A 46,718-nucleotide genomic window follows, 5' to 3' on the forward strand; every position below is an offset into this window, starting at 1 on the left:
CCCTCGCGGGCGGTTCGCGCCCTCCGGGCGCTCACCGGCACGCCACCGCAGAATCATTCGTTCCTTCACCTGTACTGAGCGATCCGTACTTCGCCTGTACTGACCGCAACTGGGTCAGATTGTATCAATTATTAAGGATTTCAACAGAGCCGGAACTCTCGAGATGTAGCGTCTTCATCAAATCCGAAAGCGCTCTGTACGTCTTCGTCTCCACGGGATCGGGTCGACTCGGAAACGAGTACGGACACAAGATTTGGCTGGCTGAAGGCGATGAGACCGGCCACGGGGGAGGGCTCGTCGACGCTCGGCTGTCAGTGGAGGGGGACGCCGAGTGCGAGGTGTCTGTGGACTGATCCCGAAATTGCGCGTCGGGACCTCTCGGATTCACACAACCAAAAATGGTTACTTATTTTCGGAACATAACTGGTTGTCGTTTCTGGACAGGTTGATGGGTCTCGACGTATTGGCCCTGTACAGTGGCGTTTTCAACCGAGTATTGGGGAGGACACTCGATCGAATTCTCCGTGGACGAGTTCACCGGGGCGATAGGGGATTCGGTTACGGTATTTCCAGTGGTCGTCGCTATCGCTGCCCTCTCGGAGCTCTCGTTGACCCGTCTCCTTCTCGGGTTCGCGGTGTTCCAGGTCGTCTGGGGGCTCCACTACGGCCTGCCGATTTCGGTCGAACCGATGAAGGCGCTCGCTGTACTCGTGATCGCGGGCACGCTCACGGCGAGCGAACTCGCCGTCGCGGGCCTCCTCGCCGGCGGCGTTCTCCTCCTCGTCGGCGCGACCGGGACACTGGGTCGGATCGAGCGGTACGTGGGTCAGCCGGTGATCCGGGGCGTTCAATTCGGCGTCGGGCTTATGCTTCTCGAAACGGGCATTCGACTGAGCCTCGACGGGTTGACGCTCGCGCTCCTCTCGATGGGCGTCGCGGCGGTCGTGACCGTCGCGGGCTACCGGAAGGCGAGCGCGCTCGTCGTCCTCTGTGTCGGCGTCGTCTTCACGGTCACACGGGTCGGCGTCCCGGCACCGCAACTTCCCGCGCTCACGGTCGGTCTTCCGAGTCCGTCGTCGATCTCCGTGACGGCGCTCGAAGGAACGGTCGCCCAACTCGCGATGACCGTCGGGAACGCCGCCGTCGCCACGTCGTTGCTCCTCTCGGACTACTACGACGCGGACGTGTCCGTCGACGAACTCTCGACGAGCATGGGCGTGATGAATCTGGTCGCGATACCGCTCGGGGCGATGCCGATGTGCCACGGGAGTGGGGGTGTCGCCGGAAAGTACGCCTTCGGTGCCCGCACCGCCGGCTCGAACCTGATCCTCGGCGCGATGTACGCGGTCGCCGCCGTGCTGGCGGTCGGTATCGTGGCTGCGTTCCCCCTGCCGATGCTCGGCGTCGTCCTCGGGCTGATCGCTCTCGAGCTCGGGCGTGCGGGTCTCGACACCGATAACCTGCCCCTCACGATCGCGATCGGAGCGCTCGGTGTGGCGACGAACATCGGTATCGCGTTCGTGGTGGGTGCCCTGGCATACCTCCTGTTCGAGCACCTGACGTAGGCGCTTCTCGGAGCGAGCCCTCGATCGGCGAACGGCGAAGCGTCGGCCCTCGTCGCCGGGGCTTTGGCGGTACTCACAGTCGTTCTTCCAGCGCCTCCCGGTCGAGCTTCCCGACGGCGTTCCGCGGGAGCGCGTCGACGAAGGTCACCTCGCGCGGATGTTTGAACGCCGCGAGCTCCGCGAGAACGTGGTCTCTCACCTTCTCGGCGGTGAGATCGGTTTGAGGGAGGCGGTCGACGAACGCCACGGGTTTCGCCCCTTTCCACTCGTCGGGTTTCCCGACGACGGCGGCCTCGCGGACGTCGTCGAGTTCCTCGATGACGCCCTCGACCTCCTGGGGGTAGACGTTCTCGCCGCCGGTGATGATCGTGTAGTCGACCCTGTCGAGCACGTAGACGTAGCCGTCCTCGTCCACGCGGGCGTAGTCGCCGGTGTGGAACCACTCGTCGGTCCACTCGGCCTCGTGGTCGAGGTAGCCCGCCAGCATCGCCTCGCCACGAACCAGCAACTCGCCGGGTTCGCCCCTCGCGACTTCCGCACCGGTCGAGCGGTCGACGACCGTCGCCTCGATGAGCCGCCCGGAGGTCCGGCCGACGCTCGGAAACCGGCGCGCCCCACGTCGGTCCTCCCAGAGACCGGCAGCGAAGGTCTCGGTCATGCCCCAGCCGTTGAGGACCGGAGCGCCGAGGAACGCCTCCGACCGCCGTATCAGGTCGGCGGACACCCCTGACCCGCCGATGACGCCCGTGCGCACGGAGGCCGTGTCGACCGATCGGTCTGCTGTCACGGCCAGCCAGTCTTTGAACATGGCCGGGACGCCGGAGAAGACGTTCACGTCGTGGCTTTCCACGTCGTCGAGCGCCTCCTCGGGGTCCCACTCCTCGCGGAGGAGCAACTCCCCGCCCACCTTCAGCGTCGGCCCCAGGATCGTTCCGATACCCGTACAGTGGTACAGCGGCATGACCGCGAGAAAGACGCTCCCGGGCTCCATCTCGTAGGAGACCACGGAAGCGTCGCTGACGGCGATCAGGTTGGCGTGCGTGTGAACTACGCCCTTCGGACGACCGGTCGATCCGCTCGTGTGGAGGACGAACGCCTCGCGCTCGCCCATCGTCTCGGGGACGGCAAAGGTGGGACTGGCCGCGCGAACCGCGGCGTTCCACTCCCGAACGGCGTCCACGTTCGCACCGGTGCGAACGCCGAAGACGGTCACGTCCGACGTGTCAGTCTCGGTGAGCGCCTCGCGGACCACCGGGAGCGTCTCCCCGCAAGCGACGGCGGCGCTCGGAGCGACCTGGTCGATCAGCGACGCGACTTCCCGCCGCTTGAACCGAGTGTTCACGGGGACGACGACCGCCCGCCGTGCGAGCGACCCGAGCGTGGACGTGACGAAGTGATAGGTGTTCGGGAGCATCACCACGACGGCATCGCCGTCGTCGACCCCGGCATCGCCGAGGAGGTTGGCCGCCGAGCGGACGTCGTCGAGCAGTTCCTCGTAGGTCCATGCCGTACCGCTCTCGCGGACGGCGACCCGACCGGGAAACGCGCGTTCGTTCGATGTCAGGTAGTCGAGGTAGTTCATTGGTGACGGTGCCCACGGATCTCGCCGATACCCGGACCCGTGTAACATCGGAACAAAATAGTTGCGGTGGTAACCGCGAAAGCCCGCCCGCGGACGAGCGCGTCGTCGCCGCCGGTAATTATATCCGGAACACGTCGATACCGGTTCGCATGGAACTGACCGACGAGGAGCGGTTCATCGAACGACACGTGCGCGAGTTCGGCCGCGAGGAGATCGAACCGGTCGCGGTCGAGTACGAACGCGAGGGCCGTTACCCCTGGGACGTGATCGAGACCGCCGCCGAGGCGGACCTGCTAGCTCCCAGACTCGACGAGTCGGTCGGTGGCGCGGGACTCGACGTCGTGGCCTCCCTGCTGGTGAACGAGGAACTCCACCGGGCTGACCCGGGTATCGCCGAGTCGGTTACGTCGACGACGTTCGGCTGTGAACCGCTCGTCGAGTACGGCCGTGACGGACACGTCGAGGAGTGGGTTCGACCCGCCACCCGAGGCGAGGCGGTCACGGGGGTCGCGATGACCGAACCCGAGGCGGGTTCCGACTTCGCCACCATCCGGACGACTGCCGAACGTGACGGAAACGAGTACGTGCTGAACGGCGACAAGGTGTTCATCAGCAACGGGAGCGTCGCCGACGTCCTCGTCGTGTACGCCCGCACGAACGAGACGGAGGAGCCCCACCGTGGTATCTCGGCCTTCGTCGTCCCGACGGACCGGGAGGGGGTCGACCGGACGTCGATGGACGGGTATCTCGGGCCGGCCCCGACCGACGTCGCTCAAGTGTTCCTGAACGACGTGCGCGTGCCCGTTGAAGACCGCCTCGGGGACGAAGGCGACGGCTTCTATCAGGCGATGGCCTTCCTCGACGAGGCCCGCCTGGAGGTGGCGGCGGCGTCGATCGGCGCTGCCCGCGGTGCGATGGACCTGCTCAGCGAGTACATCACCGAACGGGAGGCGTTCGGCGACGCCGTCGCCGAGAAGCAGGCCGTTCGCCACCGGGTTGCGGACCTGGAGACGCGACTCGACGCCGCCCGGGCGCTCGTCTACGAGGTCGGGCGTGACCTCGAGCGCGACGGGGAGGTCGACTCCGACCGATCGGCGAAGGCGAAGCTGCTGGCGACCACGCTTCTGGAGGACGTTACGAGCGAGGCCGTCCAACTCCACGGCGGGTACGGCGTCTTCGACGAGTACCGCGTCGAGACGTTCTTCCGCTTCTCGAAGATCCCACAGATATACGAGGGAACCAACGAGATACTGCGCGAGGTAATCGCGGAACGGACGCTATGACAATGAACGTAGGAATCAACGTCAGCGACATCGATCACGACCTGACGCTCGACCTCGCCCGTCGCGCCGAACGGGCCGAACTCGAGAGCGTCTTGCTCGGCGAGACCTGGGGCTGGGAGGCGTTCACGTTGCTCGGGGAACTCGCACAGGTAACCGAAACCGTCACGCTCGGAACGGGCATCGTCCCGGTCTACTCGCGATCGCCCGCGTTGCTGGGGCAGGCCGCTGCGACGGCCGCTCGGGCCACGGACGGTCGGTTCCTCCTCGGGATCGGCGTCAGCGGTCCCGCCGTCATCGAGAACTGGCACGGCGTCGAGTTCGACCGTCCCGTCGGTCGGACGGCGGAGACCGTTCGGATCGTCAAGCGGGTCCTCTCCGGCGAGGTCGTCGACCACGACGGAACGGACTTCGACCTCTCGGGCTTCCGGCTCAGGGTGGACCCCCCGGGCGACGTCCCCGTCTACGTCGGCGCGCTCGGGAAGACGAACGTCCGGATGGCCGGCGCCGAGGCCGACGGTTGGATGCCCGTGTTCATGCCCGAGGGACGGTTCGAGGAGCTCTACGAGGAGTTCCGCGACAGCGCGGAGGGCCGGGGACGCGACCCGGACGAACTGACCGTCGTCCCCAATACCGTCGCGGCCGTGGCGGAGGACGGCGAAGCCGCTCGCGACAAGGTCCGACACCACATCGCGTTCTACGTCGGCACGATGGGGTCGTTCTACCACCGGATGCTCTCGGAGGCCGGGTACGAAGACGAGGCCGACGCGATCCGGGACGCCTGGCGAAACGAGGGGCCGGAGGCCGCGACCGAGCGGGTCCCCGACGCGGTCGTCGACGCGTCAGCCGTCGCCGGCACGCCCGAAGGGACGGCCGAACGCCTGGCGGACTACGAGGACCTCGGCGTCGACGGGCTCTCGCTGTACTTCCCGCGGCGTGCGGACGCGGACCTCATGCGCGAGACGGTCGACCACCTGGGAGCGCTCACGGAGTGAGTCGGATCGGCCGAATCCGTGGGCTCTCCCCTCAACAGGAACAGTAGTACTCGCGGTCGAGGAACGCCGTCTCGAAGAGCTTCGCTGCCGGTCCCGGATCGGACGGGCGGTAGACCCCTGTCGTCAGGTCGCCCTCTCGTTCGAAGGAGCCGGAGACGAGCCGTCGCCAGTCGTCGCCCGACAGCTGGTCCCAGAAGGGGTCGTCGCCGGCGAGAAGCGCGAGGTAGTCGCGCAGGTACACCCAGCGGGTCGACCCGTTCGGGTCCGCGCCGTCGGCGTCGTACTCCGCGTCGGTGACGGACGCGTACGCGGCCATGGGGAGGTTCGCGCCCGCGTCGACCGGTAGCGAGATCCACTTCCACGGCCGGGTGTTGACGTCGAGAAGCAGGAACTCCTCGCGTTCGTCGTCGTAGACGAACTCCGCCTCGCTGATCCCGTGGTAGCCCGCGTCTTCGAGGACGGCGAGCGCACGCTCCTCGATCGCCGGCTCGTCGGCGATCTCGACGAGACAGGAGGTGCCGAACTGGAGCGGATACCGAACCACAGCGTTGCCGACGACCGCGAGCGCGTCGTCGACGCCCGACGGCGGGACGTACGACGCCAGCGAGTGGTCCCTCCCGGTCGCGACGTCGACGCGCTTCTGGGCCATCACCTCGACGCCCTCGTCGGCCGCGGCCGTGACGGCCTCCTCGAACTCCTCGCGGTCCGCGACGGTGAGTACGTTCGTGCCGAACGCCTCCTCGAACTCGCGTTTGCGTGCGGGCTTCACCACGAGCGGGAAGCCGAGCGCGTCGACCGCCTCCTCGAGGGAGCCCTCGTCGATCGCCCCCGAATCCCCGTCCGAACCGCCTCCGAGCCGGTACGTCTCCGGGTAGGGGACCCCGAGCTGTTCGCAGGTCGCGTACAGCTGCGACTTGTTCAACACGTCGTCGACCGTGTCGATCCCGGCGTACGGGAGCCGGACCCCGTCCGGCTCGGCCTCGGCGTACGCGAGCGCCCACTCGTCCATACAGCCGAACGCAACCGCCTCGGTGCCGGCGGCGTCGACGATCGCCTCCACGTCCTCGCGGAAGCCGTCGAGGTCCTCGAGCGGGTAGGTGACCGCGCCGGCGAAGTCGACGGCCTCGGACGGTGGCGCGAGCCCGTCGTGGGTGACCGGCTCGGTTCCGTCGCCGGCCGTTCGGTCGAGCGCGATCACGGGTACGCCGTGGGCGTCGAGCGCGCGGGCGACCCCGAGGCCGGTGATGTGCGCGTTGCTGACGAGCGCGGGCGGGCGGTCGAACGACGCGTCCGCGAGCGCGTCGATCAAGGTCTCGGTCGCGCGGAAGCGGTCTGCCATACGCTCCCTCGCGCGTCCCGATACAAAAGGGACACCAGTACCGGTCCGACGTGCCCTCATCGGTGACGACCGGCAGTCCTCTCCGCCCGCGACGCGGGCCTTTTGTACGACGCAGCCCCTCAGTCGTGGTATGCGCGAGAGCGAACGCGAGCTCCCGGACCGGGTCCGGCGGGCCTTCCGCGACCACGGGTCGTTCGAACCGGCCGGCGAGGGGGTCTGGACCTCGACGACGACCGCCTTCGACGCCGACGTCGAAGCGTCAGCCGAGGACGACGGTCGGGTCCGGTTTTCGGTCACCGTCCGCGTCCCGACGCTGTCGGCGGTGACCGTCGGCGAGGTGGCCGACGTGGTCGAGACGGGCTGGTACGAGACCTTCGAGCGGCGCGTCGTCGACGTCGGTGGCCTCACCCGCGGGGACCACGAGTTCGATCCGCGAGTCGAGCGCGACGGCGGGACGGTCGTCGTGTCGTTCACGCTGACCGACCTGAACGAGCGTCGCGGCGTCGACGACGCGGGCGCGCTGATCGACTTCGTCGAGGGGACCTACGTCCAGGGGGTGATCCCCGGCTACGAGTACACGGAACCCGTCGCGGGGCTCATCTCCTCGGCCAGACGGCAGGGCGGCGGCTCCGAGGGGTTCTGAGTCGTGGACCGGACGCGAACGGCGCGACTGCCCGCCCCGGTCGTCGGCCGGCCGGCACGCGTCGATAGGGGCAAAAGCGGGGGGGCCGTAGCGCGGGTATGATAGCGCTCTTCGGGTTCGCGAGCCTGCTCGCGCTCGTCGCTTTCCACACGCTGGTCGCCGGGGTGACGACCCGGTTTTTCAGGCTCAGGCTGAACACGTCGTGGGGGTGGGTGGTGTACACGGTCGTCCTGACGCCGATGTTGCTCTTCGTCTCGACGCTGTTTTTCACCGGCATCGGGGTCGGCGCGGGCGTCGACCTCGTCAGTCCGACGATCGTCGTCTCGGCGCTCGTCGTCCTCCCGCTCGTACTCGGCGTCGCGATCGACTACCTCTACGTACCGCCGCCCGAGGAGTACGAGCTCCCCGATACGCGGTGAGCACGCGAGAGGGTGGGGCGTCACGTACCGGGGACGGCACACGGGAGGCGTCACGTCGCGAACGCGGTCGATCACAGCCGCGCCCGCACCACAGCCCCGCCACTCCGCGCCCGCACCACAGCCCCGCTACTCCGCGTCCGCGAGGAGGGACGCGACGACGTCTTCGACGCGGGCGATCACGTCCTCGGGGGCTCGCGTGGCGTCGACACGAACGAACCGTTCGGGCTCGGCGTCGATCAGGCGCTCGTAGTTCTCTCGAACCGCGGCGAGGTAGCCGTCCCGCTCGAACTTGTCCGTCCGACCCGATCGGTCGGCGGCGGTCGACGCGTCCAGGTCGAGGTAGATCGTCGCGTCAGGCGGGCGCGAGAAGGCGGCGTGGATCCCCCGGATGTACTCCATCGGTCGGGTGATCTCGAGCTCGCTCTCGGCGAGCGTCGCAGCCTGATACGCGAACCGGGAGTCGGAGTACCGGTCCGAGACGACGAGGTTCCCCGCAGCGAGGGCGGGCCGGACCGTCCCCGAGAGGTGGTCGGCGTGGTCGGCTGTGTACAAGAAGAGCTCGGCGAGCGGGTCGGCGTCGGCGTCGTCCATCGAGCGGTACACCGCGTCGCCGTACCAGCTGTCGGTCGGTTCGCGGGTGAAGACGGCCTCCGGGTGGACGTCCTTCAACGCCTCCCACACGGTCGTCTTTCCGCTCCCGTCCAGTCCCTCCAGCGTGATCAGCATGATCGTGTTCCGGCCCGCCGGGAGAATAAACCGTCGGGATGCGGTCGTGTCGGATCGTTCCCGAGCCGATCGGGACCTGCTTCGAGACCGCGCGGGGCGACTCGGTACCGCCGACACTCGACCGCCGGGAACACACCTTTTATCTCCCCGTCCTCGATAGGAACACACACGCAAATCGCGGACCACGTCCGACCGAGACCCCCTTCGATCCGAGCCCCGTAACGCTCGGTCCGAGCGCGGTGAAGTCGGCGCGTGCCGCGGTCGATCCCACAATGAGCTTCGAAGTTCCCGACGACTTACGATACCTGGAATCGCACGAATGGACCAGCCTCGACGACGAATCCGTCCGTGTCGGCATCACCGACTTCGCACAGGACGAGCTCGGCGACGTGGTGTTCGTCGAGTTGCCCGACGCCGGCGACGAGGTCGTCGCCGGCGAGGCGTTCGGCGTCGTCGAGTCGATCAAGGCGGTCTCGGACCTGTACACGCCGGTATCGGGGGAGGTCCTCGCGATCAACGAGGAGCTCTTCGACCGCCCGGAGCTGGTCAACGAGGACCCCTACGGTGACGGCTGGATGCTCGAGGTCGCCCCGAGCGACGGCGTCGGATACGACGAACTGCTCGACGCCGACGAGTACGACGCACAGATCGCGTGAACGTGGAGCTTCAGTATACATCGAACCGACATCCATGACGAGCCACCAGACCCGACAGGAAGCGAACCGACCACCCGGACGAGCGAACCGACCACCCGGACGAGCGAACCGACCAACTGGACCGGACGTCGCGGCCGACGCGGACGCGAGGTACAGATGAGCGGCAGCCCGTATGCCCCCCACACCGACGCCGAGACGGCGGCGATGCTGGAGACGATCGGCGTCGACGACGAGGCGGCCCTCTTCGACATCCCGGACGACGTCGCCTTCGACGGGGAGTTCGGGATCGACGCCCGGACCGAACGCGGGATCCGGGACGAGTGTGCGCGGATCTTCTCGCGCAACGACGACGCGACCGAGTTCCTCGGCCGCGGCCACTACGGTCACTACGTACCGAGCGTCGTCGACCACCTCTCGGACCGCGCGGAGTTCCTCACGAGCTACACGCAGTACCAGCCGGAGATCTCACAGGGGTTCCTCCAGGCGCTCTTCGAGTACCAGTCGATGCTCGTGGAGCTGACCGGACTCCCCGTGGCGAACTGTTCGATGTACGACGCCGCCACGGCCCTGGCCGAGGCCGCGACGCTCGCCGACCGCGTCCGTTCGACGACCGGCGACGTCGTCCTCGTCCCCGAACGGCTCCGCGAGGGGAAGCGGGCGGTCCTCGAGAACTACTGTGCCGGCGCGGACCTGACGGTCGAGTCGTATCCGATGGACGACGGGATCGCCGACGTCGACGCGCTCGCCGACCGCGTCGGCGACGACGTCGTCATGGTGTACGCGGAGAACCCGACCGTCCGCGGGTGTATCGAGGAGAACCTCGGCGCGATCGGCGACGTCGCGGCCGAGGACGACGCGCTGTTCACGCTCGGGTCGGACGTGGTCGCGCTGTCGGTGCTCGAGGAGCCCGCGGACGTCGGGGCCGACGTCGTCGTCGGCGAGGCCGGCGTGCTCGGGCTCCCGACCGCCTACGGGATGGGGCTGGGTATCTTCGCCTGTCGCGAGGAGCACCTCCGACAGGTCCCGGGGCGGCTCGTCGGCGCGAGCGAGGACGCTGTGGGCGACCGGGCGTTCACGCTCACGCTCCAGACCCGCGAACAGCACATCCGGAAGGAGCGGGCGACCTCCAACATCTGTACGAACCAGGCGTGGGTCGCGCTCCGTACGGCGATCCACGCCGCGTGGCTCGGCCCGGACGGGCTCGTCGACCTCGCGAACGACTGCGTGCGCGAGTCAGCCGCGCTCGCCGACCGGATCGGCGACCTTTCCGGTGCGGCCGCGCCCGTCCACGACCGCCACCACTTCCGGGAGTTCACGGTGCGGACGGATCAACCCGCGGCCGCCGTGGCCGGTGACCTCGCCGACGAGGGGTTCCTCGTCCACGTCGTCGGCGAACACCTGCTTCAGGTGTGCGTGACCGACCGCAACGCCGGACGCGTGGACGACCTCGTCACAGCGTTCGAGGAGGTGATCTGACGTGATCCACGACCAGGCCGACTACGCGCGCGAGGGTGAGCAGGTCCACGAACCGTTGCTGTCCGAGAAGGGCGAGGAGACGGTCGACGTGCGGGCGGAGTCGCCGCTTCCGGACGAGTTGACTCGGGAGGAACTCACACTGCCCGCCCCCTCGGAACCGGAGATCGCCCGCCACTACACGCGGCTCTCGCAGATGAACTGGGCGATCGACTCGGGGCCGTACCCGCTCGGGAGCTGTACGATGAAGTACAACCCGAAGTTTACCGAGGACGTCGCCGCGGACCCGAACGCGGCGGTTCACCCCGACCGACCGGACCGGTCGGTCCAAGGGAACCTGGAGCTCCAGTACCGGCTTCAGGAGTTCCTCGCGAAGATCGGCGGGATGGACGCGGTCACGCTCCAGCCGCCCGCGGGTGCTGCCGGCGAGCTCACCGGGATCCTGGTCGCGAAGGCGTACCACGACCACCACGGCAACGACCGCTCGGAGGTGGTGATCCCGGCGTCCGCACACGGCACCAACTTCGCGACGGCCGCGACCGCCGGCTACGACGTGGTGGAGCTCCCCTCCGGGGAGGATGGCCGTGTCGACCTGGAGGCGCTCGAGGCCGCCGTCGGCGACGACACCGCCGCGCTCATGCTCACGAACCCGAACACGGTCGGGCTCTTCGAGCGCGACATCACGGAGATCGCGGGGATCGTCCACGATGCCGGCGGCCTGCTCTACTACGACGGCGCGAACCTCAACGCCCTGCTCGGCCGCGGCCGACCCGGCGACATGGGGTTCGACGTGATGCACTACAACGTCCACAAGACGTTCGCGACGCCCCACGGCGGGGGCGGCCCCGGCGCGGGGCCGGTCGGTGTCACGGAGGAGCTCTCAGCGTTCCTGCCGAGCCCGCGGGTCCGCGAGACGAACGGCGGGAAGGGGTACGAGCGGTTCGAGCCCGACGAGTCGATCGGGAAGGTCCACGGCTTCGAGGGCAACTGGCTCGTGTCGATCAAGGCGTACGCGTACATCGCCCGGCTCGGCGACGAGGGGCTCGCGGACGCCGCCGCGAAGGCCGTGCTCAACGCGAACTACCTCGCCGAGCGGATCGACCTCGAGGTCCCCTACGAACCGTTCCACCACGAGTTCGCGGCGACTGCCGGCGAGAGGGACGCCGCCGACGTCGCGAAGCGCATGCTCGATTTCGGCGTCCACCCGCCGACGACGAAGTGGCCGGAGATGGTGCCGGAAGCGATGTTGACCGAGCCGACCGAGATCGAGGGGCAGTCCTCGCTCGACGACCTCGCGGAGGCGTTCGACCTCGCGTACGCCGACGTCGACGAGGCGCTCGAGACCGCGCCGAACCGGACCACAGCGGCGCGGATCGACCAGGTCGGCGCCGCCCGGAACCCCCGGCTCTCCTGGCAGGCGCTCGACGAGTCGGAGTAGCGCGGCAGTGGGAGGACGGAACGGTCGGGACGCGGCGTTCGCCTCCGTTCGCACCATCGGGCCCGGACCGCTCGCCACCGCCTCCGTGAGCCCCACCGCTTACCTGAACGCTTTTCTCGTTTCCGTCCTCTCGGTTCACCATGACGTTCTCCATCGTCGCTCGTGACCCCGAGACGGACGCGGTCGGTGTCGCGGTCCAGTCGAAGTTCGTGGCCGTGGGCTCCGTCGTCCCCTTCGCGAGCGCGGACGCCGGGGCGGTCGCGACACAGAGCTTCGCGAACGTCGCCTACGGGCCGGACGGCCTGGAACTGCTTCGCGAGGGCCACACCCCTGCGGAGACGGTCGACGCGCTCGTCGAGGCCGACGACGAGGCTGCGACCAGACAGGTGGGGGTCGTCGGTCGGGACGGCTCGGTCGCCGCGTTCACGGGCGACGAGTGCCTCGACGTCGCCGGCGACGTCCAGGGGGACGGCTATACCGTCCAGGGGAACATCCTCGAGAACCGGGAGACGCTGACCGCGATGGCGGAGGCGTTCGAGACTGCCGACGGCGGGCTCCCCGAGCGACTGCTCACAGCGCTGTTCGCCGGCGACGAGGCAGGCGGCGACTCCCGCGGGAAGCAGGCGGCGGCGCTGTACGTCGCCAAGCCGGACGGCGGGTACGACGGACGCAACGACCGCTGGATCGACGTGCGCGTCGACGACCACGAGACCCCGATCGCGGAGCTCGAACGCGTGTTCAAGCTGTACGACGTGACCCTGCTCTCGCGGGTGGAGCCGGACGACCCACGGACCCTCGAGGGCGAGACGGCGACGGCGGTCGCGGGGGCGCTCGCGGAGCTCGGCTTCCACGAGGGCGACCCCTCGGAGTCGTTCGACGCGGCGGAACGGGAAGCGCTGGAGGCGTTCCGTGACGTCAACAACTTCGAGAACCACTCGCTCGACGCCCTGGAGGACGCGATCGCCCACGGGTGGGCGGAGGCGGACGCGGATGCGGACGCCGAGACCCGGCTGGTCGACGCGGTCTGGCACGGGCTCAAGCGGCTTCCGCGACGGTGAGCGGGGAGGACGGGCCGGAAGACAACCTCGGAAGGCGGGCGAAACGCTCCCGCCGGACGGGAACGGTCATCACGGCTTATCCGAACGCCATCGGCTGTACCGACCTGTAGCGTTCAGATAAAAAACGGGGCGGCAGGGAGGCGATCGACGCTACGCGCGTGTCGATCGGTTCCTTCGGGCGTGATTCTGGTCTGTCAGCCTTCGATATCACCGAACTGTGCGTCGTAGTCGTTCTGGATCTCGATCCTCGTTTCGCGACTCACTTCGTCGAAGTCGTATCCGTACCGGTCGTCGGTGATCTCGTCACGGGTCCTGATGTCGGCCGGCTCCGTCCCATCGGGGAACGGCTGCCGGTTGTAGATCGCCTGGACCTCCGCCGACGTCTCCGGGCTGAGGTCCGCGAAGTCGATGTCGTACTTCGCCTGGGCGATCTCGTCGAGCGTGTAGGCCGGATCGGACGGGAGTTCGCCGAACTGTGCGTCGTAGTCGTTCTGGATCTCGATCCGCGTTTCGCGACTCACTTCGTCGAAGTCGTATCCGTGCCGGTCGTCGGTGATCTCGTCGCGGGTCCTGATGTCGGCCGGCTCCGTCCCGTCGGGGAACGGCTGCCGGTTGTAGATCGCCTGGACCTCCGCCGCCGTCTCCGAGCTGAGGTCCGCGAAGTCGATGTCGTACTTCGCCTGGGCGATCTCGTCGCGACTGAACTCCTCGGCGTCGCCGTCGTCGGAGTCGTCACCGTCGTCCTCGCCATCGTCTCCGTCATCGCCATCATCGCCATCGTCTCCGTCATCGCCATCATCGCCATCGTCTCCATCGTCTCCATCGTCTCCATCGTCGCCATCGTCTCCGTCATCGCCGTCGTCGGCTTCGATGGTGATCATCGCGGTCGCGGAGTCGTTCTCGGTGAAGACGCCGTGGGCGTACTCGCCGGGTTCGAGGCCGCTCGTGTCGAGGTCCTCGAACGTGACCGTCTGGGTCTCGTCGGAGTCGAGCGTCACTTCCTGTTCGACGAGTTCTTCGTCGGAGTCGAGCGTGCCGTCGCCGTTGGTGTCCAGCCTGAACTCGACCGACTGGTTCGCTTCCACGTCGCCGTCGTTGGTGACGTCTGCCGACACGTCGATGGCGTCACCCCGCGTCGCGTTATCGGGCGCGTTCAGGTTCGAAACCTGGAAATTCGCCGGGCCGGGCTCGGGTTCCGGTTCGTCGTCATCGTCGTCATCGTCGGCTTCGATGGTGATCGTCGCGGTCGCGGAGTCGTTCTCGGTGAAGACGCCGTGGGCGTACTCGCCGGGCTCGAGACCGCTCGTGTCGAGGTCCTCGAACGTGACCGTCTCGGTCTCGTCGCCGTCAAGCGTCACTTCCTGTTCGACGAGTTCCTCGTCGTCGCCGAGTGTGCCGTCACCGTCGAGGTCCAGCCTGAACTCGACCGTCTGGGTCGCTTCCACGTCGCCGTCGTTGGTGACGTCTGCCGACACGTCGATGGCGCCGCCCTGCGTCGCGTTGTCGGGTGCGTTCAGGTTCGACACCTGGAAATTCGCCGGGTCGGGCTCGGGTTCCGGATCGTCGTCGTCGTCATCGTCGTCCGCCGCGTCGACGGTGATGGACGCGTCCGTGGTCTCCGTGACGGTGTAGCTCTCACCGCCTTCGGTGCCGAGCGCGTCGACGTTTAGCCCGATGTCACTGGTTCCGTCATCGTCGCCGCTGACGGTCACCGTTCCAACGGTGACGCTACCGGTGTCGTTCGTGTCCGCCAACGCGGCGACGACGTCAGCCGAGGAGCCGTCGTCGGCGATGGAGACGGCCGTCGTCTGATCGTCCGGGTCCCCCTCCGCAGTCACGTCCGTTATCGAGGCGACGCTGGAGTCCTCGACGTCGACGGAGAAGTTGTACGCGCCGACGCCGCCGTCGGCGTCCGCGACGACGACCTCGTAGGTCGTCGTCTCGCCCTCATCGATCGTGGCGCTCCCCGGTTCGAGACTCACCGCGGTTTCGGGTGCCGGAGTCGGTTCCGGTTCGTCGTCCTCGCTATCGTCGGCTTCGACGGTGATCGTCGCGGTCGCGGAGTCGTTCTCGGTGAAGACGCCGTGGGCGTACTCGTCGGGTTCGAGGCCGCTCGTGTCGAGGTCCTCGAACGTGACCGTCTGCGTCTCGTCGGCGTCGAGCGTCACCTCCTGTTCGGTGAGTACCTCGTCGTCGCCGAGCGTGCCGTCGCCGTCGGTGTCCAACCTGAACCCGACCGTCTGGGTCGCTTCCACGTCGCCGTCGTTGGTGACGTCTGCCGACACGTCGATGGCGTCGCCCTGCGTCGCGTTGTCGGGTGCGTTCAGGTTCGAAACCTGGAAGTTCGCCGGGTCGTCGGGCTCGGGTTCCGGATCGTCGTCCTCGTCGTCATCGTCGTCCGCCGATTCGACGGTGATGGACGCGCCGGTCGTCTCCGTGACGGTGTAAGAATTGCCGGCTTCGGTGCCGAGCGCGTCGACGCTCAGCCCGATGTCGCTCGTCCCCTCGCCGTCGCCGCTGACGGTCACCGTTCCGATGGTGACACTACCGGTGTCGTTCGTGTTCGCCAACGCGGCGAGAACACTGGCCGAGGAGCCGTCGTCGGCGATGGAGACGTCCGTCGTCTGATCGCCCGGGCCCCCCTCCGCGGTCACGTCCGTTATCGAGGCGACGTTGGAGTCCTCGACGTCGACGGAGAAGTCGTATGCGCCGACGCCGCCGTCGGCGTCCGCGACGACGACCTCGTAGGTCGTCGTCTCGCCCGCATCGACCGCGGCGCTCCCCGGTTCGAGGCTCACCGCGGTTCCGAGTCCGTCTTCGGGTGGTCCGTCCTGGGCTTGTCCGACGGCCGGTCCGATACCCATCGCAGCCCCGCCGAGACCGACGGTCGTGACGAGGACTGCCACCGCGAGTACGATCGCGTTTCCCGCGTTCAGCGTCGTTGGAAGTTGTCGAACACTCATGTTAGCTCTCCGTCAATACTTGGTTGAACAGCGCCTGTACGTCGATGATGTCGAACGTGCCGTCGTCGTTGAAGTCGAACTTCATTGGGTTGTCCTGGATAGTCGTGTCGTTCCGGTTGGCGAACAGCGCCTGTACGTCGTTGATGTCGAACGTGCCGTCGCCGTTGACGTCCTCGTAGACGCCGTCGTCATCGGGGTCCTGCGGCGGTCCGTCGGACGATCCGATGGGTGGGAGTTCGACGACGGAGACGGAGGCACCGTTCTCGTCGGTGACGGTGTAGCTCTCGCCGGCTTCGGTCCCGAGCGCCTGAACGTCGACCGTCACGTTGCTCGATCCCTCGGCCACACCTTCGACGGTAACCGAGGCGATCGAGACGCTACCCGTGTCGGTCGTATCCATCAGCGCCGCGGTCAGCGTCACCGAGGAGTTGTCGTCCGCATAGCTCACGTCAGTGAAATCGGAGTCCGCCTCGACGGTGGCGTCCGTGATCGACGCGACGCCGGGATCGTCGAGAGCGACCGTCACCTCGTAGGCACCGACGCCGCCGTCGGCGCTGTCGACGACCACGTCGTACGACTCGTTCTCGCCCGTCACGATCTCCGAGCTATCGGGCGAGAGGCTCACCGACGTTTCCGGACCCGCGGTGTCCGATTCCTCGATGGTGATCGTCGCGGTCGCGGAGTCGTTCTCGGTGAAGACGCCGTGGGAATACTCGCCAGCGGGGAGCGTGCTCGTGTCGATGTCCTCGAACGTGACCGTCTGGGTCTCGTCGGAGTCGAGCGTCACTTCCTGTTCGACGAGTTCCTCGTCGTCGCCGAGTGTGCCGTCACCGTCGAGGTCCAGCCTGAACTCGACCGTCTGGGTCGCTTCCACGTCGCCGTCGTTGGTGACGTCTGCCGACACGTCGATGGCGTCGCCCTGCGTCGCGTTGTCGGGTGCGTTCAGGTTCGACACTTGGAACTCCGCCGGATCTGGGTCCGGTTCCGGGACGTCTTGAACGGTGACGCTCACCGTGTCGGTGTCGGTCGCCTCGCCGTCGTCGACTTCCACTTCGAAGGTGAGCGTCTCGTCGGCGTCGACATCCGGGGCGGTGAACGTCGGCGTGGCCGTGTCGTCGTCGCTCAGTGATACCGAAGTTCCACCGGTCTGGGTCCAGGCGTACGAGAGGGTATCGCCGTCCGGATCGCTGGAATCAGCGGCGTCCAGCGTCACCGAGTCGCCTTCGTCGACCGTCTGGTCCTCACCCGCGTCGGCGGTCGGTGGCTGGTTCTCCGGCGGCGCTTCGACCACGGAAACGGTCTGGGTCGTGGTGTTCGTGGCGCCGTCGTCGTCGGTGACTTCGAGTTCGACGTCGTAGTCTCCGTCCTCGTCGAAGGCGTGCGTGACCTCCTCGCCGCTCGCCGTGTCACCGTCGCCGAAGTCCCACTCGTAGCTCTCGATGGAGCCGTCGTCAGTGGACGCCGAGGCGTCGAAGGAGACCGTCTCACCTGCTTCGGGCGAGTCCGGACTCGCGGTGAAGGACGCCGTGGGGTCCTCGTTCTCGTCCTCCTCCTCGACGGTGATCGTCGTCTGCGTCGACTCGACGACTCGCTCGCCGTCAGCGGGGTCGATCCCCGACCCGTCGACGTCGACGACGTACTCGCCACCTTCGGCGTCCTCGGGGACGGTCACCTCGTAGGTAACCTCGTACGCCCCGCTCTGGAGCCAGACGACCTCGAGGACGTTCCCGCTCCCTTCCGGGGGCTTGGGGGCTCCGCCGTCAGCGTCGGTGATCGTCCCTTCCCAATCGTCCGGGAGGAACACCTGGAGGCCCTGACCGTTCAGGCCCTCCGTCTCGAACGTCGTCGTCAGCTCCACCGTCTCTCCGGGCGCGGCCGTCACCGCGTCCTCCGATTGTTCGAGTGTCGTTACTTCTTGCGCTGTGACCGTCCCGACCGGTCCGAGGACCGTGAGGACGAGTGAGATCACAATGAGCGCCGTGATCGTCCGTCCGAGATATCCGTGTACTGTGTCGTTCATTGGGTATGTGGGTGTCGTTGAGTTCGGTTTCGCCGTGGGGTCGTTCGTCCCTCTGTTCGCTGGTTGATGACGTCACGCCTGATCTCGACCGATGTAAGGGGGTGCCTCGGGCTTCGAGACGACCCGGTCGGCGTCGTTCGGTTACCGCGGGAACTACCCCCGAAGAACGCCGGTCCGTGCCGCGTGACGACACGCCGGAGCGTTCGTCTACCGTCATCGGTCCGCGTCCACACGCGGTCGTCGCTCACGGGGTCGACCTCGTCGGTCGACAGTGGGCGGAAAGCGACGGCGCGTGCGGATGTTCCGGTCATCGGTCTGGGCGGTGGAGCGTCGTTACTCCGTGTTCTCCTCCGTTTCGACGATCTCGATGGCTCTGACCTCGGGGTTCTCCGCTGCGCCCTGCTCGAAGGCGACCGTGACCGTCCCGTCGCCGTCGTCGGTGACGGTGAAGCTCTTCATCGTCCCCGTTTCGTGGCCGACGTCGTCCACGGGGTCGTACTGCGTCAGGACCTGATCGTCCTCGATCGAGACGTTGAACTGGCGGTCGCCCGGCTCGCTAGCCTCGGAGTACGAGTTACCGACGTAGAGTCGGACCTCGACCTGCTGACCGGAGTCGACGTCGAACTCCCACGTGGAGTTGCCGTAGCGCTCGCAGTCCCACACGCCGTCGGGCGTGCTCGACGGGACGTTCGCGGTCGTCGAGGTGATCTCTCCGCCGCAGTAGTTGTTATCGGCGGCGTCGGCCGACACGAGGTACTCCGAGTCCGCGTCCTCGACGCCGGTCCAGTCTGGGCCGTTGTCCGTCGCGTTGAGCGTCTCGCTCTCGCCAGCGTTCACGCGGTGGAGCGTCTGGGGTTCGGACTCCTCGACGGTCACCTCGAAGCTCTCGGTGGTCTGGTCGGTGCCGTCGTCGGCCGTCACGTTCACCGTGTACGTGCCCGCGTCGCCGGACTCGGGAGCGACCGTCAGATCGCTATCGTCGAGTGTCACGAAGTCGGGACCGCTCACCGACAGCGACACCGTGTCGCCGTCGGGATCTGAGGCGTTGACCGGAACGGTCGTCGAGTCGCCCTCGGTGACGGTCTGGTCGTCGATGGCCTCGATGGTCGGCGCAGTGTTGTCGTCGCCGCCGTCGTCGGAGCTGTCAGCTTCCGAGACGGTGAACGCGCTGAGCTTGCCGAAGTCCTCGGACGCGTCCAGTTCGATGTCCAGTTCGCCGTCGGTGACCTCGACGGTGAACGTCTTCTCGGTCGCGTTCAACGCACCGACGTCCGCGTAGATGTCGTAGTCGGAGAGGACCTGCTCACCCTCCACGGACGCGTTGAACACGCGGTCGCCTTCTCCACCATCGGCGTTTCCGCCATCGACACCGTGGTAGATCTCCGCGAACTGTAGCGTTACCTCGTAAGTGCCGTCTTCGACGGGCACACTGTACGAGAGTGGGTCACCGTACCGCTCCGTCTGGTACAGCGGGTCGTCCTGCGTGTTCCCGATGTCCTGGCTGATGTCGGTTGTCCCCTCGGATCCGCCGAATTCGCCGGCGAATTCCGTGTCATTGACGTAGTTGGTACCGTCCGCAGCGGTGTACTCGGAGCCGCCCGCGTTCACCGCGTAGACGGGCTCGTCGCCAGTCGACGACGACTCGACCGTGAGCTGGAAGCTCTCTGTCGTCGTGGTCGTCCCGTCGTCGGCCGTCACGTTCACCGTGTACGTGCCCGCGTCGCCGTCTTGTGGGGCGACATCGAGCGTTCCCGTGCCGTCGCCGTTGTCGGTCAGACCGACGAAGTCCGGGCCGTCGGCCGACAGCGACGCCGTGTCACCGTCTGAATCCGAGGCATTGACCTGAACCGTCGTCGAGTCGCCCTCGGTGACGGTCAGGTCGTCGATGGTGTCGACCGTCGGCGCAGTGTTGTCGTCGCCGCCGTCGTCGATCGGCTCGACCTCGATGGCCGACACCTTCGCGTTGTCTTCGACGGTAGTGAACTCGACGTTCAATTCACCGTCAGTGACTTCGGCGGTGAACGTCTCCTGGATCGCTGCGTGCGGGCCGCCGGCCTCAGCGTAGATATCGTAGCTGTCCAGGACTTGTTGGCCCTCGATCGAGACGTCGAACAGGCGGTCGCCTTCGCCACCGTCGTTCGCCACGCCCTGGTAGATCTCGGCGAAGTGTAGGGTCACCTCGTAGTCGCCGTCTTCGAGAGGGGTGTCGTAGCTGAAGTTGCCGTACCGCTCGGTGTAGTACAGCTCGTCGTCGTCCGTGTTCGAGATCTCGGGATCCGAGGGCGTCCCGGCCTCTCCGGTGGTGAACGTCGTGCCGCCGTCGAAGTCGGCGTCCGCCTGGAACTCCGTGCCGTCCACAGCGGTGTACTCGGAGCCGCCGGCGTTCACGGCGAAGCTGGTCGCACCGTCGGCGGGTTCGTCGTCGCCGGCGTCCTCTTCGTACTTCAGGACGACCACGTTCGAGTCGAGACCGGTGTCGGAACCGGGCTCGCCGTGGGTCGCCACGAGGTAGTTGTAGCCGCCGACCTCGGTCGTGTTGAGCAGCGTGACGGGCACCTCGGCCTCGCCGTTCGAGTCGAGCGTGACCGTCTGGTAGTCGACGTTCTCGACCTTGTTGGCCTCGTAGGCCTCGATGTCGTAGCCGGGCGTGCCGTCGTACTCGGGGACGTTGTCGAGTTCGAGTTCGCCCTCGGCGTGTAGTAGCGTGACCGTCTCGTCGGGCTCGCCCGTGACGGTCACGGTCTGTTCGGTCCCGTTCACGGTGGCCGCGCTGTGGTGGTCGCGGAGCGCGCTGTCGTCGAGGTCGACGTCTTGTACACCGATACTCGGTGCCGACGCGACCGACTCCCCGAGGGTCGCCTGTGCGCCGCCGGCGCTTCCGTCACCGAACAGCTGTGTCTCCTGGACGCTCCCGTCGTCGTACTCGGCGCTCACCGTCGAGCGAGCCAGCTCCAGTCCGGAGACCGGACCGGCCTCCTGAGAGGAGATGGTCGCGTTCTTGATGCTCGTCGGGTCGTTGTCCGCCGAGAACGACATCGACTCGCCAGGTTCGAAGTCGGTGAATTCGACGGTCAACACGTCATAGCCGTCGGATCCGTTCACGCCGTTGTGTGGCTGGCTGAACACGTCGTCGTCCGCGGTGCTGACGACGCCGACACCGTCACCGGACTCCGAGTCGATGACGAGTCCCTTCGCCGCCTGATCGCCGGCGGTACCGTCCGGATCCCACACCATATCCGGCATCGCGCCCGAGGACAGGTCGAAGGTGATCGACGATATCTCCTGGTCGCCGGTGTTCTCGACCGTGAACGAGCCGCTACTGTAGGTGGATGCCTCGGTGCCGCTATCGGGCGTGACGCTCACCGACGCGGATCCGGGATCCGCCGTGGATTCGTTGACCGAGACGGTTTCGGTCGCGCTATCGTTCACACCGTCGTCGTCGGTGACGGTGAGTTCAACGTCGTAGTCGCCCGCAGCGTCGAAGGTGTTGGTTACCTGCTCACCGGTGGCGTCGGTCTCGCCGTCGCCATCGAAGTCCCACTCGTAGGACTCGATCGTACCGTCGTCACTGGAGCCGGATGCGTCGAAGCTCACCTGCTGGCCCGCTTCGGGTGAGTCGGGGCTGTAAGTGAACGACGCCGTCGGCTCTTCGTTGCCGTCGCCGACGGTCGCGTCCGTCTGCCAGAGGTTGATTAGCTGCTGAACCTGCTGGAAGTCGATGGTCTGGCCGCCGGTGCCGGGGATCTCCGCGTCGGTCTGCCACCAGTTAATGGCCTGTTGGATCTCCGTGAACTCGATCTGCGAGTCGTTTCCGCTCTCGTCGTAGCTCGCGACCGCCTCCGCGACGGTCATCTCCTCGTCGGGGTCGCCGTCCTCCTCGATCGCGACGACCTCGATGGCGTTGATCATCGGGTTCTGGACGTCGCCGTGTTCGAAGTCGACGTCGAGGGTGCCGTCGTCGTCGACGGTCGCGGTGAAGCTCTTCATCGTCCCGTTGGCGTGGCCGACGTCAGCCACCGGGTCGTAGTTCGTCAGCACCTGCTCGTCCTCGATCGAGGCGTTGAACTCCCGCAGGCCGGACTCGCTGGTTTCGTCGAACTGGTTGCCGAAGTAGAGGCGGACCTCGACTTCGGTCCCGGACTCGACCGGGAACTCCCAGTCCATCGGGACGCCGTCGTCGGGTTGGTCGAACCGCTCGGCGTCGAACACGGCGTCGGGCGTGCTGTCGGGGACGTCGTCGGTCGGCGTGACGTCGTCGCCGTCGTCGTAGGTGCCGCTTCCGTTCGGGTCGACGAGGTACGAAGAGGGCTCCGACGCCGTGTCGGTACTCCAGTCCGGTCCGTCGTCGAGCGCGTCGAGCGACGACCCCCCGGCGTTGACGCGGTGAAGCACCTCGCCAGCCGCGACGTCCGTGTCCTGTACCGTGACGTTCACCGTGTCGGCGTCGCTGTCTTCGCCATCGGAGACGTTTACTTCGAAGGTGAGCGTCTCGTCGGCGTCGACCTCGGGCGCGGTGAACGTCGTCGTCTCACCGTCGCTCTGGCTCAGCCCGGCGTCCGGACCCGCCGTCTGGGTCCACGTGTAGCCGAGCTGGTCGCCGTCCGGGTCATCGGACCCCGACGCGTCGAGCGTGACCGAGTCGCCCTCGTCGACCGTCTGGTCGTCACCCGCGTCCGCCGTCGGCGGCTGGTTATCGGGCGGCGTGACGTAGTCGACCGAGATGTCGGTCCACGTCGCCGAGAACGGGCTCGCGCCGTTCGACGTCGAGATGACGCCCACTGCGGGTGCGACGCCGTCGGAAGTGTCGAGCCAGCTCGCCGGCATCGCGACGCTTCCGACCTCGGTAGTCGTGCCGTCGACTTCGTACTCGGCGGTGACGTTGACCTCGTCGACACCGTTGTCCGGTGCGGGGTCAGTGGTCGGATCGACCGTCATCCGAAGCGTCGTGGTTCCGCCCGCGACCGCGGTTTCGTCGGTCATCTGGCCGTCGAACGAGTCGTCGACCTCCTTCGCGAACTCGACGCCGCCGTCGCCGCCGTTGGCCGCGGCGACCAGTTTGACGTAGTTGGACTGCGTACCGTCCCCGATCTGGAGCCCGGCGGACTGGAAGTCCTCCGGGTTCTCCGGGAAGGAGGCGACCGTCGTCTCGACGGTGAACGGCTCGTCCGGCGTGTTGACGCCGAACTGGAAGCCGTACTGCTGGTCGTTCGGAGTCTGGTAGGCGTCGCCCTGCGGCACCTCCTCAACCGTGAGGACCTCCGCCGCGCCGCCGACCGTCATCTTCGTCGGATCGTAGAGGTCCTGGTAGTCGTCCTGTCCGTTCGTCATCACGCCCGTCCAGCCCTGGCCGTTCTCGCCGAACAGGCTCAGTTCGGAGAGGTCGTACTCGACCGGAGCGGTCGTGTTGACGCCGTTATCCGGATCGACCGCGAACGGGTCCTCGGTGTCGTTGAGGCCGTCGTTGTCGTCGTCGGGGTCGTTCAGGTTCGACTCGCCGTCGTCGTCGAAGTCGGGGGGCGTCGAACTCGACGAACACGGGTCCGTGCCCGCGTCGATCTCGTCGGCGTTGTCGTAGCCGTCGCCGTCCTCGTCGAGGCTCGGATCGTCGGCACCGGTACACTGGTCGCCGTTATCGGTTCCGTCGTAGTCGTCCGGCTCGAAGACGGTGACGTCGTTGCCGCCGTGGTTGGCGGTCCAGACGGTGCCGGCGAACGTCTCGTCGTCGTCCTGGGTGGCGATGCCGAGCGGACCGCCGGTGTTGAAGATGGTCTCGCTATTCGTGGCCGTCTGGCCGTCGGCACTCAGTTCGACGCGCTCGATGTCACCGCCGAGTTCCACCTGGAGGATGTCGCCCTCCATCGCGCCGCCGAAGTTCGAGGCGGTGTACTCGGTCGTTCCGCCCGTCGGGGCGAAAAGGACCTTGTCCCCGTCCTCGTACTCCATCGTGTTCGCACTACCTGCGGGCGCACCCGGGTCGGGCGATCCGCTCGTGGGCGGAATGTAGTCGGCTTCGACCGGGTTCACCATGCTCTGTGGAACCGGGGAGTTCGACTCGTTGACGTCGAACTTCACGTTCCCGTCCGCGTCGTAGATGTCCGCCTGGGTGGGGTTCGCACGGATCGGCGCCGCGTGCCCGCCGTACTCGCCCTCGTCAGCAGCGATGAGCTGGTCGTTCGTCGAGAAGCTCCCGTCCTCGTTCGGGTGGTTCGTCACTGACTCCGCGTCGGCCACGATATCCCCGTTCGCGTCCGCCGGCTGGCCGCCCCAGCCGCCGTTCGGACCGTGGTCGCTGACGTAGAGCTGGCCGCTCTCCGCGAGGACCAAGTCGTAGGGGTTCCGGTAGCCGGGCGAGTAGATCTGTACCGGGCCGTCCTCGATCAGCTTCGCCTGGTTGATCCCGTCGTTCCCGCCGAACGGCAGGTCGTCGCCGTCGGTGTCGTCGTCGTTCTGGATCGTCGGGATGCCGTAGTAGAAGTCCAGGCTCGGGTAGTCGCCGTCGTAGTCCTGGAGGTCCTTCGCCTGATGGTCGTTCTCGATCTGCGCGAGATCGATCTCGAGGACCGCCGCCGACAGCGCGTACTCGGGCGTATGCCCGAAGTTGTCGCCCGGTGCGCCCTTGTTGGTGTGGCCGCCCTGTGCGACGTACATCGTGTCGCCGTCGGCCGAGAGGTCGAGCCCGTTCGTCGCGTGGTTCTCCTCCGAGCGCGGGAGGCCGAGTACCAGCACGTCGTGGTCGACGTCGCTCGCCTGTAGCGTCTCGTCGCTTCCCGAGTCGACCGTCAGCCGCGAGATGGCCCCGGAGTTGGTGTCCGTGTCGTCGTCGTCCTGGCCGACGTCGATCTCGGGGTCGCTGGAACCGACGTAGACCACGGGCTGGTCGGCGGTACCGCCGACGGTCAGTCCGGTGATCTGGCGGTTGTCCTCGCTGGAGTCGAGGTTCCCGAAGTCGTCGTGGTTCGGGATGTCCTGGATCGCGTCGATCGCGACCTCGTTGACGACCTCGTAGCTGTTCTCGCCCGTTCGCTCGACGTCGAGTGCGTACACCATTCCACCCTGCGTGGAGACGTACGTGCGCCCGTCAGGTCCGAAATCGATCGCCGTCGGGTTACCGGCGCTAAAGCCCTGGAGCTTGCTCTTCGAGAAGCCGGGTTCGACCGAACTCGTCCCCTCACCCGATAGATCGACCGTGACCGGGCTGTTGGACCCGGAGTGGCTCACTTCGAGCGTCGCGCTCTTCGCCGCCACGTCGGACGGCGAGAACGTCACCGGGACGTCGGCGGACTCTCCCGGTTCGAGCGTCGTCTGAGACGCCGATCCCGCGGAGAACTCGCCGGCGTCGTCGCCGGTGACTGAGACGTCTGAGATGTCGATGCTCGAGTCGCCGTCGTCGCCGAGGTTCGTCACGGTGGCCGTCTCGGTCTCACTTTCGCCGGAGAGAACCGAGCCGAAGTCGATCTCGCCCGGCCCGCCGAGCTCGTTCGGCTGTGGCTCCGTCGAGACGATCTCGATCGCGTTGATCTGCGGGTTCTCCGTCACGTGATCGAAGTCGACGTCGATCGTCCCGTCGCTCGTGACGGTGAACGACTCCATCCCGCCGGTGTCGTCGCCGTACTCCTCGATCGGGTCGAAGTCCTCTACCGTCTGGTCCTCGACGCTGACATCGAAGACGCGGTCGCCGGGGTCGCTGGTGCCGTCGTACCCGTCGTAGAAGTACAGCCGAACCTCGACCGCCTGTCCGTCGGGGACGTCGAACTCGTACTGCATCTCGTCACCCTCTGCTGGATCCCAGCGTTCGTCGTCCCAGATCCCGTCGGGTGTGCTGTCGGGGACCGAAGAGTCAATATCGGACGGCTGGCCGTGACTCGCCGTGTCGTTACCGCCTGCGACCAGATACTGCTCGTCGTCTCCCCAGTCCGGTCCGCCATCAACTGCGGAGACCTCTCCTCCGACGGCGTTCACGCGATACTCCACGTCCCCCGTCTGCTGTGCCTGTGCCGTCCCGACGCCGAGCCCCGCTCCGGACGCGGCCATCGAGGTCACCATCAGTACGGAAAACAGTACCGCCAGCGTTCGTGAACGGGTAATCACGACCCTCCGATGATTTGCACTCACCATGGGGAATGGTGTCCAGTGGACCGATTAGTTATAGACGTGTAATCTGAATTATCGGTTCTATTCCCGAGCGTTCTCCCGCCACAACATGTCTCGAAAAAAAACCCTAAATATATCTTGTGTGAGGATCTGACTTAACACACGATTAGCCGTTTCTGGAGTGTTCGGTCTCCGCTAAACATACATTAACAAACATACTGTACTCGTTGTTCGTTGTCACGGAGAGTCTGCCGAGACTGCTCTATCGACCGTGAGGCCCGAGATCCGCTCATCACCGATAACACGACTCGGAGATGTGTCTGTATTCCAACAACCGTGTCGCGGGTACCCCGTTGGCAGCGTCACCTCCGCTCGAAACTCGCCGCTAACACGCCGAGAAATCCGGCGGGGGTGCCGGTATCCGTACCATGGACGCACTCGCTCGCCTCCCGTTTTAAGTTCGCTCGTCTCGTCCTTCCCGATGACCATGCTCGTCGGCATCGTCTCCGATACACACGACGACCTCGCTGTCGTCGAGGCGGCGGTGGACCTGTTCGAATCGCGGGGCGTCGGCGCGGTCGTCCACTGCGGCGACTTCGTCGCGCCCTTCTCCGTGACGCCCTTCGACGCCGGGTTCGACTTCTACGCGGTCCGGGGGAACCACGACGGCGAGTGGGCCGTGGAGTCCACCGTGAACTCGTTCGGGACGTACCTCGGCGAGGCGGGAACCCTCGCGTTCGACTCCGTCGACGTCGCGGTCACGCACGGGACGAGCGAAGTCGTCGTCGACGCGCTCGTCGGCTGTGGCGCCCACGACTACGTCCTCCACGGGCACACCCACGCGAGCGGGGTCGAGGAGCGCGACGGCACGGTGCGGGTGAACCCCGGCGGGCTCCCGATCCCGGTCGCGGGCGCGGACGACGCCTTCCACGTCGCGACGCTCGACACGACGAGTTCGGGCGTCTCGGCCGTGACACATCACCGGCTGGAGTCCTGAACGGACCGGAGCGCGACGGTGCGGTCGGGTGTCGGCACCGTGTCGCCCCTTCCCGAGGGGTTATCTCGCTCGGCTGGGAGGGATCCCGACACGCATGAGACACGAAGGCCCGCCCGTCGAGACCGACGCCGACCTCGCGCGGGCGATCGACTCCATCGCCGACCGGTTCGACGGCCGGCTCGGCGTGTTCCTCTGCGTTCCGCGGGGGGCGGACGCGTTCGACGTCCTCCACTCCCGGAACGCGGACGAGGAGTTCGTCGCTGCGAGCGTGATCAAGCTCCCGATCCTCTACGCGCTTTACGAGGCGTACGACGGGGAACTCGACCGGCTCGGGGAGCCGCGGCCGATCGCGGCCGAGAACCGCGTGGGCGGCAGCGGGATCCTCCACCTGTTCGACGATCCGACGTCGACGCTCGAGGACCTCGCGCGGGCGATGATCGCGATCAGCGACAACACTGCGACCAACCAGCTGATCGACGAGCTGGGTGCGGACCGAATCGAGAGGACAGCGGCCCGGCTCGGCATGGACGACACCCGCCTCCGCCGGAAGATGATGGCGACGCTCGGCGAGAACGACTTCGAGCCGCTGGGCGAGCAACTCGAGGGTCGACCGGCGAACGCGACCACCCCGGCCGACTGCGCCCGGTTCTTCGCCGACCTGGTTCACGAGGCGACGCTGTCCGCTCCGGCGTACGAACGGCTCCGCGTGCCGCTCGACGAACAGAAGGACCGCTCGCTTTTCCCCCGGTACCTCCCGTATCGGACGCCGATCGCACACAAGACCGGGGGACTTCCCACGGCGGCGCTCGACGCGGGCGTTCTCCGTTCGGCCGACGCCGACCCGTCGCCACTGGTGTTCTCGGCGTTCGCGACGCGGGCCGAGAACGGCGGCGACGCGGGCGACGCCGTCGCGGCCGTCGGGGAGGTCGCCTTCGAGCGGGTCACGTCACAGGGCCAAGAGTACTGCGGGGGGTAGCGGACGTCACTCGTCGGCCGGTTCCGAAAGGACCGGCCAGTGTGCCCGATGGTAGTCGATCGCCTCGTCGAGCCACTCGTCGACGAGTTCGGTCGGCTCGTCGAGCCACGCCATCGGGTCGTCGTGGCCGTACCCCTCGAGGTCGACGAGCTGGTCGAGCACGCCCTCGAGGACGCCGAGCGTGGCGAACGAGAGGTGAGACGTCTGGTAGCCGCCCTCCTGGATCAGCGCCAGGCGACCGTCGGCGACGTCGTCGGCGAGCGCTCGGACCCGCGAGCCCAGCGTCCGGAACCCACCGCGCGTGACGAGGTTTCTGCCGTTCGGATCCATCGTGCCCGCGTCCTGTCCCGCGCTCACGAGGACCAGGTCCGGGTCGTACGAGCGGACGATCGGCTCGACGATCCGCTCGAAGAGACGCTCGTAGCCGCGGTCGCCCGTTCCGGGCGGGAGGAGGACGTTCACGGTGTAGCCCGCCCCGTCGCCCTCGCCGTCCTCCGCGAGCGAGCCCTCCTGCGGGTGGTACTCGGACCACGAGCCGTGGTCGTGGTGTGCGCTCACGAAGAGGACGTCGTCGCGGCCGTAGAACGCCTCCTGCGTCCCGTTGCCGTGGTGGACGTCCCAGTCAACGACCGCGACCCGGTCGACGCCATCGGTCGCGAGCGCGGCCTCGGCCGCGATGGCCGCGTTGTTAAGGAAGCAGAACCCGTCCGCCTGGGTCGGCTGGGCATGGTGGCCGCTCGGCCGACACAGCGCGTACGGGACGCCCGACCGCCCCGACAGCGCGTGGTTCGCGGCGGCGACCGCGGCCCCGACAGCGACCCGGGCCGCGTCGTACGTCGCCTCGTTCGCGCCGGTGGTGGTCCGGCCGATCCGGCCGCCGCCGTCGGCGCAGAACGCCTCGAGCCAGTCCACGTACTCGGCGTCGTGAACGCGCTCGATCGTTTCCCTGCTCGCCCGGTCGGGCTCGATGAAGCGGCTCTCGGCGGGGAAGCCGTGTTCCACCGTCGCCACGATGTTCTCGACGCGCTCGCGACGGTCCGGGTGCGTCTCGTCGTTGGCCACGATCGGCGTCGACGGGTGTTTGAACGCCCCCGGCGGCTGTTCGTGATCCAGCATGCGGTCGTGCCAGTAGACGGCGAGGCCGGCGTCCGTCTCGACGTCGTTGCCGCCGTCAGTCGCCGAGTCGCCACCTGCGGGGTAGTCGGTCGCCGAGTCGCCACCCGCGGGGTCGTCGGTCGTCGGGTCGACTGTCATCGTCCGTTCCCTCCGTGAGTCCGGCCACTGCCGGCCGATACGACGGTATCCGTCGCCGTACAGATCGTATTCCGTGTCGTTCGGTTCGGCTTCGCTCTGGCGTCCATCCGTCCCGCCGCCGCGTGTGTCGTGTGTCGCACGACCTCGCTTTCGCGGGAGGTGTGAAAAAATCTCGGCGTCGGATCCGCTGGTACGGTTGCCAGCAGTTCAGCCCGGATCGTTCCCCCGATCACCTCGAGTATACACAACAACCGTGTACTGCGAATACGGTAAAAGAACAACACTTATGTACGATCTATTCAACAAACGGACTGTGCTACCACGCATCATGGAAGTCGACCATCGCGGAGAATCGGACGGCGACCGTCGCGTGCGCTCGGATCCGGGATCCACCGACGGAGGTGATCCCACGTGAGCGACGCCGAAGGGGGCGAAAGCGCGGTGGCGACGTTCCGGGAGGAGATCGACCCGGTCGTCTTCGCGTTCGGGGCACTGTTGACCCTCGGGGTGATCGTCGCGTTCTTCCTCAGCCCGTCGACCGTCGAGAACACGATCTCGTCGCTCAACACCCAGCTTCTCGGTGCGTTCAACTGGGCCATGCTGTTGATCGTCTTCCTGATCGTCCTGTTTCTCCTCTTCCTGATCGTGGGACCGTGGGGTGGGATCAAGCTCGGCGACGAGTCCCCGGAGTACAGCTTCCTGTCGTTCTTCGCGATGCTGTACTCGGCCGGGTTCGCGGCCGGCGTCGTGTTCTGGGGGCCGACCGAGGCACTGTTCTACTACGACAGCCCTTCGCCGCTGTTTAGTACCGTCGAGGGCGGATCGGCGGAGGCGATGACGGTCGCCGTCCAGCAGACGCTGTTCCACTGGGCGTTGCCACAGCTCGCGGTGTTCACCATCATGGGCATCGCTATCGGGTACTTCGCGTACAACTACGAGAACGTCCCGCTACGGGTCTCCTCGGCGCTCACGCCGATCCTCGGCGCGGACAACCTCGACGGCCCGCTCGCGAAAATCGTCGACGTCCTCGCGGTGTTCGCGACGATCGGGGGCGTCGCCACGTCGCTCGGGTTCATCGGGAGCCAGTTCGTCACCGGGCTCGACTACCAGTGGGGTATCGACATGGGCGACATCGGCATCCTGCTCGTCGTCACCATGATGACCCTGCTTTTCACCACGTCGATGGTGCTGGGCGTCGACAAGGGGATCCGTCGGATCTCCAACTTCAACATGATCCTGTTCGTCGCGCTCATGATCGTGACGTTCGTCGTGGGCCCGACGCTGTTCCTCGTGCTGCTCGGCACGCAGGCGCTCGGCGGGATGATCACCGACTTCGTCTCGATGAGCCTCTTCACGGGTGCTGGACCGATGGGAGCGGGCGACGCGAGTTCGACCGGCTGGGTGAACGCGTGGACGGTGTTCTACTGGGCGTGGGCGCTTTCGTGGTCGCCGTTCGCGGGCCTGTTCATCGCCCGGATCTCCAAGGGTCGAACCGTCCGCGAGGTCGCATTCACGGGGATCGTCGCGACCTCCGCGGCCACCATTCCGTGGTTCACGTTCGTCGGCGGCACTGCCGTGTGGGCACAGCACAACGGCGTCGCCGACTTCGGTGCCGTGATGGCCGGTGACGCCGGCGCGGAGGTGTCCGGGTTCATCCTCTTCGAGGCGCTGAACTTCACGCTGAACCTCGGCGGTCTATCGCTGACGCTCCCGGTCGGATCGGTGCTGATCTACGCGTTCTTGATCCTGGTGACGACCTTCTTCGTCACCTCCGCCGACTCCTCGACGCTGGCCGTCTCGATGATGACCACGGGCGGGAAGGCCAAGCCGTCGAACATCAACCGTATCTTCTGGGGGGTCGTTCTCGGGCTGACCGCGGCGATCCTGATGATCCTCGGCGGCACCGGCAGCGCGAACACGCTCCAGCAGGCGGCGATCATCACCGGCACGCCGTTCGCCTTCGTCTGCTTCCTCGCGATGCTGGCGCTGATCAAGGACTTCGGCGAGAACTACGACCAGGTGCTCTTTCAGAACGAGACCGTGCTGTACGGGTCGGCGGACGACTCGGGGTCACGAACCGATTCCGCCGTCGGATCCGACGACGACTGAATCGACCGACGCCCGAATCGACTGACGCCCGAATCGACTGACGCCCGAATCGACTGACGCCCGAATCGACTGACCGTGACCTGCTCGACCGGACCTGGTTCCGGTGTGCTCTCCGCTCGTCCGCGCGTGTCCCCGTTCCCGGCCGAACACGTGTCGGGAGAAGGATTTAATGGACGTTGTACACACTTACTGTGTATGGACAGGGACACTGCGAAGCCGGACGCCGGCGGCCTGCCGGGGCCGAACGCCGAAAAGTGGGTGGAACACTACGGCGAACACGCCGCGCCCAGCGAGTACTCCCACGAGTTCGTCTGGGACGTCACCCGGGAGGCCGACGGTCCGTTCGTCACGGACGTCGACGGCAACGTCCTCATGGACTTCACGTGTCACATCGGGGCCGCGCCGCTCGGCTACAACAACGAGAAGGTGCTCGACACGCTCGGGGAGTTCGACCTCGTCGAGCCGATGAAGATCGCGGGCCAGGACCTGTACTTCGGCTCGGGACCAGACCCCGACTCCGCGCCGTTCCCGGGTTCGACACAGCTGATGGAGGCGCTCACGGAGGTCTCCTCGGCGTTCGGACTGGACACGGTCTTCCTCTCGAACTCCGGGGCCGAAGCGATCGAGAACGCGATGAAGGTCGCCCACGACCACAAGCCGGCCGCGAAGTACGGCTTCGCGTTCGGCGGGTCCTTCCACGGGCGCACCCTCGGGACGCTTTCGCTCACCAACACCAAGGACGTGTACACCCGCCACTACCCGGAGGTCGCCGGGATCGAGACGGTGCCGTTCTGTGCGGACCGCGGGTGTACCCCCGAGACGTGCGACTGTGGCTTCTTCGCCGGTAGCGGCTCACAGCTACGAAACGCGCTCGCGCCGGAGGGCGGCCACGTCGACCCCGCGGAGATCGCGTTCGTGATCCTCGAGCCGATACAGGGCGTCGGCGGCTACCGGTTCCCGAGCGAGCCGTTCATGGCGGAGGTCGGCGCCGTCACCGACGAGTACGACATCCCGCTGATCGTCGACGAGATCCAGTCGGGTATCGGCCGGACCGGCGAGTTCTGGGCGTCGGAACACTACGACGTCGAGCCCGACGTGATCGGGGCGGCGAAGGCGCTCCGCGTCGGCGCGACGGTCGGCCGTTCCGACCTCTTCCCCGACGAGAAGAACCGACTCGGCTCCACTTTCGGCGGCGGCGACCTGCTCGGCTCGATGATGGGCGCGCTCACGATCGAGGCGATCCGGGAGTACGACCTGCTCGCGAACGCGACCGAGCGCGGTCGGCAGGCGAAGGAACTGCTCGCCGACGACGCGGGCGACCACGTCGTCGACGTGCGCGGGAAGGGGTTAATGCTCGCCGTCGAGTTCGACACGCCCGACCGCCGCGACGACGTGGTGGCGGAGGCGTTGGCACGCGGCCTGCTCACGCTCGGGTGCGGCAAGAAGACGGTCCGCCTGTTGCCGCCGCTCGACTCGAGCGAACGCGAGATCGACCTCGGGATCTCGATCTTCCTCGACGCCGTCGCGGCCGCGGGGCCGACCCCGACGACCGCGTGAGGCGAGCTACGCCGTCGGGACGTCGCGCTCGGCGATGTCGAGGATCGACTCCGTCAACACTTCGACGCCGATCGGTAGGCTGGCCTCGTCGACGTCGAACGTCGGGGAGTGGTGGCCGGTGGGGTGGTCGGTGCCGACGACCATGTACGTCGCGAGCCCGCCGTCCGCCTGGACGCGCTCCATCAGGTACGTCGCGTCCTCGCTCGCGCCGAAGTCCGCGATCGGGAGCACCTCGGTCACGCCCTCGATCCCCTCGGCGATCGACGCGACGCGGTCGGCGAGTTCGGGGTCGCTGTCCGCCCGTGGGCACTCGGTCGTGACCTCGAAGTCGAGCTCGCATCCGTGCGACTCGGCGGCCCCGCGGAAGGCCCGCTTCAGCCGGGACTTCCCGTACTCCTTCAGGGCCGTCGTCTCGCCGCGCGCCTCCGCCTCGACGCGCGCGCGGTCCGCGATCACGTTGCTCGCGCTCCCCGCCTCCGCGTACCCCACGTTCACGCGGGTCATCCCCTCGCTGTGTCTGGGGATCCCGTACGCGTTCGAGATGGCGGTCCCGAGCGCCTGCATCGCGTTGTCGCCCTCCTCCGGGGACTTGCCGGCGTGCGCCGAGGTCCCGCGGAAGGTGGCCTCGACGTGGGCGATCGCGAGCGCCCGCTCGATCCCGGCGACGACCCGGCCGGTCGGGTGGCCGAGGCCGACGTGGACCGCGAACAGGTAGTCGATCCCCTCGATGAACCGGCTCCTCGCCATCGGGTGGCCGCCGCCGCCCAGCTCCTCGGCGGGCTGGAAGAAGGCGACGAACCGCCCCTCGAAGTCGCTCGCTTTCACCGCCTCGAGCGTCGCGAGCCCCCACGTCATGTGCGCGTCGTGGCCGCAGGCGTGCATCACCCCGTCCGTGTCCGACCGGAACCCCTCGCGGGCGGGCGCGTGGTCGTCGTCCGCGGACTCCTCGATGAACAGGCCGTCGATGTCGACCCGGAGGCCGACGGTCGGCCCCTCGCCGCGCTCGAGGACGGCCACACAGCCGGTGACGCCGCCCTCGGTCGCCTCGAGGACGTCCTCGCGGGCGCCGCGCTCCCTGGCACGTGCGACCCACTCGTCGTAGGCGTCGTCCTCGAGGGTGCCCATCCGGTCGTCGGGGTCGTACGCCTCGCGGCCGACCGCGAGCTCGTCGACGCCGATCCGCTCTATCTCGTCGACCAGTCGGCTCGTCGTGTAGAACTCGCGCCAGCCGGGCTCGGGGTGTTCGTGGAGTCCTCGGCGCATCTCGACGAGCCGCTCCGCGACGGGTCCTGTCATGTGAGTCCGTGACGCCCGGACGCACTTAAGAATACACGATGATCGTGTATGGAGACTACAAAAAAGGTAAGTACCGGTCCGGCGAATCCCCGGACGTCACCGCCACCGGGCGGCGGATACACCAATGAGCGACCAGCCAGATATCGTCGTCCTCCGTGAGGGGACCGAGGGACTGTCGATGGGATCGTACGCCGAGACGCTCCGCGAGCGCCTTCCGGACCACGAGGTCGCGCTGGCGAGGACGCCCACAGCGGAGCGCGAGCTCGTCCCGCGGGCGCGAGTCGTCACCGGGATCACGGTCGAGGAGGCACTGATAGCCGACGCGGACCGACTGGAACTCTTCGCCTGTACCTTCGCCGGGACCGACCACGTGCCCGTGGACGCGCTCACGGACCGTGGCGTGGCCGTCACCAACGCCGGCGGGATCCACGCGCCGGGGATCGCGGAGCAGTCGATCGCGAACATGCTCGTGTTCGCCCGACGGCTCCACGAGGGATGGCGGCGCAAGTCGAACGCGGAGTGGCGGCACTTCCAGTCGTACGAGTTCACGGACAGCACCGTCACCGTGATCGGGCTCGGCTCCATCGGCCAGCACGTCGTCCAACGGCTCGAGGGGTTCGACGTGGAGACGATCGGCGTCCGGTACACGCCCTCGAAGGGCGGCCCCACGGACGAGGTGATCGGCTTCGAGGAGGACGCGATCCACGACGCGCTCGCCCGGAGCGACTACGTCGTGATCGCGTGCCCGCTCAACGACCTCACGTGGGGGCTGATCGGCGAGGCGGAGCTCGCGACCCTGCCGCCGCACGCGGTGGTCGTCAACGCCGCCCGCGGCGGGATCGTTGATACCGACGCGCTCGTCTCCGCGCTCCGCTCCAGCGGACTCCGCGGGGCCGCCCTCGACGTCACCGACCCCGAACCGCTCCCCGCGGACCACCCGCTCTGGGACCTCGAGAACTGCCTCATCACGCCGCACACGGGCGGCCACACGCCGAAACACTGGGACCGACTCGCCGACATCGTCGCCGACAACGTTACCGCCCTCGACGCCGACGGCGACCCCACCGACCTCCGGAACCTCGTCGCCGTCCCCCACGACGCCGAGTGAGCGGAGTCACCCTCCGGCCCGGCCGGGACTCACGGGGTCACCGACGTCGTTCACCGGGACGGTCGAAGACGTCGTCGAGACGCCCCGCTGCGAGTCCGACGATCGTCCGAATACGCGTCTTCTGAAGGTTCAGGTCGCTGTAGTAACACCCGACCTCCTGGAGGCTCCGCTCGCTCCCGGGGAAGCCGTAGGTGTCCCGTGCGAGACGACCCTCGGGGCATCGCGTGGTCGCGACGATCGGGACGCCGTTCTCGGAGATGGACCGCAACTCGGGGACGAGCTTCGGGGGGACGTGGCCGGCACCAGTCGTCGCGAGACAGAGCGCGTCGCTGTCGTGGGCGGGGGCGAGGTGCTCCGGCGGCATGTCCGCGGTCACGAAGGCTGAGTACACGTCGTTCGTGAGGTCGTCGTACGGGACGGTGAGCTCCGGATCGGGCGACTCCGGCGTACGGCGCCACGTGACGCGCGATTCGTCGACGACACCGAGCGGGCCGAACTCCGGCGACCTGAACGTATCGACGTTCATGGAGTTCGTCTTCGTCACCTCCCGGGCCGCGTGAACGCGGTCGTTGAACGCGACGAGAACGCGTCCTGACGCGTGGTCGTCCGTCGTCGTTTTCACGCTGGCGAGGAGGTTCGCGGGGCCGTCGGGGCTCGGGAGGGACGGGTTCCGCATCGCTCCCGTAAAGACCACCGGGGTCTCGCCGCGATAACAGAGGTCGACGAAGTACGCCGACTCCTCGAGAACGTCCGTCCCCTGCGTGACGACGACGCCGTCGACGTTCCCGTCGTCGTCGAGTTCCGTCAGGAACCGTGCGAGTTCCCCCATCCGTTCGACGGTGAAGTGCGCGCTCGGGACGTTGGAGAACTCCCGCGTGTCGATGTCCGCGACGTCGGCGAGTTCGGGAACGGCGGAGACGAGGTCCTCGCCGGTGAGTTCCGGGCTCGCATCCCCTCCGGAGTCCGCCGTTGAGGCGATCGTGCCGCCGGTAGAAACGACAGTTACCGTCATGTCCCCTCCTGCCCGGCGAACTCGCATAAGGATTTCTGCGTCCAGGAGACCGCCAGCCCCGGCGGACAAGTAAACGGTTTCCGTAGCTCTGGTACACGAAATATTTTACACCCACGTGAGAGAAGCACCCATAGAGCCCGGACCATGCCACACGATGTCTTTCCGCGGTCGGAGTACGAATCGCGGGTCGAACGCACCAGAGAGCGACTCCACGAGCGCGACCTCGACGCCATCGTGGTCGCGGATCCGGCGAACATGAACTACCTCGCGGGCTACGACGGCTGGTCCTTCTACGTCCACCAAGCCGTCGTCGTCGCCCGCGACTACCCGGAGCCGGTCTGGGTGGGTCGGGACATGGACCGCAACGGTGCCCGCGCGACGACGTGGCTCGCGGAGGAGAACATGCGTGCGTACAGCGACGACCACGTCCACTCGCCGTACGACCTCCACCCGATGGACTTCCTCGCGGACGTGCTCGCGGACCTGGAGGTCGCGGGCGGTCGGATCGGCCTGGAGATGGACGCCGCCTACTTCACGGCGAAGTCGTACACCCGGCTCCAGTCACAGCTACCGAAGGCGGAGTTCGTCGACGCCGACCTGCTCGTCAACTGGCTCCGGATCCGAAAGTCCGACCGGGAGATCGAGTATATGAAGGAGGCCGCCAGGATCTCCGAGGAGGCGATGCTCGCGGGGCTCGACGCCATCGAGGCGGGCGTCCCCGAGTACGAGGCTGCCGCCGCGATCTACGATCGGCTGATCCGCGGCACCGACGACTACGGCGGCGACTACCCCGCGATCGTCCCGCTCATGCCCTCCGGCGACCACACGGGGACGCCACATCTCACCTGGACCGACCGCGAGTTCGAGGAGGGTGATCCCGTCCTCATCGAGCTGTCGGGGTGTCGCCACCGCTACCACTCGCCGCTCGCGCGGACGACGTTCGTCGGCGATCCGCCGACGGCCATCGAGGAGACGGCCGACGTCGTCGTCGAGGGGATCGAGGCCGCACTCGACGTCGTCGAACCGGGCGTCACCTGCGAGCGCGTCGAGCGGGAGTGGCGCGAGACGATAGCGCAGTACGGCGTCGAAAAGGAGGACCGAATCGGCTACTCGATGGGGCTCGGCTACCCGCCGGACTGGGGCGAACACACCGCCAGCATCCGGCCCGGCGACGAGACTGTCATGGAAGAGGGGATGACCTTCCACATGATCCCCGGATTGTGGGAAGACGAGTTCGGCGTCGAACTCAGCGAGACGTTCCGGGTCACCTCGACGGGCGCGGAGACGCTCGCGGACTTCCCGCGTCGCCTGTTCACGGCCTGAGAAACGGACGCCGGCGACGGTTCGCTCGACGCGGACGGGGATCCTCTCGACGCGGACGGGGGATCACTCCTCCAGCGTTCCGTTCAACACCTTCGCAGCGACCAGTATCGGGTCCCAGACCGGGCTGAACGGCGGCGCGTACGCCAAATCGAGGCGTTCGACTTCGGGGACGGTGAGGTCCGCCTCCAGGGCGGTCGCGAGGGTGTTCACCCGCACGGCCGCGCGGTCCGGCCCGACGATGCTCCCGCCGATCAGCCGGTTCGTGTCGCGGTCGGCCACGAGCGTGACGTCGGTCTCGGCGGACCCAGGGTAGTAGCCCGATCGAGAGCCCGCGGTGATCGTCTCGCGTACGGGGTCGAACCCCGCTTCGATCGCCGCCCCTTCCTCGAGGAAGCCGACGCGGCCGCACTCCTGGTCGAACGCCTTGACGACGGCCGTCCCGGCGATCTCGCCGACCGGCGTCGGGTCGCCGGCGACCGTGGCGCCGATCGCGCGACCGGACCGGTTCGCCGTGAGCCCGAGGGGCATCCAGGCCTCCTCGCCGGTGACCGCGTGGATCGCCGTCGCGCAGTCGCCGGCGGCGTACACGTCCGGGAGGTTCGTCCGCCCGTACTCGTCGGTCCGGACCGCGCCGCCCTCGCCGAGTTCGACGCCCGTCCCGGAGAGCAGTTCCGTGTTCGGTTCGATCCCGACGCCGACGACCGCGAGGTCGACGGGGAACCGCTCGCCGTCGACCGCGACCGCCTCGATCCGGTCGTCGCCGACGAGCGCCTCGACGGGCCTCCCGGTGTGGACGGTTACGCCCCGGTCCGTGAGTTCGTCTTCGACGCGCTCGCCGACCGCCTCGCCGAACGGCGGGAGGAGACGCTCGGAGCGCTGAAAGAGGTGAACGTCGAGCCCGCGACCGGTGAGCGCCTCCGCCATCTCGACGCCGACGTATCCGCCGCCGACGATCGCGGCGGTCTCCGGCGCCGGCAGGGCTGCGTTGTGGTCGACGCGCTCGCGGTCGACGGCCGACACGTCGGCACGGTCCGGGTCGTACTCGTCGGGGTCGGCGACGTACGCGTCGATCGCCGCCGCGGCGTCCATGTCGTGGAGAGTGAATGCGCCGTCGGTCCCCCGCACGTCGAAGGGGCCGGTGACCGCCCGGCCGCCCGTCGCGACGAGCAGGTCCCCGTACGGCTCCTCGAACGTCTCCCCGGCCGCGGTTCGCACCGAGACGCGCTTCACCTCGGGGTCGACGCCGACGACCTCGTGGCCGCGCCGGAGGTCGATCCCGCGGTCGGCGACCTCGCTCGGCGACAGCGAGAGCAGATTCGAGAGACGCGCTATCCGCCCCTCGATGAAGTACGGCATCCCGCAGTAGGCGAACGAGATCCAGCGGCCCTTCTCGAAGACGACGACGTCGCGGTCGGGGTCCTCCCGGCGGCACTTGCTGGCGGCGCTCAGTCCGGCCGCGTCGGCACCGACGACGACGAACGGGTCGGTCATGTACGGACGGTCGCCGACCGCGACCAAAAAGCCGTCCCCGGCGTGCGCGGTGGACGCATCGGGCTCGCGGAGAGGCCCGTCTGGCTCGCGGGGAGGCCCGTCTGGCTCGCGGGGACGTGTCCGTCGCCTACGAGCCGTTCCCGCCCTCCGCCGCGCCCTCGACGCCGAGCGCGTCGAAGAGCTTCCGGCGGACCGCCTCCTCGGTGAGGTGGAGGAGGGTGTCGCGGTTGCCGCCGCTCGCCTCGATGCCGGTGAAGATGCCGAGCGGGATCTCGACGGAGCCCTGCGTCGAGTGGCCGGCGGCGTCGCCCATGTCGTCGAACGCCTCCTGGAGGACGTTCCCGATGTTGAGCCGGATGTCCTTCGAGCGGGCTGCGAGATAGATGTTGTCGTCGGCGATCCCGAGCACGGCCGTCGTGGTGATCCCCTCCAGGTTCAACAGGTGTTGGGCCGCCTGCGCGAGCGCCTCGCGGTCGCGGATGAACCCGGCCGTCGAGAAGAGGTGGCTCCCCTGGACCTGCCGGTTCTGTATCGCCTCGGCCAGGACGTCGAGCGTCTCCGGCGACATCGACGGCGACTCCACCTGCTCGAGGGTGTCGTGGTTGGCGAACGGGTGGAGGTACGCGGCGGCGGTGAGGTCCGCGGGCGTGGTGTCGCGTTTGAAATCCAGCGTCTCCGCGCGGATCCCGTACAGCAGGGCGGTCGCGACCGCCTCCGTCGGCGACTGATCGAACTCCTGGAGGTACTTCGTGAGGATCGTCGACGTCGAGGAGACGTTGGTCCGGACGTCGACGAACCGGGCGTCCGGCGGCGCGTCCGACTCGAGGTGGTCGATGTAGACGTCGATCCCCGTCTCGAGGTCCACGTCGTCCTCGGTGGACTTCGCGAGGTCGACGGCAGCGACCGTCGCGTACTCCGAGAGCGGCGGCGCGTCCGCCCGGGAGCGCAAGTCGATGCCAAGCAGGTTCACGAACGCCCGGTTCTCCTGGTGGCCCACGTCGCCGGAGTAGAGGATGTCGGCCTCGACGCCGAACGCGTCCGCGATCGCCTGGAGCGCGGTCGCCGACGCGATCGAGTCCGGCTCGGGGTTGTCGTGGGTGAGGATCGCCATCCGACCGCCGCCGCCCTCGATTATCTCCGCGAGCTGTCGGGCCATGTACTCCAGTTCGCCCGTCTCGAGCGACTGGAGGGCGCTGTCGGCGATCACGGTCGACGGGTTGATCACCACGTCCGCGCCGCGCTCGCGCAGTTCGTCCTCGCTGACCGGGTCGGACGCGCGCACGACGACGTACTGGTCGCCGTCGCGCTCGCGGATCGCCGAGACGGCCGCCTTGTTGGCCTCGACGTCGGACGCGAGGATCAACACGATGTCCCGGTCGTCGAGCGCGTCGACGACGTCGGGGTCCGCGATGTCCTGGACGCGGGCGTTGAGGTCCTGGTCCCGGAGCGCCTCGACGCGGCTCTCGTCGCGGTCGAGGATGAGCACGTCCTTGCCGCGATCGGAGAGCGACTCCGCGACCGCGTGCCCGACGCTCCCACAGCCGAGGATCGCGTATCGCGTGCGTGCCGAGCCGGATGCGCCACTACTCATTGACCCCGATTTCCGCGGGACGACACTTAACGAGTGCGCTCTCGGCGCGGCGGGAACGACGGCCCTCGATCAGGCCGTGGAGTCGGTCGTCGTCGCGTCCCCGTCCGGGGTTCCGTCGTCGGGCTCCGCGGCTGTACGGCGCCGGTTCCGAACCAGCGAGGCGACGAGCATGACGGCCCCGACACAGCGCATGACGACGTCGTTCGTGACCGTGTACAGCGCGGCGTCGACGCCGGCCAGCCCGAGGGCCGCGCTGGCGGGCAAAAGCACCATGCCGGGGACGGACAGGAAGACGGCGGCCACCAACAGCGACACCCGCGAGAGGCGGGTGACGTCGGCGTGGTAGTAGCCGATGATGGCGACGCCGAGCGCGTAGACGCCCGCGAACATCGCGAGGACGGGAACGACGACCTCGGGAACGAAGAAGCCGAGGTCGGCCACGTCCGTCATCGTGAGCGTCGACGCGTCCTCCTCGCGACCCCGGAGCAACAGGATCCCCGGCGCGAAGACGAACGCGAACGGGACGAGGATCTTGTTGAGCGACAGCAGGAACGCCAGCTTCCCGGTCTCGAAGGGGTCGGACTTCGCGATCCCGGCGGCGGCGTACGCGGCCACCATCACCGGCGGCGTCACGTCGGCCATGAGCCCGAGGTACAGGACGAACAGGTGGACCGCGAGGATCGCGATCCCGAACTCCGGGAGCACCGGACCGAGTAGCACCACGATGATGATGTACATCACCGTCGTCGGCATCCCCATCCCGACGATCACCGACGCGATCCCGGCGAGGATCAGGAGGAGGACGAGCGACCCGCCGCTCACGTCGAGGATGAGCGCCCGGAGGCTCCCTCCGAGCCCCGTGATCCCGATCACGCCCGGGATGATGCCCGCCGCGGCGACCGCGATGACGACGATCGTCGCGGTCCGCGCCCCGTTGTCCATCGACTTCAACACGAACGACGCGAACCGGCCGGCGCGCGTGTCGGCGATCTCCCGGCCCGTCCGCTCGTCGAAGTCGGCGGCCGAGCCCTCGACCGTGTCGTCGAGTTCGAGCAGCGGTGCCTCCCCGCGAGGGTCGGCGAGCAGGAACGCGAGGCTGACGGCCGTCACGACGACCGGGAGCGACCTGACGGCCTCCCAGAACGCCTCCGAGGCCGTGAGCGACCCGCCGGTCGAGCCATACACCAGCCCGATCGGCGTCGTTCCGGTGGCGTACAGCGATGCCGCGTAGAGGGCGAAGCCGGCGGCGATACCCCCCACGAGGAACGGGCTGGTTCGCTCGTTGTACGCGGCGACCATCGCGATCAGCGCGACGGTCGCGGCGATCGTGAACCACCCCGCGCGCCCGACCGACAGCCGAGCGATAACGAGGTAGTATAAGAGTAGTCCGAGCGGGACGAGGTAGAACCACCCGCGTCGCATGTGCGGGCCGATGTCGAGCAGCTCGCGCCGTTCCAGCCCGCCGATACCGTGTTTCGCTGCCTCGAAGTGGACCATCACCCACATCCCGAAGAAGAACGCGACCGCGGGGAGCGTCGCCGCGATGACGACCTCGCGGAACGGCGTGGCCGTATACTCGACGATGAGGAACGCCGCCGCCCCCATCACCGGCGGGAGGATCTGCCCCCCGGAGGAGACCGACGACTCGACCGCCCCCGAGAACTCCGGCGAGTAGCCCGACCGCTTCATCAGGGGGATGGTCAACGCGCCGGTGGTGACCGTGTTCGCGACCGACGACCCCGACAGCATCCCCATGAACCCGGAGGAGACGACACTGGCCTTCGCGGGACCGCCCTGTCGGGTGCCCGTGATCGAGTACGCCAGGTCGATGAACCACTTCCCGGCCCCGGACATCTCGAGGAACGCGCCGAAGAGGATGAAGATGTAGATGAACCGCACCGAGACGCCGACGGGGACGCCGAGTATCCCCTCGACTGTGTACCAGAGGTTCTGGACGATCTGGTCCCAGCGGAGCCGTGAGGAGGCGAACGTCCCGAAGACGGGCGCGTCCCGTGGAAGCAGGTAGCCGTACTTCGCGTACAAGAGGAAAAGCGAGACGAGGAGCGTGAGCAACAGCCCGAGGGACCGTCGTGTCGCCTCCAGGACGAGCAGGATCGCGAGTACGCCCATCAGGTACGCGAGCGGGTACTCGGCGAGCGGACCGACCTCGAGGAGTGCGAGCCACGGATACACGTCGCCGAGCGTCCCGGCCCCGCCGAGGCCGCGGATCCGAACGACGTCGGTTACCTCGTCGTACCGGGTGGCGTAGTACGCCGTCGGCAACGTCGAGAGCGCGATGAGCCCGACGTCCGAGGGCGTGATACGCGTCGACTCGGCGTCCACGAACGCCCAACGAACGGCGTCGTGGACGCGTTCGACACTGCCGGCGATCGGGCCGGCACCCCTGCGCTCGCGGACGGTCGAGGGTATCGTGGCGAGCCGTCGCGTTATCGCGCCGTCCCCGGTCGAGCCCGGGAACAGCAGGAACGCGAGCACGAGCGCGAAGTTGACGTGGATCGCGCGTATCTGGAGCTGTGCCAGCGCCGCGAGCCGAACCGTGTCGAACCCCGGAACCGTGAACTCGAAGACGAACCCGCGGGCGGCGATCCACAGCTGGAACGCGGAGAAGGTGATCCCGACGACCGTGACGGTGACCGCGGCGATCCCGCGAAGCGTTCGTCGGTCGTCGATCTCCTCGAAGACGTCGTCCACGTCCACGGCCTCCGAGTCCGACACCGACCCTTTCGATGTACCCGTCGTCATGTGAACGTCCTCCAACGTTCCCGAACCGTGAGTTCGATCGACCCGCCGTCCGCCAGCGTGGCGATGTCGTAGCGCTCGTCACCGACCACGAGGTCGTGATCGGCGACCGTCCCCGTCTCTACACGCAGCGTCTCGTGTTCCGAGCGCGGAGGACGATACACGAACCGTCCGTCACGAACGGTCACGTCCGCCTGCGCCGGCAGCCCCGCCCCGAAGGAGCTGAACTCCATCCGGGTCATGACGAGCTGTCCGTCCTCGGGGACGTACACGTCGCGGACGAGGGTTTGCTCGACGCTGTGGGTGTACTCGACGACGACCTCGGTGTCCTCGTCGACGGGCGTGACGACGATCCTCTCGCCGTCCTCGGCTGTCACGACGAGGGTCGGCCCGGTAGCGGTACTCACCACTGCCGTGGTCGCGACTACGAGGAGGGCGACGACGAGCGACGGTCCGATCGAACGGCTCGCGGAGCGCGATCCACCCGACACGCTACTCGAAGTAGCGGGTAGCACCCTCGTGGAGGTCGATGGACATGCCGTCCTGTGCGGAGTCGCGGGTGATGAAGTCGGTCTTGATCGACAGCTGATCGAGGTTCTCGAATATCGCCTCGGTGACCCCCTCGACGATGTCGGCGTCGTACTCCTCACGGGTGGCGATCATCGCCTGGACGGACACCGTGTTCACGTCCTCGTCGATCCCCTCGTACGTTCCGGCAGGAATCGTGTCCTCGGCGAACCACGAGGCCGCGTCGAGGGCGGATCCGCGTTCCTCGTCGGAGAGGTTCAGGATGTCGACGTCGGCGGTGGTCGAGAGCTCCTCGACCGCGCCGACGGGCCAGCCGCCCACGACGAACGCGGCGTCGACGTCGCCGTCGCGGAGCTGGTCGGCTGCCTGCGTGAAGTCGGTGTTCTGCTCGTCGAAGTCGTCGGTGGTGAGTCCGGCGACGGATTCGAGGATCTGTAGCGCGTTCACCTGCGTTCCGCTACCGAGGTCGCCGGTGTTGACCCGCATCCCCTCCATGTCCGCGATCGACCCGATCTCCGCTTCGGGGCGAGTGATGACGTGGATCGTCTCCGGATACAGGGTCGCGACGCCGCGGAGGTTCTCGATCGGCGAGTCCTCGAAGGCGTCCAGGCCGGACCCGTTCGCGGCGAAGAACGCGATATCGTTCTGGATCATCGCGAAGTCCGCGTCGCCGCTACCGAGGCTCCCGACGTTCTCGACGGACGCACCCGTCGAGGAGACCTCGACGTCGTAGTCGGTGGAGTCCTCGATGACCGCCTCGAACTCCCCGGAGAGCGGGAAGTACGTCCCGCCCGTTCCGCCGGCGTGCCAACGGATCACGTCCGTCGATCCCCCGTTTCCGTCGTCACCGTTGTCGTCGCCCGAACCGTCGTCACCGTTGTCGTCGTCACCGTTTCCGTTGCCGTTGCCCGAACAGCCAGCGAGACCGATCAGACCGGCCGAGGCCGCCCCTTGGAGTACCGTTCGACGGTCGATCCGCTCCGTGTTCGAAATGTTCCTCATACGAAATTATCTTCGCATCCACAAGAGATAATATTTCGTTCTTTTTTACATGAATATATTCGTGTGGATTCATCGTTGGATGGCGACCGCGATCGCGTCCGCGTTCCCGGCCGAATGAAAAGGTCTTTTACCGTGACTGGGGTAGGCCCAATCGAGGGCCGGTAGCTCAGTTAGGGAGAGCGACGGACTCTTAATCCGTCGGTCGCGTGTTCAAATCGCGCCCGGCCCGTTCTTTCACGTAACGCAACTGAGTCGAGTAGATCGCATGACTGCGACGGGATCGACCCAGAATCGGTGTATTTGCGGACTGAGTTCGTTCGGTGACCGAACGGTGCTCCCTCACGTCTGGCATCTAGCTCATAGTTGGCGCGCACGACAGCATAAATCTGTGGGATATCCAACATACTGCGTGGGAGGCTACTCGACGGTTCTGAACCGAACCATGATTGGTCTGGTCCAGGTGTCAATTAACAAGTTATTGCTAGTGAATAGTTGTCAACACTGAGTTAACCAACGAAAAAGACAACAGAGCAACTCTGTTGGTTAATCTTGATCAGTGTGATTCGATATCAACGACGCAACAGCTCCGCATCTCGTGGACAGCATACTTCGGCAAGATACTCCGCAATAACTCGGCACGACTGCGACAGCTGGCAGGACCGATTGTCGAAAAACAATGTCCACAAAAAGCATTACCCATCTCGATACCTTCGACAAACGTCACATTCAGCTATCTAAATTCCAGATCTGAACCATCGCATTAGCCAATTCAGAAGTCCGCTGTTCGATTTCGTTAGTTCCCCAACTGTTGTAATCCTCACACAGCTGCTGGTTCATCTTCAATTTTGACTCCGCGTACGCCTCTTTTTTCTTTTCGAAGGGGTCGGCACCGATTGAGATGTTCTTATCTGTCTCAAGTAGAGTGAGGTTGCCAAGCTTGTCGCGGAACTGCTCGAATTGGGCTTCAGTTGTACCTAGGGTAGAGGGCCACGCACTGTACTTCTTAGCCGTGAATGATGCTCGCGGAGCGATGTGTTCGCGATCGAGTTCATCGAAATTCAGCTCGATACCGTTATAATAGTCCATCTCAAGACGACTGAGGATGTAATTCGTCCGATCGTTTAGCCTAACCCGCTTGTTTTCAATAGACGCGACGAACTCCTCGTCACTGGGGCATCGGTCGGACAAGCCATTGTATATTTCTCGTATAGAGTTGTCCTTCTCAAACGCCTCAGAACATATTCGAGAGTAGATCCGATCGAGTTCACCCCCAGTGGGGTAACTCGATACCTTCCAACGCATCAGGAAACTCTCCAGTAGTAACAGGCTCTCCATCACCTTGTTCGCAGTGTCATACTCCTCAAAGACGCGTAGCATCAATGTTCGAGCCTGTACCGAATTAATAATCTCTGGCTCTGGTGAATCGATGTAAGGCGGCGGGATAGGCCGTCAAATCAAAGGAAGTG

General features: G+C 67.1%; 30 protein-coding genes, 1 tRNA gene and 1 pseudogene. 17 read left to right on the top strand and 15 right to left on the bottom strand.

What is annotated here, in order from left to right; all coding sequences use genetic code 11:
* Both DQW50_RS18295 and DQW50_RS15165 read left to right on the top strand, forming a co-directional pair.
* Positions 1–353 (top strand): annotated as a pseudogene (locus DQW50_RS18295) (hypothetical protein); the annotation flags it as partial.
* Between the two features lie 219 nt (positions 354–572).
* Positions 573–1,565, top strand: coding sequence for a putative sulfate/molybdate transporter (locus DQW50_RS15165; RefSeq protein ID WP_241964453.1), 993 nt, complete (start codon positions 573–575; stop codon positions 1,563–1,565).
* A gap of 73 nt (positions 1,566–1,638) precedes the next feature.
* On the opposite strand, the gene DQW50_RS15170 is transcribed toward DQW50_RS15165, so the two are convergent.
* On the bottom strand, positions 1,639–3,147 hold the full coding sequence (locus DQW50_RS15170; protein ID WP_198664698.1) for a class I adenylate-forming enzyme family protein: 1,509 nt from the start codon (positions 3,145–3,147) through the stop codon (positions 1,639–1,641).
* Between the two features lie 149 nt (positions 3,148–3,296).
* Between DQW50_RS15170 and DQW50_RS17690 the strand changes: the two genes are divergently transcribed.
* Both DQW50_RS17690 and DQW50_RS15185 read left to right on the top strand, forming a co-directional pair.
* Positions 3,297–4,430, top strand: coding sequence for an acyl-CoA dehydrogenase family protein (locus DQW50_RS17690; RefSeq protein WP_198664699.1), 1,134 nt, complete (start codon positions 3,297–3,299; stop codon positions 4,428–4,430).
* Positions 4,431–4,432: 2 nt separating this feature from the next.
* Complete coding sequence (locus DQW50_RS15185; RefSeq protein ID WP_241964454.1) at positions 4,433–5,422, top strand: LLM class flavin-dependent oxidoreductase; 990 nt, start codon at positions 4,433–4,435, stop codon at positions 5,420–5,422.
* Between the two features lie 31 nt (positions 5,423–5,453).
* Here DQW50_RS15185 and DQW50_RS15190 read toward each other — a convergent pair whose 3' ends face one another.
* Positions 5,454–6,761 (bottom strand): carboxylate--amine ligase, encoded by a 1,308-nt coding sequence (locus DQW50_RS15190; RefSeq protein ID WP_112080109.1) that lies wholly within the window; start codon positions 6,759–6,761, stop codon positions 5,454–5,456.
* A gap of 130 nt (positions 6,762–6,891) precedes the next feature.
* Here DQW50_RS15190 and DQW50_RS15195 point away from each other — a divergent pair, with 130 nt between their 5' ends.
* Positions 6,892–7,404 carry a DUF5813 family protein gene (locus tag DQW50_RS15195; protein ID WP_112080110.1) on the top strand — a complete coding sequence of 171 codons (513 nt, stop codon included), beginning with the start codon at positions 6,892–6,894 and terminating at the stop codon, positions 7,402–7,404.
* A 98-nt stretch (positions 7,405–7,502) separates the two neighbouring features.
* Positions 7,503–7,823, top strand: a complete 321-nt coding sequence (locus DQW50_RS15200; RefSeq protein WP_112080111.1) for a hypothetical protein — start codon at positions 7,503–7,505, stop codon at positions 7,821–7,823.
* A gap of 126 nt (positions 7,824–7,949) precedes the next feature.
* On the opposite strand, the gene tmk is transcribed toward DQW50_RS15200, so the two are convergent.
* Positions 7,950–8,549, bottom strand: coding sequence for a dTMP kinase (gene tmk, locus DQW50_RS15205; RefSeq protein ID WP_112080112.1), 600 nt, complete (start codon positions 8,547–8,549; stop codon positions 7,950–7,952).
* Positions 8,550–8,821: 272 nt separating this feature from the next.
* Here tmk and gcvH point away from each other — a divergent pair, with 272 nt between their 5' ends.
* The 4 genes from gcvH (at position 8,822) to DQW50_RS15225 (ending at position 13,174) form a co-directional block, all read left to right on the top strand.
* The gene (gcvH, locus tag DQW50_RS15210) at positions 8,822–9,205 is read left to right on the top strand and encodes a glycine cleavage system protein GcvH (protein WP_112080132.1); all 384 of its coding nucleotides are present in this window, start codon (positions 8,822–8,824) and stop codon (positions 9,203–9,205) included.
* 156 nt (positions 9,206–9,361) lie between these two features.
* Complete coding sequence (gene gcvPA / locus DQW50_RS15215) at positions 9,362–10,681, top strand: aminomethyl-transferring glycine dehydrogenase subunit GcvPA (RefSeq protein ID WP_112080113.1); 1,320 nt, start codon at positions 9,362–9,364, stop codon at positions 10,679–10,681.
* Position 10,682: 1 nt separating this feature from the next.
* A complete protein-coding gene (gene gcvPB, locus DQW50_RS15220; RefSeq protein ID WP_112080114.1) occupies positions 10,683–12,116 on the top strand; it encodes an aminomethyl-transferring glycine dehydrogenase subunit GcvPB in 1,434 nt (477 codons plus the stop codon).
* 140 nt (positions 12,117–12,256) lie between these two features.
* Positions 12,257–13,174: a DUF1028 domain-containing protein gene (locus tag DQW50_RS15225; RefSeq protein ID WP_112080115.1), complete on the top strand. Its 918-nt coding sequence runs from the start codon at positions 12,257–12,259 to the stop codon at positions 13,172–13,174.
* Between the two features lie 194 nt (positions 13,175–13,368).
* Here the strand turns inward: DQW50_RS15225 and DQW50_RS15230 are convergent, their stop codons facing one another.
* The 3 genes from DQW50_RS15230 to DQW50_RS15240 form a co-directional block, all read right to left on the bottom strand.
* Positions 13,369–16,137: a hypothetical protein gene (locus tag DQW50_RS15230; protein WP_112080116.1), complete on the bottom strand. Its 2,769-nt coding sequence runs from the start codon at positions 16,135–16,137 to the stop codon at positions 13,369–13,371.
* A gap of 1 nt (position 16,138) precedes the next feature.
* On the bottom strand, positions 16,139–18,106 hold the full coding sequence (locus DQW50_RS15235) for a PKD domain-containing protein (protein WP_198664700.1): 1,968 nt from the start codon (positions 18,104–18,106) through the stop codon (positions 16,139–16,141).
* Between the two features lie 384 nt (positions 18,107–18,490).
* A complete protein-coding gene (locus DQW50_RS15240) occupies positions 18,491–26,188 on the bottom strand; it encodes a malectin domain-containing carbohydrate-binding protein (RefSeq protein ID WP_198664701.1) in 7,698 nt (2,565 codons plus the stop codon).
* 547 nt (positions 26,189–26,735) lie between these two features.
* On the opposite strand from DQW50_RS15240, the gene DQW50_RS15245 reads away from it, so the two are divergent.
* Together DQW50_RS15245 and DQW50_RS15250 are read left to right on the top strand one after the other, a co-directional pair.
* The gene (locus tag DQW50_RS15245) at positions 26,736–27,245 is read left to right on the top strand and encodes a metallophosphoesterase (protein WP_112080133.1); all 510 of its coding nucleotides are present in this window, start codon (positions 26,736–26,738) and stop codon (positions 27,243–27,245) included.
* A gap of 94 nt (positions 27,246–27,339) precedes the next feature.
* Positions 27,340–28,221: a serine hydrolase gene (locus DQW50_RS15250; protein WP_112080119.1), complete on the top strand. Its 882-nt coding sequence runs from the start codon at positions 27,340–27,342 to the stop codon at positions 28,219–28,221.
* A gap of 6 nt (positions 28,222–28,227) precedes the next feature.
* Here DQW50_RS15250 and DQW50_RS15255 read toward each other — a convergent pair whose 3' ends face one another.
* Entirely contained in the window at positions 28,228–29,337 is a 1,110-nt protein-coding gene (locus DQW50_RS15255; protein ID WP_112080134.1) for a class II histone deacetylase, read from the bottom strand.
* A gap of 549 nt (positions 29,338–29,886) precedes the next feature.
* Here DQW50_RS15255 and DQW50_RS15260 point away from each other — a divergent pair.
* Together DQW50_RS15260 and DQW50_RS15265 are read left to right on the top strand one after the other, a co-directional pair.
* A complete protein-coding gene (locus DQW50_RS15260; RefSeq protein WP_112080120.1) occupies positions 29,887–31,584 on the top strand; it encodes a BCCT family transporter in 1,698 nt (565 codons plus the stop codon).
* A 195-nt stretch (positions 31,585–31,779) separates the two neighbouring features.
* Entirely contained in the window at positions 31,780–33,141 is a 1,362-nt protein-coding gene (locus DQW50_RS15265) for an aminotransferase class III-fold pyridoxal phosphate-dependent enzyme (RefSeq protein ID WP_112080121.1), read from the top strand.
* Positions 33,142–33,147: 6 nt separating this feature from the next.
* Here DQW50_RS15265 and DQW50_RS15270 read toward each other — a convergent pair whose 3' ends face one another.
* Positions 33,148–34,437, bottom strand: coding sequence for an amidohydrolase (locus DQW50_RS15270; RefSeq protein ID WP_112080122.1), 1,290 nt, complete (start codon positions 34,435–34,437; stop codon positions 33,148–33,150).
* A 124-nt stretch (positions 34,438–34,561) separates the two neighbouring features.
* Between DQW50_RS15270 and DQW50_RS15275 the strand changes: the two genes are divergently transcribed.
* Positions 34,562–35,545 (top strand): D-isomer specific 2-hydroxyacid dehydrogenase family protein, encoded by a 984-nt coding sequence (locus DQW50_RS15275; protein WP_112080123.1) that lies wholly within the window; start codon positions 34,562–34,564, stop codon positions 35,543–35,545.
* Positions 35,546–35,582: 37 nt separating this feature from the next.
* Here DQW50_RS15275 and DQW50_RS15280 read toward each other — a convergent pair whose 3' ends face one another.
* Complete coding sequence (locus tag DQW50_RS15280) at positions 35,583–36,557, bottom strand: asparaginase (protein ID WP_112080124.1); 975 nt, start codon at positions 36,555–36,557, stop codon at positions 35,583–35,585.
* A gap of 144 nt (positions 36,558–36,701) precedes the next feature.
* Between DQW50_RS15280 and DQW50_RS15285 the strand changes: the two genes are divergently transcribed.
* Entirely contained in the window at positions 36,702–37,880 is a 1,179-nt protein-coding gene (locus DQW50_RS15285; protein ID WP_112080125.1) for a M24 family metallopeptidase, read from the top strand.
* 63 nt (positions 37,881–37,943) lie between these two features.
* On the opposite strand, the gene DQW50_RS15290 is transcribed toward DQW50_RS15285, so the two are convergent.
* The 5 genes from DQW50_RS15290 to DQW50_RS15310 form a co-directional block, all read right to left on the bottom strand.
* Positions 37,944–39,371 (bottom strand): FAD-dependent oxidoreductase, encoded by a 1,428-nt coding sequence (locus DQW50_RS15290; RefSeq protein WP_112080126.1) that lies wholly within the window; start codon positions 39,369–39,371, stop codon positions 37,944–37,946.
* Positions 39,372–39,498: 127 nt separating this feature from the next.
* Entirely contained in the window at positions 39,499–40,962 is a 1,464-nt protein-coding gene (locus tag DQW50_RS15295; RefSeq protein WP_112080127.1) for a DHH family phosphoesterase, read from the bottom strand.
* A gap of 69 nt (positions 40,963–41,031) precedes the next feature.
* On the bottom strand, positions 41,032–43,725 hold the full coding sequence (locus tag DQW50_RS15300; protein WP_112080128.1) for a TRAP transporter fused permease subunit: 2,694 nt from the start codon (positions 43,723–43,725) through the stop codon (positions 41,032–41,034).
* Positions 43,722–44,129, bottom strand: coding sequence for a DUF1850 domain-containing protein (locus tag DQW50_RS15305; RefSeq protein ID WP_321169403.1), 408 nt, complete (start codon positions 44,127–44,129; stop codon positions 43,722–43,724). Before DQW50_RS15305 ends, DQW50_RS15300 begins: the two co-directional genes overlap by 4 nt.
* Before the next feature lie 85 nt (positions 44,130–44,214).
* Positions 44,215–45,252 (bottom strand): TAXI family TRAP transporter solute-binding subunit, encoded by a 1,038-nt coding sequence (locus DQW50_RS15310; RefSeq protein WP_112080129.1) that lies wholly within the window; start codon positions 45,250–45,252, stop codon positions 44,215–44,217.
* A 155-nt stretch (positions 45,253–45,407) separates the two neighbouring features.
* Here DQW50_RS15310 and DQW50_RS15315 point away from each other — a divergent pair.
* Positions 45,408–45,481: transfer RNA gene (locus DQW50_RS15315), tRNA-Lys, on the top strand.
* A gap of 497 nt (positions 45,482–45,978) precedes the next feature.
* Here the strand turns inward: DQW50_RS15315 and DQW50_RS15320 are convergent.
* Positions 45,979–46,629, bottom strand: coding sequence for an HNH endonuclease family protein (locus DQW50_RS15320; protein WP_112080130.1), 651 nt, complete (start codon positions 46,627–46,629; stop codon positions 45,979–45,981).
* Between the last annotated feature and the right edge of the window lie 89 nt (positions 46,630–46,718).

This window comes from Halorubrum sp. 48-1-W (assembly GCF_003287355.1).
Taxonomy (GTDB): domain Archaea; phylum Halobacteriota; class Halobacteria; order Halobacteriales; family Haloferacaceae; genus Halorubrum.

Bases quoted from the DNA above. Each gene is read 5' to 3' on its own strand.
- gcvH (WP_112080132.1), top strand. From the start codon at position 8,822: ATGAGCTTCGAAGTTCCCGACGACTTACGATACCTGGAATCGCACGAA.
- DQW50_RS15170 (WP_198664698.1), bottom strand. From the start codon at position 3,147: ATGAACTACCTCGACTACCTGACATCGAACGAACGCGCGTTTCCCGGT.
- DQW50_RS15255 (WP_112080134.1), bottom strand. From the start codon at position 29,337: ATGCTGGATCACGAACAGCCGCCGGGGGCGTTCAAACACCCGTCGACG.
- DQW50_RS15300 (WP_112080128.1), bottom strand. From the start codon at position 43,725: ATGACGACGGGTACATCGAAAGGGTCGGTGTCGGACTCGGAGGCCGTG.
- DQW50_RS15240 (WP_198664701.1), bottom strand. From the start codon at position 26,188: ATGGCCGCGTCCGGAGCGGGGCTCGGCGTCGGGACGGCACAGGCACAG.
- DQW50_RS15275 (WP_112080123.1), top strand. From the start codon at position 34,562: ATGAGCGACCAGCCAGATATCGTCGTCCTCCGTGAGGGGACCGAGGGA.
- DQW50_RS15285 (WP_112080125.1), top strand. From the start codon at position 36,702: ATGCCACACGATGTCTTTCCGCGGTCGGAGTACGAATCGCGGGTCGAA.
- DQW50_RS17690 (WP_198664699.1), top strand. From the start codon at position 3,297: ATGGAACTGACCGACGAGGAGCGGTTCATCGAACGACACGTGCGCGAG.
- DQW50_RS15290 (WP_112080126.1), bottom strand. From the start codon at position 39,371: ATGACCGACCCGTTCGTCGTCGTCGGTGCCGACGCGGCCGGACTGAGC.
- DQW50_RS15245 (WP_112080133.1), top strand. From the start codon at position 26,736: ATGCTCGTCGGCATCGTCTCCGATACACACGACGACCTCGCTGTCGTC.
- DQW50_RS15200 (WP_112080111.1), top strand. From the start codon at position 7,503: ATGATAGCGCTCTTCGGGTTCGCGAGCCTGCTCGCGCTCGTCGCTTTC.
- DQW50_RS15280 (WP_112080124.1), bottom strand. From the start codon at position 36,557: ATGACGGTAACTGTCGTTTCTACCGGCGGCACGATCGCCTCAACGGCG.
- DQW50_RS15225 (WP_112080115.1), top strand. From the start codon at position 12,257: ATGACGTTCTCCATCGTCGCTCGTGACCCCGAGACGGACGCGGTCGGT.
- gcvPA (WP_112080113.1), top strand. From the start codon at position 9,362: ATGAGCGGCAGCCCGTATGCCCCCCACACCGACGCCGAGACGGCGGCG.
- DQW50_RS15250 (WP_112080119.1), top strand. From the start codon at position 27,340: ATGAGACACGAAGGCCCGCCCGTCGAGACCGACGCCGACCTCGCGCGG.
- DQW50_RS15195 (WP_112080110.1), top strand. From the start codon at position 6,892: ATGCGCGAGAGCGAACGCGAGCTCCCGGACCGGGTCCGGCGGGCCTTC.
- DQW50_RS15185 (WP_241964454.1), top strand. From the start codon at position 4,433: ATGAACGTAGGAATCAACGTCAGCGACATCGATCACGACCTGACGCTC.
- DQW50_RS15295 (WP_112080127.1), bottom strand. From the start codon at position 40,962: ATGAGTAGTGGCGCATCCGGCTCGGCACGCACGCGATACGCGATCCTC.
- DQW50_RS15270 (WP_112080122.1), bottom strand. From the start codon at position 34,437: ATGACAGGACCCGTCGCGGAGCGGCTCGTCGAGATGCGCCGAGGACTC.
- DQW50_RS15230 (WP_112080116.1), bottom strand. From the start codon at position 16,137: ATGAGTGTTCGACAACTTCCAACGACGCTGAACGCGGGAAACGCGATC.
- tmk (WP_112080112.1), bottom strand. From the start codon at position 8,549: ATGCTGATCACGCTGGAGGGACTGGACGGGAGCGGAAAGACGACCGTG.
- DQW50_RS15265 (WP_112080121.1), top strand. From the start codon at position 31,780: ATGGACAGGGACACTGCGAAGCCGGACGCCGGCGGCCTGCCGGGGCCG.
- DQW50_RS15320 (WP_112080130.1), bottom strand. From the start codon at position 46,629: ATGCTACGCGTCTTTGAGGAGTATGACACTGCGAACAAGGTGATGGAG.
- DQW50_RS15310 (WP_112080129.1), bottom strand. From the start codon at position 45,252: ATGAGGAACATTTCGAACACGGAGCGGATCGACCGTCGAACGGTACTC.
- DQW50_RS15190 (WP_112080109.1), bottom strand. From the start codon at position 6,761: ATGGCAGACCGCTTCCGCGCGACCGAGACCTTGATCGACGCGCTCGCG.